Genomic DNA, 53,463 nt, shown 5'->3' with positions numbered 1-53,463 from the left:
GTTCGGCCCAGGGCTGGCCCAAAATCCGGCGCAGATCGTCGAGGCCGTAATGGGTGAAGGTCGGCGTGGAATGCCCGGCATTGCGGCCAGAGCCGCCAAAGCCGATCTCCTCACGCTCCAGCAGCACGACTTTGGTGCCGGCCTTGGCCAGCTCCAGCGCGGTGGTCAGCCCGGTATAGCCGCCGCCGACGATGCAGACATCTGCCCTCACATCGCCTTGCAAAGGTTGGGTCGGCATGGCGGGCGTGGCGGTGGCGAACCACAGCGTCGCATCGAAGGGCGAGAATTTGGTCATCGCCTCACCTCTGGTCCGAACGGGCGTCGAGCGCGTCGCGCAAGCCGTCGCCGATGAAGTTGAAACCCGCCACGGCCATGGTGATCGCCACCCCCGGCACGATGGCGAGCCAGGCCGCCTTGTCGAGGTATTGCTGCGCGCCGTTCAGCATGTTGCCCCAACTGGGCAGGGGCGGCTGGATGCCGTAGCCGAGGAAGCTGATGTAAGCCTCCAACAGGATCGCGCGGGCGACGGTCAGGGTGGCGGCGACGATGATCGGACCCACGACATTGGGCAGCAGTTCGCGGAACATGATCTGCGCGGTGGGCAGACCCACCATCCTGGCCGCCAGCACGAAATCGCGGTCGCGCAGGGACCGCACCTCGGTTTCGACGATGCGGGCGACCTCCATCCAGCTGGTGACGGCGATGATCACGGTGATCATCAGGGGGCTGGGGCTGATGAAGGCGGCCAGCGCCAGAAGCAGGAAGATCGAGGGGAAGGACAGGAAGGCATCGACGATCCGCATCAGGACCGCTCCGGTGCGCCCACCAAGGTAGCCCGCCACGACGCCGACCACGGTGCCGACGACCGTCGACATGACCATGGCAAAGAAGCCGACCAGAAGCGAGATCTGCCCCGCCTTGAACAGCCTTGCGGCAATGTCGCGCCCCAGAGGATCGGTGCCGAAGATATGCGCCCCGGTGCCGGGCGGCGCAAAGCGGGCGCGCAGGTCGATGTAGAGGTCGTCAAAGGGCAGAAGATGCGGGCCCAGCACGCAGGCCAGCGTCAGGGCAAGGATCAGCACCACCCCCACCATCGCCAGACGGTTGCGGGCAAAACGGCGCACCGTGCGCGAACGCCACCAGCGGGCGGGCGAGGCAGCGGGAATCGAAGCGGGAACGGCGTTCATGCCTGACCTTCCTTCAATCAAGACGGATGCGAGGGTCGACGAGGGCGACCAGTATGTCGGCGGCCAGATTGCCGATCAGCACCAGCACGGCCGAGAACATCAAAAGCCCCATGACCACGGGATAATCGTTGTAGCCCAGGCTATCGAGGAAGAGCCGCCCCATGCCGGGCCAGGTGAAGACCGTTTCGGTCACCAGAGCCCCGCCTAGCAGCGTCGGCAGCTGCAACCCCGCCAGCGTGATCATCGGCACCAGCGCGTTGCCGACGATATGTTTCATCAGCACCCGGCGCGGCGCCAGACCCTTGGCCTTGGCGGTGCGCACGAAATCCTGGCTCATCACATCCAGCGTGGCGCTGCGCATGTAGCGGCTCCACACCGCGACGTTGACCAGCGCCAGAACCAGGCTCGGCATGATGAGGTGGATGGCAAAGTCGCCAAACGACCCGTCGCCCACGGTGTACATGTTGCCCGCAGGCAGCCAGTGCAGCCAGAGCGAGAAGGTGAAGATCGCGATCAGGCCGAACCAGAAGGTCGGGATCGACAGGGCGACCATGGCCGCGACGGTCGTCACATAGTCAAAGGTCGAACCCTGCCGCATCGCACTCCGGATGCCGATCCAGGTGCCCAACACCACCGAAATCACGGTGGAGCTGCCCATCAGAAGCAGGGTCGCGAACAGGTGGCCGTTGATGATGTCCAAGACCGGGCGCCCATCGCGGTAGGACTTGCCCCAGTCGCCGCGCAGAAGGTGCCAGAGCCAGTCGAGGTATTGGATCGGCAGAGGCCGGTTCAGCCCCATCTGTTCCGAGATGCGGTCCAGCGCCTCCTTGGTCATGCCCGGGGTCAGCGCGTATTGCGACAAGGGCCCGCCTGGTGCCAGGTTCAGCACCATGAAGCCGATCAGCGAGACCAGAGCCAAGAGCACGATGCTTTGCCAGAAGCGCAGCAGAAGATATCGCAGCACGTTGCACCTCCATCAGGGGACGTTTGGAAGGAAGGGCGCGTGCCGCCAGGTAGCGGCACGCGGGGGCCGGGATCAGGCCCAGCGCCAGCTGCGCACGTTCCAGGTGTCGATGCGGTTGTTGATATTGGCCTCGTAGCCCTCGACTCCCTTCTTCCAGCCGGGAATGATCGCGTATTGGAAGATCGGCAGGAAAGGCAGGTCTGCGCGCATGATCTCCTGGATCTTCTGGTAGACCGGCAGACGATCCTTGGGATCGACCAGCTCGCCGCCTTTCTTCAGAAGGGCATCCACCTCGGGATTGACGTAGACCCAGGTGTTCTGCCCGTTGCCGCCGCTGGCGGGCGAGGAGGTGGACATGAAGTAATCCGACGTGTCCGGGTCCGGCCCGGTCAGGCAATTGAGGCCCACGACGACCGAGTCGAATTGCGACAGCATCCAGTAATCGCCCCACATCACCGCCGGTGGCAGGTTCGAGATGGTCATCTCGACGCCGATATCCTTGAAGGATTGCTGGAAGAACTGCTGCGCCTGCTCGCGCAGGTGGTTGCCCGCGGTGGTCGAATTGGTGAAGGAAAGCCGCACGCCATCCTTGGCACGGATGCCGTCGGCGCCGGGAACCCAGCCCGCCTCGTCCAGAAGCGCCTTGGCCTTGTCGGGGCTGTATTCGTGCTTGGGCAGGTCAGGGTTGAAGTAGAAGCTCTCGCGCGGCATGTAGGTCTCGGTCGGCTTCGGCACACCGTAGTACAGCGCGTCGATGATCGCCTGCTTGTCCAGCGCATGATAAAGCGCCTGACGCACCTTGAGGTCCTGGAACTGCGGGCGCTTCATGTTGAAGGTCAGCGATTCGAAGGTCCCGGTGCCGAAGACCTCGACCACCTTGCCGTCCAGGGTCTTGGCTTCCTCGTAATGGTCCGGCGTGATCCATTGCAGGCCGACCACGTCGATGTCGCCGGTCTTGAACTGGGTGTAAAGCACGGTGAGGTCGGGCACATAGGTGACGACCAGCCGCTCCAGATAGGGGCCGTCGCCGAAGTAATCGGTGTTGGCCGCAAGCTCGATATGGTCACCCGCGACCCGTTCTTTCCACTTGAAGGCGCCGGTGCCGATGGGGGCGGTGTTGAAGGGCGCTTCGTTCTTGTCGGCCACGCCGTCGAAGGCATGTTTCGGCACGATGAAGGTGGAGGCGAGGATCGAGGCATAGGGCGCGAAGGCCTTGTCCATCTTCCAGGTGATCTCGGTCGGCGAGACGACGGTCAGGTCGCGGACATGTTCATGCCCGGTGCGGCGCCAGCTGCGGAAATCCTTGTCGACCAGAAGATCGAGGGTGAATTTCACATCCTCGGCGGAGAAGGGCGTGCCATCATGCCATTTCACATCGTCGCGCAGGGTGACCTTCCAGGTCAGACCATCGGCCGAGATACCGCCGTTTTCGACCGTGGGCACCTCTTTGGCCAGCAGCGGATAGAACTCGCCCTTGGCATTCACGTCGAAGAGCGGGTCGAAGATGGCGTAGTGGATGCCCTCGTCCACCTCGATATGCAGAAGATGCGGGTTGAAGACGGTCGGCTCTTGCGAGAAGCCCACCACAATCTGCCCCTTGGGCGCGTCCTTGGCCTGTGCGGCGCCAAGCCGCGACAGCGAGGGGGCAAGCGTGGCCAATCCGGCCGCACCCATCAAAAGCAGAGCCTTGCGGCGCGAGGTCTGAAAGCCGTCGGTATCCTTGATCATGTCAGTGGTCCCTGTGCTGGAGTGAACCGGGCGCGGCTTCTGATGGCCGCTGTCCGGGGATGAGGTGAACCGGCGAGGCCGGCCCGTGCCTTCGGGTCAGAACCCGCTGATCAGCTCGATCTTCGAGCCGTCGGAGAAGCGGTTGAACCGGAAATGCGCCGGATCAACCAAGGGTGTGCGGCCGGTCACCAGATCGGCCATCAGCCTGCCGGCAGCCGGGCCGATGCCGAAGCCGTGGCCGGAAAAGCCCGAGGCGAGGAAAAAGCCGGGGATGCGGTCGATGGGGGAAATCACCGGCACGGCATCGGGGGTGACGTCGATGTAACCGGCCCAGCGCTGCGCGATCTCTGCCGCGGCGAGGGCGGGAAAGGCCTGGATCGCGGCGCGCATCGCCTTGTCGGACAAGGCCTTGCTCGGCACCGGGTCGAGGACGCGGTTGTATTCGAAGGGGCTCGGCTCATCCAAAGCCCAGCGCCGCGCCAGACGCGCCTCATCCAGAAAGCGCAGGCCCAGCCGGAAGTTGAGCGAGCGCCACTCCTTGCGCAGCGCCGGCAGGAAGGCCAGCGCCTGACGGAAGCTTTGCGGCACGATGTCCACGACGTTTTCATGCCCCGAGGCGATGGTATAGCCGCCGTCCTGCCGCTTGCGGATCGCAAAATCCTTGTGCCAGATCGCCTCTTCCGGGCCGCCCTCCAGTGGCTTGGTGCGGATGACCGAGTTCATCACCTTCAGCTGCGGGAAATTGATCCCGAGGTTGCCGGAAAACAGGCTCGACCAGGCCCCGCCCGCCAGCACGACCGCCTTGCAGGCGATCGGCCCGCGTTCGGTCACCACACCGCTGATCGCCCCGCCCGAGGTTTCGATGCCGCGCACCGCACATTGGGTCAGCACATGGGCGCCGCGTTCCCGCGCCGCTTCGGCAATGGCGGGGGCGGCCTTTTGCGGTTCCGCCCGGCCATCGGCGGCGGTGTAGAGCGCGCCTTTCAGATTCATGTTGGCATTGGGGAACTTCTCGCCAAACTCCTTGGCGCTCAGCATCCGGCTTTCCAGCTGATAGCCGTCGAGGTTGCGGTTCCAGGTCTCGTGCTGGGCAAATTGCAGGTCATCGGCGCAGGTGAAGATGATGCCGCTGCGCTTGTAGCCGGTATCCCGCCCGATCCGCGCATCAAGGCCGGACCAGATCCGCAAAGCCTCGGCCATCAGGGGCACTTCGCGCGGGTCGCGGCGCGAGATGCGGACCCAGCCCCAGTTGCGGCTGGATTGTTCGTGACCGATGCCGCCCTTTTCGCACAAGGCCACCCGCAGGCCGCTTTCGGCCAGCTCCAATGCGGTCGAAGCGCCGATGATCCCGCCGCCGATGACGACGACATCCACCGCGCGCGGCAGATCGGCATCACCGTGAACGGGCACGACATAGGGGCCGGGCATTCAGAAACTCTCCTCAAGCTGGCAGTTCACCGCGAACTCGGCGACGCTGGATGTGTTGGGCAGCTCCAGGATCATTGCGATGATCCGGGCCAGGTCCTTGGGGTCGGTCATCCTGTCCTGCGGCATGTCGGTGAGGGCGGCACTCATGTCCGAGGCGACGAAGCCCGGACAGATCGCGGTGGCGCGGATGCCATGGGCGAACCCCTCGTGGCGCAGGGCATGGGCGAGGGCGACGGCCGCGAATTTCGACAGGGAATAGCTGCCCGCGCCCGAAGCCTTCACCCTTTTGCCCGACAGCGAGGCGAGGATGACCACCCGGCCCTGCCCCGAGGCCACCAGCGCAGGCCAGGCCGCCTGCGCCAGCCGGCGCGGGGCCATGACGTTCACCTCCATCAAGGTCTGGATATCGGCGTCGGTGGCCTCGATCACCGATTTCGGGATCATCACCCCGGCATTGGCGACCACCGCGTCGATCCTGCCGAACCGCGCCATGGCCGCGGTGACCCAGGCATCCTGCGACGCCGGGTCGGTTGCGTCATAGGGGTGCAGATGCACGGCGTCGCCGGCCCAACCGGGCCGCTCCGGCTGGCGCATCCCCAGCGAGACATCCCAGCCATGGCCCGCAAGCCATTCCGCCACCGCAGCCCCAATGCCACGGCTTGCCCCCGAGATCAGGGCCACCGGCTTTGCGGTCATGATTTCACCTCGCGCAGGCGGCCATAGGCCCGCTTCAGAATGTCGATCAGCACGGCCTGTTCATCGCGCGGGATGATCTTGTCGAAGAAATCCTCCGACTGCTGCACCGCGATGGTGCGCACCTTGACCGCCAGCGCGGCGCCCTTGGGGGTGATGTAAAGCTCCTGCGCGCGGCTGTCCTCGACCGAGGTCTTGCGGAAGATCAGGCCCTGATGTTCCAGCGTATCCAGGATGCGCCCCATCGCCGAACGGTCGCGGAAGGCCAGTTCAGCCACGACCGAGGGCCGGATGCCCGGGTGGCTGTCGATCAGAAGCAAAGCGGTGATCTTGCCCTTGCCCTTGGCCACCTCAAGATTGGCCAGCCGAGCATCCAGATCGCGCGACACCGAGGTGTCGATGACCCGGATGTAGAAGCTCAGGACATTCTCCAGAACGTCCAGATCCACATGGTCGACATGACTGGCCGTGGCCGCGGAAGCGGCCTCTTTTGGCTGTTTCACGAATGGCTCCCATCGCCGGCGCGACCCTCGGCCGCTTGTTTTGTTGGGGTACGCTAGGATGGATGATGGATAAATACAACTAATTTTAGTGGACAAATACAATTATCGCGCGGCGGCGAAAACGCTTGTGAATCGGGCAGATTTGCGGGCGCGACCGGTCTCATTGCCCCGGAATGCGGCAAGATGGAAAAACGCCCCGCGGCGGGCATGCCGCAGGGCGTTTCGATTCGGGGTGAGGCGGGGGTGGGTCGCGGGGCTAGATTCCGGCGTACCAGTCGTAGCCGATCTGGTCCTCCCAGAAGCCGCCCTTGCCAAGGCCGATCCCGGCAAGATCGGCGCGGGCCTCGATCCGCATGATGTATTTGGCCTGCTTGTAGCCAAGCTGCCGTTCGACCCGCAGCCGCAGGGGCGCGCCGTGGCCCACCGAAAGGGGCGCATCGTTCATCGCATAGGCCAGGATCGTCTGCGGGTGGAAGGCATCCACCAGGTCGATGCTTTCGTAATAGGCGTCGCCGCCGAAGTCGTCGGCGCAGTGCAGCACCAGATAGCGCGCGGTGGGCAGAAGATTGACCTGCGCCAGAAGGGCGCCGAGCGGCACGCCGGTCCATTTGCCGATGGCGCTCCAGCCTTCCACGCAGTCGTGGCGGGTGATCTGGGTTCGCGAAGGCATCGCCTTCAGCGCGTCGAGCGAGAAGCTGGCCGGCTTGGCGACCAGCCCATCGACCTGCAACTGCCAATTGGCGAATTCGGTGTCCATATGGCGCTGATACTCGTCCGAGGTGGGCATCGTGTTGCCGTTGGTGCGGAAATCGGGCGACATGTCGGCCTCGGTGAACTCGGGCGCCAGGGAATGGCGACCGATCAGGCGATGCGTCCGGTAGGACAGCTGTTCGCCGCTGCCCAGAACCAGGTCGCGGAACGAGGGGCTGAGGATCAACCCCGCCGTGCCGCCGATGATCGTGGTGAAGCCAAGGCCGGTCAGCAGGCCGCGGCGGGTCAGATGCAGGGCCATCACTCTTTCTCCTCGGGCAGACGATAGCGACCGGTGATCATCGAGCGGATCTCGTTGACGGGGCCGGCCAGGACGACCATCAGCAGATGGACCAGAATGAAAAGCACGATGCCGAAGGCAAAGATGAAGTGCAGCGAGCGCGCCGATTGCCGCCCGCCGAACAGCACCAGAAGCCAGGATTCCGAGGCATCGAGACCGGGCGACATGGTGAAACCGGTCAGGACCATGCCGGGGATCAGCACGATCAGCACGGAAAGATAGGCGAATTTCTGCAGCACGTTATAGCGCCGGGCCGCCTCGCCCTTGGGAAAGTTCAGCGTGGCGTGATGCTTGATATCGGTCCAGACATGCGCGGGCTTCACCTCTTCGGCGGTGGGCAGAAGGTCGCGCTGCAGGTGGCGGTTGGTGAGGCTGCGCAAGAGGTAGGCCGCGATACCTACGGCAAAGACCCAGGCGAAGGTCAGATGCCAGCGGCGGGCGATCGCGAGGTTATAGGTCTGCGGCAGGGTCGCCCAATAGGGAAAGGCGCGGTTGCGCTCGGTCCCCGTGGCATCGGTCCAGCGCCCCAGTACGCCGGTCGTGGCGATGGTGACAGAACCGATGCGCAGGTAGCCGGTGTCATCCTGGGTGGCGCCGATCTGCAGCCAGGCATGGTCGGGATTGGCGCCGTATTTGCCCCAGTAAAGCCGGGGATGCGCGTTGAAGATCATCAACCCGCTCATCAGCATGATCACCAGGGTCACGACATTCGTCCAGTGCCAGAGCCGGGTCGAAAGCCGGTGCCTTTCGACAAAATCGCCGCCGACGGGCGTGGTCTTGGTCGGCATGTCCATGGGTTTGCTGATCTGCATTTGCGCCGTCCCGTTGAGGGTGAAGGGGGTGGGGGCACCGGCCAAGGACCGGTGCCCGCGTCGGATCATTTCTTGGGGTGCAGAGCCTCGGCGACCATCATCTTGGGATGGGCGGCGCAGGTCTTGACCACGGCGGCCATCGATTCTTCCGGGCTCATCGCCATCGCATCGCCGGCCTTCATCGCGTCATCGGTCTTCATCGCATCGCCCGAGGCCATCGCGTCGCCCGACTTCATCGCGTCATCGGTCTTCATCGCGTCGCCCGAGGCCATGGCATCGCCCGACTTCATGGCATCATCGGTCTTCATCGCGTCGCCCGAGGCCATCGCGTCGCCCGACTTCATCGCGTCATCAGTCTTCATCGCGTCATCGGTCTTCATCGCATCGCCGGATTTCATCGCATCCGCCGACATCATCGCATCGCCCATCATCATTGCGGTGTTGAGGGCGGCGACCTTCTTGTCATGGCTCAGCTTGCTGAAGGCGCTGCAGCTGATGTCCTTGGCGGCGGTGTCGGCAAATGCGGGGGCGGTCAGCGCGGTGGCCATCGCGAGGGCGAGCATGAAACGGGTCATCGGAGTCTCCATAGGTTGCGGGCATCGCCGGTATTGGCGGGGTTCCGTCAGGGTCGAACCGATCCTTCAGTGGACCGATTACCCAGAAGGTGACCGAGCCAGGCCCAAGTTGGAAATGCCACCTGCCAATGCTTTCAATGCCCGCAGGCTATGACGCGGCACGCTTCCATGCCGGGGATGTATGGAACCCATACCAGCCGCGCTCTTTAAGTGGCGGGGGATTTCGGCGATGATGGCGGCATGAAAAACCCAGCCACCCTCGCCGCGCGCCTCGATGTCTGCCGCAATCGCCCCGGCAAATGGCTCGCAAGCTATGATGCGATGATCGCCCGCCTGAAGGGCTCGGATGCGATGGCGGGGGCGCCGCGGGTCGGCGATCTGGCCCCGGATTTCGCCCTGCCCGATGCCAAGGGCGTGCTGCACCGGCTCAGCGACCTTCTGGCCGAAGGGCCGGCGGTGCTCAGCTTCAACCGTGGCAGCTGGTGCCCCTATTGCCGGGAAGAGATCGGCGCCTGGGCGGAGAATCGCGACGACCTTCTGGCGGCGGGCGGGCGGCTGATCATCGTGACGCCCGAAACCGGCGGCAAGCTGAAGGCCCTGGCCGCGATTGCCGGGCCGGGGGTGGTCGTGCTGTGCGATCCCGATCTGGGCGTGGCGCTGCGCTATGGGCTGGCCTTCCCGGCCGGCCCCGCGCTGTTGCAGGAGTTTCTCGATGGCGGCTTCGATCTGGCCGAGGCTTACGGCACCAGCAACGGCTTTCTGCCCGCCCCGGCGACCTTCCTGCTAGACCGCGCCCGGCAGGTGCACCTGGCCTTCGTCGACCCGGATTTCCGTCACCGCGCCGAACCTGCCGATGTCCTCGTCGCCTTGTCGATCATGGGCAAGCCCGCCTGATCGGCGGTATCGGCCAGCCCGGCCTGCCAGTCGCGCGCCCTTGCGGCGCGCAGGAAAGCATCGGCGGCAGGCCCGCGCCGCCGCCCGGCCACCGCACTCAGCACCACCTTGAGGTAAAGCTCGCAATCCTTGAAGCGGACCGTGGTCACCCCCGGGGCGCAGGTGCCCGCCGGCACGATCGCCGGGCCAAGCCCGAGCGCCACCAGCCGCAACGCCTGCGCACAGCTGTCGACCCGGTGGCGGAAGGCGGGGGCGAGGCCCATCATCCCGGTGGCATTGCGCCAATGCGCCGTGCCGTCGTCGTGGCAGTCGATCCAGGTCTCGCCCGCCACCTCGGCCAGGCAGACCGGCCCGCCACAGGCCAGGGCATCGCCGCTGCGCACCGCCATCTCGTAACGCTGCAGGTAAAGCGGCCAGCTTTCCAGCCGCTCATGCGGCTTGTCGGGCTGGGCGATAATCAGAAGGTCGATGCCGCCCTTCAGCGACTGTTCGACCAGCTCTTCGCTGGTGCCGTTGCGCAGATCGATGGTCAGCGCCGGCAGCATCCGGGCCACGGCGGCCAGGGTCTCTTCCAGCACCGCCGAGCCGAGGCCATGCGCCACGCCGATCACCAGGGGCACCACCTCGGCCCGGCCAATGCTGCTGGCCAGCGAGGTCGCCGCCTCGGCCGCCTCGTAGGTCTGCTCCAGATGCGGCAGGACGCGGCGGCCCAGTTCGGTCAGATGGGTCAGCGCGCGTTCCCGGTTGAAAAGCGGGCTGCCGAACTCGTCCTCCAGCTTCTGGATGGCCCGGGTCAGCGCGGGTTGCGTCACATTGCACTGATCGGCGGCACGGGTGAAGTTCAGCGTCCGCGACACGGCCAGGAAATATTTGATCTGGTGCATTTCCATTGGTTTACAGGTCACCCAGCTGCGTTGCCGACCGCGGTCCGTTTCGGGAATGCCCAGGGCGCAAGGAAGACCTCGCATCATGGGCGCTGTGCTTGTCGAAGAAATCCGGCGAAGGGGTCAATTCATAACCAGAACCGGTTTCGCGCGATAGTCACCGGGGAAGTAGGTTTGTAAATCGTCAATTTTCGGAAGGTCGTTCACCACAATATACCCATAGGTCGGGTGCAGGGCGAGAAAGTCCTGATGCGCATCCTCGGCCCGGAAGAATTTCGCGGCGGGTTCGACCCTGGTCACGATCGGGCGGTGGAAGACCTTGGCGGCGTCCAGCTGCGCGATATAGGCCTTGGCAACGCTCGCCTGTTCGCCGTTTGTCGGAAAGATCGCCGAGCGGTACTGCGTGCCGTGGTCCGGCCCCTGGTAGTTGAGCGTCGTCGGGTCCGCCGCGACCGAGAAGAAGATCTGCAACAGATGGCCATAGGTTACCTTGGACGGGTCATAGACGATCTTGACCGCCTCGGTATGGCCGGTGGTGCCGGTGGAGACCTCGTCATAGCTCGGGTTGTTCTTGGTGCCGCCGGCATAGCCGGAGGTGGCGCTGATCACGCCTTTCACATGCTGGAACACCCCCTGCACGCCCCAGAAACAGCCACCCGCAAAAAGTGCGGTTTCGGTGCCGGAACGGGCGGCCTCGTCGGTCTGGGGGGCGGGAAGGCGCAGACCCTCGCCGGCAAAGCTGGCTTGGGCCAGAAGGCCGCTGCCAAGCGCGGTCAGCGCCGCAAGGGCCAGGCGGAAGCGGAAGGTTTTGGTCGCAAGCATGATCGGAACTTTCTGCAAAGGAGGGGAGGAGGGGAAGCCGGGCCACCGGGGGCCCGGCAGGCTGCTGCGCGTCAGATGCCGGCCGCGTCACGTTCGGCCAGCAATTGCTGGATCACCTCTTCAGAGACATCATAGGCGCCTTCGCCGAAATGGTGGAAGCGGACGTTGCCCTCGGCGTCGATGAAGTAATGCGCCGGCCAGTATTCGTTGGAGAACTGGCGCCAGATCTTGAAGTCGTTGTCCATCGCCACCGGGAAGGTGATCCCGAGGTCGGCCACCGCCTTCTTCACATTGGCCGGGTCCTTCTCATAGGCGAACTCGGGCGAATGGACGCCGATGACCACCAGCCCCTTGTCGGCATATTTCGCCGCCCATTCCTTCACATGCGGCAGGGCATGCAGGCAGTTGATGCAGCCGAAGGTCCAGAAATCGACCAGCACGACCTTGCCCTTCAGCTGCTCCATCGTCAGCGGGGCGGAGTTGATCCATTGCACGGCGCCATCGAGGGCAGGCACGGTCGGTTGCACCGGCAGGTCGAACTTGGCCTGCAGGACCGGCAGATCGTAACCGGCCTTCTGCGCCTGGATGTTGATCAGGCGGGGCATCGTCGCCGGGGCGGCCGCGTCCTCGGCGGCGCTCGGGTCGGCGTTCATCGCACCGGGGGTGGTGGCCAGATGGTCGAGCAGACCCTGTTCCAGGCCCGCGGTGCTGGCATAGGACCCCTGCGCCAGCAGGCGGGTGTCAACGCCGAGGCCAATCGCGACCGAGGCCGTGACCACCGCCGCACCAAGGCCCCGGCGCAGCCAGATTCCGGCACCCAGCGATGATTTCATCGCCCGGAACATCCGCCCCCCGACCAGAAGCGCCAGCGCCAGCGAGGTGGCAGCCCCCAGGGCATAGGCCAGAAGCAGCAGGCTGGTCCCCAGATTGGCCCCGTTCAACGCCGCCCCGGTCAGGATCAACCCCAGCACCGGCCCGGCGCAGGGCGCCCACAAAAGACCCGTCGCCACCCCGAGAAGAAGCGAGACGGCAATGGTCGCACCGCCCTCGCGGGTCTCGCGGTCGGCCCGCTCTGACAGGCGCGCGCCCAGCGCCACCACGGGGCGCATCGCCCGGTCGGACAGGGCGGGGAACAAGAGGATCAGGCCGAAACCTGCCAGAACCACCAGCGCGAGGCCGCGGCCGTATTGGTTGGCCGCCACCGCCCAGCCACCGCCGAAGGCCGCAAGCGAGGCGACGGCGGCGAAGGTCGCAGCCATGCCCGCCAGCATCGGCAGGGTGCTTTTGAGGAAGGATTGGCCGGTGCGCGCAAAGACGAAGGGCAGCACGGGCAGGATGCAGGGGCTGACGATGGTCAGGATGCCGCCGAGATAGGCAAGAAGAAGCAAGAGCATGGGATTTCCTTTGCGTGTCGGGTCAGGCGGCGGCGTGGAAGGTCATGGCGACCCCGTTCATGCAGTAGCGCAGCCCGGTCGGCTGCGGCCCGTCGGTGAAGACATGGCCCAGATGGCCGCCACAGCGGCTGCAATGCACCTCGGTCCGGACCGAGAGCAGCGAGTGGTCCTCGCTGGTGCCCACCGCACCGGCCAGGGGTTGCCAGAAGCTGGGCCAGCCGGTGCCGCTGTCGAACTTCGTGGCGGCGGAGAACAGCGACTGATCGCAGCCCGCACAGGCAAAGGTGCCGGCACGGTGTTCGTCCAGCAGCGGGCTGGTGAAGGGGCGTTCGGTGCTTTCCTGGCGCAGGACGCGGTATTGCGCGGGCTTGAGCAGGCGGCGCCATTCGGCATCGCTGTGGCTTACGGCAAAGCTTTCGCCCGCCCGGGCGGGCTTGCCCGAGATCGCAAGGCGCAGGCCAGCGAGGCCCAGCGTCAGGGAGGTCAGGGCGGAACGACGGGTCAGCTTCATGGGCTTCGGTCTCCGGCTGGGGCCCGGGGCGCGACGGGCGCGCCGGACGGGCGGTGGGGGGTCCGGGCCAGATGCCTTGTCGCCAAGGGCACCTCCCGATGGCCGGGGTTCATCCCGGTCTCGGAAAGGCACTTCGCGGGAATTGCCTGCGTGTTACGCGGCTCACGCTTTGGTGTTCATTTTCTGCGGAAGGGCCAGTCTGGGCGGCCTCCTCTGCGCTCAATAGCCGGTGGCGGCGGAAAACAGGGCGTGAAAATCACCGACCTCGCTGGCAGTCGCATCCGACACGGCCCAGAAGGTCAGGCCGCCCGAAGACCAGCTGACGAAATTATAGCCGTCGAGGTTGCTTGCGACGGGATGGGCAAAGCGGTCGGTTTCCGGCGCGATGAAAAGGTTGAGGACATGGTTGTTGCGCCGGTAAACCAGCGCCGCCACCACCCGCCCGCCAAAGTAATCGACCCGCCCGCCGACCAGCGGGAATCCCTGCGCCACCAGATCGGTCACCGGCGGCGAGAAGTCGATCTTGCCATTGAACCAGGGCCGCACCGTATGGCGGTCCGAGGTTTCGACATCGACCAGATGGCTCGCCAGCATCGAGCGGATGTGGCTGGCAAGGATTTCCTGCTGCAGATCATCGCCGCGCAGGGGGTTGAAGGACAGGACCACGACCGCGGCCAAGGCGGCGAAGGTCGGCACAAAACCCCAGCGGCGCAGATGATCGCGGGCCTGGGCCAGAAGCGCCCCGCCCTTGGCCGCGCGGTCCGGGCGCGTGTCGCGGGCCTGCTCGGCGGCAAGCGCCACCATCACCGCGGCGCGGGCGGCATCGGGCATGGGCGGACGCAGCTCTGCCCGGCCGAGGACCTGGCGCAAGGCGCGGATCTGGTCCAGCTCCCTGCGGCAGGCCTCGCAGCTTTCCAGATGGCGTTCCACCGCGACGGTGTTCAGGGCGTCGAGCTCGCCATCGACCAGGCTGTGCAGATGCAAGGCCCAATCGGGGCAGGCTTCACGGGCGGCTTGGCTCATCGGGCTGCTCCTTCTTCTTGGCACATGGCGGTCCAGGCAAGGCTGAATTCCTGCCGCGCCCTTGCCAGCCGCGACATGACGGTGCCGATCGGCACCTCGGTCAGTTCGGCAATCTGGCGGTAGGAGAAGTCCTCGAACTCGCGCAGCACCAGAACCTCGCGCATCGCCTCTGGCAGGGCGCCGATCACCGCCTGCACCCGGGCGGAGTCCGACCGGCGGATCAGCGCCATTTCCGGCGTGTCGGCCTCTGAAGCCAGGTCATGCGCGGGCGATCCTGCGCCCTCCTCCCCGGTGGTATCGCCCAGCGGCATCTCCTTGAATGCGCGCTCGCGTCCGTGGCGGGCCCAGCCGCGATAGCAGTTGCGCACGATGGCAAAGACCCAGGCCCGCGCATCGCCGCCGCGATACTGGGCAAAGCTGCGATGCGCCCGCAGAAAAGCCTCCTGCACGATATCTTGCGCCGCATCGGCATCGCGGCTGAGAAAGCGCGCGAAATTATAGGCCGCGTCGAGATGCGGCAGGATCGTCGTCTCGAACCTGTCCTGCGCCGGATCACGCGGCGCGGGTTTGAGGAAATTCCTCATGGCCGGCCCCTGCGACGGGACGCAGCGGCCCGCCCGTTGAGAGATTGCGTCATCCATCCTCCGGCGCAGCAGAATCGCGGCAGCCCCGGTCGGCAGAGCGGGGCGCGCTGCAGACTAGATCGGTTTTGCCTTTGGTTTATTCCCTGCGCCGCGCATAATTTTGTGATCGTCGGGCGAAACCTGCACTCGGGCCGGAAAAGCGCCCTTTTCCGCGAAATTCTGAAAAAACTTCCGGCCGCGGGGAATAAACCGGCGGGTCGCAGGCTCTTGCCTGTCAGTGAGGGCGCAAATGTGCGGCTCACGGAAATCGACGTCCCTTCAACCGGAGTTTCCAAAATGACACATCTGACACGCCGCGGCGTGCTTGGTACGGCTGCCGCTGCTGCTGCCTTCGGGCTTTCGGCCCAGCTGGAGTTCCTGATGCCGGCCGCGGCGCAGACGGCGCCCGCTGACGAGCCTTCCACCGGCTTTTACCGCTACAAGGTCGGCGATGTCGAAGTGACCGCGATCTATGACGGGATCTGGCGCAAGCCGCATGACCCGGCCTTCATCAAGAATGCGACGGTGGACGAGGTGAAGGCGGCGCTGGCCGCGGCCCATCTGCCGACCGATTTCATGCCGATCCCGGTGACGGTGCTGGTGCTGAAGCTGGGCGACCGGCTGGTGATGATGGATGCGGGATCGGGCGTCGGCCAGTGGCAGGCCAATGCGACCAACCTGCCCAAGAACATGGCCGCCGCCGGGATCGACTACAAGAAGATCACCACCGTCGTCCTGTCGCATTTCCACCCCGACCATGTCTGGGGCCTGATGGAGAAGGGCACCAATGCGCCGGTCTTCCCCGATGCCGAACTGATCGTGAATGCGGTCGAATACAACTGGTGGACCGATCCGGCCCGGCTTGACCAGCTGCCCGAGGGGCGCAAACCGGCGGGCAAGCGCATCGCCTCGGTCTTCCCGACCTGGAAGAACTGGACCCTGGTCGATGACGGGGCCGAGGTTCTGCCCGGCATGAAGATCCTCGCCGCACCGGGCCATACGCCGGGCCATTCGGCCTTCCTGATCGATGCCGGCAGCGAACAGCTGATGATCTCTGCCGATACGATGTATGTGCCCGCACTTCTGGCACCGCATCCCGACTGGCAGGGCAGCTATGACCAGGACGGCCCCACCGCCATCACCACCCGGCGCCGCCTGATCGACCGGGTGATCGCCGACAATATCAAGATCACCGGCACCCACTTCCCCTTCCCCGGCTCGGGCCGTTTCGTCAAGGACGGCACTGCCTATGGCTTCATGCCGACCGAGCTTGGCTGAACCCAGAGAAAGGACATTTCCATGTCAAAACGCAAGCTTCTGCCCGTGCTCGGGCTGTGCCTCCTCACCCTCGCCACGCCATTTGGCGCCCTGCCCGCCTTTGCCGTGGACAATATCGACGGGGATTCGACCGTCGATCTGACCTCGGTCCGCGCCAAGATCGCGGCGGAGGATTACAAGGCCGCGCTCGCCGAACTCCGCGATCTGGCCGAGGACAACCAGACGGCCGATGTCTACAACCTTCTGGGCTTCACCCTGCGCAAGACCGGCGATTTTCAGACCGCGCTGACCTATTACACGCGGGCCCTCGACCTCGACCCCGGCCACCTTGGCGCGCATGAATATCTGGGCGAGCTTTATGTCGAGACCAATGATCTGCCCAAGGCGCGGGAGCAGCTGGCCGTGCTGACCAAGCTTTGCCCGTCCGGCTGCGAAGAGCGGGAGGATCTGGAAACCGCCCTCAAGGCCAAGACGGCCAGCAACTGACCACGGGGGCGGGCGCAGAACCGCCCGCCCCTTCCCACCTCCCGGAGAGATCCATGACACCCGTTTTCCCGCGGCCCGGCCCGCGCGCGGTCGATGCCTGCCTTCTGCTGGCGCGCCTGTTGCTGGCCCTGATCTTCCTTCACGAGGGGGTGACGCTGACCACCCATTTCGACGGGGCCAGCGCCGCCTTCGCCAAGCTGGGCATCCCGCCCTTCCTGCTGATCCTGACCATCCTGTTGCAGCTGGCCGGGGGAATGTCGCTCGCCGCCGGGCTTTTCATGCGGCTGGGTGCGGCGGGGCTCGGCCTGTTCTGCATCGCCACGGCCTTGCAGATCCACACGAATTTCGCCGTCCAGAACGAGGTTCTGCAGTTCGAGAAGGACCTCGGCCTCGCCGGCGGCATGCTGGCGCTGTTGGTCTGCGGGCCGGGGCAAATCGCGCTCGACAGCCTCGTGGCGGCGCGGGTTTCCAGCCTCAGATGGTTGCTGCGCTGAGCTTGGGGTCGATGTGGAACTCTGCCGCGAAGAAGTCGATCGCGGCGCGGACCTTGGGTGCAAGGTGCCGGCGCGAGGGGTAGACCGCGCTGATCGGGTGATGCGCCGGTTCGAAGGCCTGCAGCAGGACGCGGACCTGGCCGCTTTCGATCTCGCCCTGCACGAAATGCCAGATCGGCACATTGGCGATGCCAAGCCCATGCAGGGCAGCAGCCAGAACCGCCTCGGTATTGTCCACCCGGATCGGGCCGCTGATCGGCTGCGACAAGGGCCCCTCCGGCCCGGCAAAGGTCCAGACCGGCCCGCCGACCAGCCCGCCATAGACGATGCACCGGTGCCGGGCCAGATCGGCGGGCTGCAGCGGCGTGCCATAACGCGCGAGATAGGCCGGCGTTGCGACCACCACCCGCCGCGACAGGCCGATCTGCCGTGCGATCAGGTGGCCATCCTCGACCTTGCCGACGCGCAGGGCCAGGTCGATCCCCTCTTCGATCAGGTCGGTGAACCGGTCATGCATCACGAGGTCGATCTCGATGCCGGGATGGCGGGTCATGAAGGCCTCCAGCCGCGGGATGACATGCAGCCGCCCGAAGACCCCGGCACAGGCCAGCCGCAGCCGCCCCGTCGCCTGCCCGCGCTGCCGCCCCACCGCCGATTCCGCCTGCGCCACCGCGTCGAGCGCGTTCAGCGACAGGTCATAGAAGCTGCGGCCATCCTCGGTCAGGGTCAGGCTGCGCGTGGTGCGCTGCAACAGAAGGCAGCCAAGGTGATCCTCCAGCGCCGCGACCTGCTTGCTGATCGTGCTTTGCGTGCTGTTGGTCTCCCGCGCCGCAGCCGAGAAGCTGCCGCTTTCCACGACCCGGACAAAGACCTGCATCCCCGCCAGACGGTCCATCCCGGTCCCCCTATTCATTCCATATGCGACTTTATGTTAGGAATAATTCCCGACTATTGCAATCAGACCGAATGAATAGATTGGCCTCCACACAACACCCCATGTGGAGCAGATCATGAATTCCGACAAACCCGTTGTCCTCGTCACCGGCGCGCTGACCGGGATCGGCCGCGCCACGGCGCTGGCCTTCGCGCAGGAGGGGGCCACAATCGCCGTCTCGGGCCGGCGCGAGGCGGAGGGGCTGGCGCTGGCCGCCGAATTGCAGGGCCTCGGCGTCGCTGCGGCCTTCTTCCGCGCCGATGTGCGCCATGAAGAAGAGGTGTGCGATCTGGTCGATCAGGTGGTTGCCACCTTCGGGCGGCTGGATGTCGCCGTCAACAATGCCGGGACCGAGGGCACGCTGGGCCCGGTCACCGCCTCCACCGAAGCGGCCTATCGCGCCACCTTCGACACCAATGTGCTTGGCACGATCTTCAGCCTGAAACACGAAATGCGCGTGATGCTGGCGCAGGGGTCGGGCGCCATCGTCAACCTGTCCTCGGTGGCGGGTCAGGTCGGCTTCCCCGGCGCCTCGGTCTATGTGGCCAGCAAACATGCGGTGGAGGGTCTGACCAAAAGTGCCGCCCTCGAAGGCGCTGCCGCCGGGGTGCGGGTGAATGCCGTGGCCCCCGGCCCGATCGACACCGGCATGCTCGACCGTTTCGTCGGTGGCAACCAGGAGGCCAAGCGCGGCTTTCTCGCCTCGCTCCCCGTCGGCCGCGCCGGCGCGCCGGAGGAGATTGCCCAGACCATCCTTTTCCTCGCCGGCGACAAGGCCCGCTTCCTGACCGGGCAGATCATCACCGTCGATGGCGGCTTCACCGCGCAGTAACCCCCTTTCATCCAAGGATCATCCCCATGACAAGCTTCAATGTTCCGACCCGTGACGATGTCAGCCCCGCCAATCAGGCCCTGTTCGACAGCCTGAAGAAGGGGCTCGGCATGGTGCCCAACCTCTATGCGACCATGGCCTATTCCGAACATGCGCTGGCAAGCTACCTTGCCCTGCAGAACGCCAAGAGCAGCATCACCGGCAAGGCCCGCGAAGTGGTCAATCTGGTGGTGAGCCAGGTCAACAGCTGCGCCTATTGCCTGGCCGCTCATACGATGATCGGCGGCATGGTCGGCTTCACCCCGGCACAGATCCTTGAAATCCGCAGCGGGCGGGCCAGCTTTGATCCCAAGCTGGATGCGCTGGCGGTTCTGGTCAAGGACATCGCCACAAGGCGCGGCCAGGCCGACGAAGCCCTGCTGCAGGCCTTTTTCGACGCGGGTTGGACCAGGGAGAACCTGGTCGATACCATCGTAGGCATTGGCGACAAGATCACCTCGAACTACCTGCACAGCACGACGAAAGTGCCGGTCGACTTCCCCGCCGCCCCGCCGCTGGCCGCCTGAGCCGCATCGGGGTGGGCCGAAACACCGGCCCGCCCCGCTCCTGTCACGCCCGAGGATGCCATGATGACCCTTGCCCCGCTGCAACCCGCCCTCGACAGCTTTCGCGACGACTGGGAGGCGCGGGTCGGCCCGGAGGCGGCGCGCTTTGCCGCGGGCCAGATCGAAGCGTTGCGCGCCTCGGGACTGGTCGAGACCGCCGCAAAGGCGGGTGATGCCTGGCCCGGGGTGCCCCTGACCGACGCCCTGGGCAAAGGCTTCGATCTGGCGGCGCTGATGGCGCGGGGGCCGGTGGTCGTCACCTTCTACCGCGGCGGCTGGTGTCCCTATTGCAACCTCGAACTGCGCGCTTGGCAGGAGCGGCTGGCCGATCTCAAGGCGCTAGGCGCCACCCTCGTCGCCATCTCGCCAGAGCTGCCGGACCATGCGCTGACCACCGCAGAGAAGAACGCCCTGGCCTTCCCGGTCCTGTCGGATGCGGGCGGCGCGCAGGCGCAGGCGCTCGGCATCCGCTTTGCCTTTTCCGAGGCGCTGCGGGCGGTGTACGAGAAATCCGGCAACCTCCTGCCCGAGAAGAACGGCGATGGCAGCTGGACCCTGCCGGTCCCGGCGACCTTCGTCGTCGCCCGGGGCGGCCGCATCGCCGCCGCCTTCATCGAACCGGATTACCGCAAGCGGACCGACCCTGCCACCGTGCTGGCCCTGTTGCAGCACCCCCTGGAAGCCTGATCGCGGAGACCTCGCCATGCTGACGCTTTACGCCTTTTCCACCCCCAATTCCGTCAAGATCCCGATCGCCCTGGAAGAGCTGGGTCTGGACTACGACCTGCGCCCGGTGAACCTTCGCAAGGGGGAACAGCGCCTCGATGATTTCCTGGCGATCAACCCGAATGGCAAGGTTCCGGTCCTGGTGGACAACGGCCTGACCCTGGCCGAATCCGGCGCGATCCTGGTGCATCTGGCCGAAAAGACCGGGCGCCTGCTGCCGACCGATCCGGCGGCGCGGGCGCGGGCCTTCCAGTGGCTTTTCGTGCAGATATCGGGCACCGGTCCGGCCTTCGGGCAATCGGGCTACTGGCAGAAGCTGGCGCCCGAGCCGAACCCCGCCGCCATCGCCCGCTATCAGGCCGAGGCGGACCGGCTTGCCACGCTGATCGACGCGCATCTGGCGCAAAGCACCTGGTTCGCCGGCGCCGATTACTCGATCGCCGACATCGCCCATTTCGGCTGGTTCTGGCGGCGCGAGTTCGCCGGGATCGGGTTCGAGGGCCGCCCCTACCTCGCCCGCTGGTACGCCGCGATGGCGGCGCGCGGCGCGGTGCAGCGCGGCATCGCCCGGACCCTGGCCCTGGCCGAGCCTGCCACGGTCTGAGGGACCGCGCGCTCAGGCCAGAACGAGAATCTCTTGCGGCGGAATGCCGAGGCGCACCTCGTGGCCGATCTCGGGCAGGATCTCTCCGGTGCGGTTGAAACAGTCGATGCCGAGGGTGACATCCTGTGCCATCTCGGCCCGAAAGCGGACGATGGCACCCAGAAACTCGCGGGTTTGCAGGCGCCCGGCGAAGGTCTGCGACTTTTCCGCCTCGCCCGGGGTCATCAGGCGCAGCGATTCCGGCCGGAAGGCCAGGGTCAGCGCGCTGCCCACCGATTGCGGCACGACGCGGCCCAGCGACATCGGGCCGAGCGGGGTTTCCACCTGCCCCGTCTGCGCATCGCGCAGGGTGGCGGGCAGCATGTTCAAGGCGCCGATGAACTGGGCGACAAAACGGCTGGCCGGGCGGTTGTAGATCTGGTCCGGCGTGCCGACCTGTTCGGCCCGCCCGCCGTTCATCACCACCACGCGGTCCGAAACCGCCATCGCCTCTTCCTGGTCATGGGTCACGAAGAGGGTGGTGATCCCCAGCTCGCGCTGAATGGCGCGGATCTCGCCGCGCAGGGCAACGCGGATCTTGGCATCCAGCGCCGACAGGGGCTCGTCCAGCAGCAGGACCTTCGGGCGCGGGGCGATGGCGCGGGCCAGGGCCACGCGCTGCTGCTGGCCGCCCGACAGCTGGTAGGGATAGCGCGCGCCAAAGCCCGACAGGCCGACCATCGCCAGCATCTCGTCCACCCGGCGGGCGGTCTCGTCTGCGGGCACGCCGGAGACCTTCAGGCCAAAGGCCACGTTGCCCGCCACCGTCAGGTTCGGAAACAGCGCGTAAGACTGGAACATCATGCCGATCTTGCGCTGGTTCGGGCGCAGGGCGGTGACGTTCTGGCCGTCGATCTCGATCGCGCCAGAGGTCGGCGTCTCGAACCCGGCCACCATCCGCAACACCGTGGTCTTGCCGCAGCCCGAGGGCCCGAGCAGCGAGATGAACTCGCTGTCGCGCAGGGTCAGGTCGAAATTCTTGACCACCGTATTGGCGCCGAAGCTCTTTTGCAGGGCGCGCAGGTTCAGAAGGCTCATGGCGTGGGACTCATCTTCTTGGGCGACAGGCGGGACATCAGGCCTTTGCCGGGCTTCATTTGCGCGAAGGCCTGCATCAGCGCCATCAGCACCCAGGTCAGGGCAAAGCTCATGATCGCAAGGGCCGCCGGTTCATAGGCACGGTCCTGGCCAAGCTGCACCATATAGGGGCCGAAGGCCGGACGGTTGAGCAGGCTCGCGATGGCGAATTCGCCAAGGCAGATCGAAAAGGTCAGAAAGGCGCCAGAGACGACGGCGGCGCGGATGTTCGGGAAGATCACCGTGGCGATGATCCGCATCCGCGAGGCGCCAAGGCTTTCCGCCGCCTCGGTCAGGGTGGCGATGTCGATGGCGGCCATGCCGTTGTCGACGGCGCGGAACATGTAAGGCAGGGACAGCACGACATAGCCGATCACCAGAAGCACATTGGTGCCCCAGTCCGAAGTGGTCAGCGGCAGGAAGGAGCTGGAGCCGAACATCCGGATCTGCCCGAAGACCAGCACGACCGGCGGGATGATCAGCGGCAGCAGCGAGATAAACTCGATAACCGGGCGCAGTTTCGGCAGGCGCAGGCGCACCCAATAGGCGGTGGGCACCACCAAGAGCGCCCCCACCACGATGGCCGCCGCCGAGGCGAGGATCGAGAAGCTGACGGCATGGAGGAAGACCCCGTCCTTGAAGACAGAGGAGTAGGCCGCGAAGGACAGTGTCCCCCGCTTCATCTGCAAGGAGAATTGGAAGGCGGCATAAAGCGGCACGAAGAAGTAAAGGACGGCGGCCAGCGTGATGAGCGTTGGCCCAAGGCGGAAGCGGGGCTTCATTTCTGCCACCTCTCGGCACGTTGGCGCAGGAACAGGTAAAGCAGGTTCGACACCGACATGATCAGGATCATCCCCAGCGCCAAGGCATAGCCGAGGTTCGGGTTATAAAGCACATTGCCGCGGATCTGCTGGAACAGAAGGATCGGCACGACCGAGAAATTCGATCCGGTCAGCGCGATGACCGTGGCCAGCGTGCCGAAAGCATTGGCAAAGAGCAGAAGAAAACACCCCATGACCGAAGGCGCCAGCACCGGCGCGCCGACCAACCGCCAATATTGCCCGTCGCTGGCCCCCAGGCTTTCCGCCGCCTCGCGCCATTCGGGCTTCAGCCCTTCCAGCGCGGGGGTGATGACCAGAAGCATCAGGGGCATCTGGAAATACAGATAGGTGATCGCCAGCCCCCAGAAGGAAAACAGCGAAAAGCCGGTGCCATAAAGGTTGAAGCCGAAGATGTCGCGCAGCGCCATGGTCACCAGCCCCAGCCGCCCCAGCGTGGCGATGAAGGCAAAGGCCAGCGGCACCCCGGCGAAGTTCGAGGCGACGCCGGAAAAGGTCGTCAGCGCCCGGCGCAGCCAGACCGGCATCCCGCCGAGGATCAGCGCATGGGCCAGCATCAGCCCGGCCACCGTGCCTATGGCGGCAGAGGCAAGGCTCAGCCGGATCGACAGCCAGTAAGAGGCGGCGATCGTCGGCGCGGCAAGCCCGGCCATATTGGCAAGGGTGAAGCCGCCCTCCGGGGTCTGAAAGGCGCCCAGCACCAGGTAGGAGACCGGGGCGATCAGGAAGAGGAAGGTGAAGGACAGAAACGGCAAAGCCCCCAGCCAGGACCAGGTCAGGCGGCGGGTGGGCAGGGCGTCCTGGGCCATGCTGGTCTGGGTCACGGTGTGGCTCTTTCGCCTGGGGCGCGGAATGGACGAAACCCGAAGGGGAGCGGGGGAGCGCCGCTTCCCCCTCGGGTCGAGGGCAGAGGCCCGGCCTTGCGGCCGGGCAGAGGCTCAGTTGGCCCCCATCTCCTTGGCCCAGTTGTCGGCGGTCGCGGTCTTGGCGGCGCCCTGTTCGTCCAGCGTCGGGAAGACGGCCTTGGCATAGGCCTCGGCCGGGGGCAGCTTGGCCATCAGTTCGGCGGGCAGCGTGCCAGCCTTGGCCATCGCGTTGAAGCGGATCGGGTGGCAATAGCCCGAGAGCCAGCCGTTCTGGCCTTCGTCGGAATAGAGGTATTCCATCCAGAGCTTGGCGGCGTTGACATGCGGCGCATAGGCCGAGATCGCCTGGACATAAACACCGGCGATGACCGAGTCGGAGGGGATCACCACGTCAACCGGCGGGTTGCCGGCCAGCTTGTCGCGCATGGCGAGCAGGTTGTAATCCCAGTCGAAGTAGACCGGGGTGGTGCCCTGCGCGAGGTTCTGCGCCGAACCATTGACCGGCACCAGATTGCCCGAGGCCTTGAGGTCCTTCATGAAGCCGATCCCGGCGTTCAGCGCATCGGCGCCCGCCAGCTTGCCATCGGTCGACAGACCGGCGGCATAGACCGTCATCATCGAGGAGTTGCCGGTGCGCGGGTCGCCCGGCATGGCGACCGAGTTCGCGAACTTCGCATCCTTCAGGTCGGCGAAGCTTTTCGGCGCGTCCTTGACGACATCCTTGTTCACGCCCATCGCCAGCACGCCGTAATAATCGCCGTACCAATACCCTTCGGCATCCTTGACCGACTCCGGAATGTCGGCCCAGGTCGAGACCTTGTAGGGCTGGATCAGACCGTCCTTCTTGGCCGAGGGGCCAAAGCTCAGACCCACGTCGATGACGTCGGGCGCCTGCGGGCCGGTGTTGCCCTTGTTGGCCTTGATCGCCTCGATCTCGTCGCCCGAACCGGCATTGGGGTTCAGCTCGTTGACGGTGATCTCCGGGTACTTCTTCTTGAAGCCCTCGATCACGGCGCCGTAGTTGCACCAGTCATGCGGCAGGGCGATGACGGTCAGGGCACCCTCTTTCTTGGCGGCGGCTTCCAGATCGGCCATCGCATCGGCATGGGCGAGGCCCGCGGCCATCATGGCCAAGAGGCTGGCGCCGGCGAAAAGACCCTTTTGGGTGGACATGTCGTACTCCTGTTCTTTCAAGCAATCCCTGCGCCAGGGGCCTGCGGAAGGCAGGCGGCAGCCAAGGCGAGGTGGGTTCAGCTCACCGGGCGTGCCTACTGCGCCGCCATGACGGTTGGGTTTCAGTTTCATCAAGGATTTGCGACAAGCCGCCGAAAGGGTTTGCCCCTGCGGCGCGGTTTGCAGGCCACGGGAACCCGAATGCGGCCACGGCGTTTACTGGCATCAGTCCGAACCACCGCGGGCCGACAGTGTAACCGCCTCGGTGGCAAAGGATTTTCCCCGTGTCCCAGACGGTCAGATTGCTTTCGGTCGGTTCGGCCGTGCCCCCTCATGTGATCACCCAGCACCAGGCCGCGAAGGTCGCGCACGAGTCCTTCTCGGCGCGGTTCGACGATTTCGACCGTCTGGCCCAGGTCTTCGACAGCGCCGGAATCCGGCGACGCTATCTGACCCAGCCGCTGGACTGGTATCTGCAGCCGCTCGGCTGGGCGGCGCGCAACGCGGCCTTTCTGGAGGGCGCGCGCAACCTCTTCGTCGATGCGGCGTCCAAGGCGCTGACCGCGGCCGGGATCTCGGCCCATGCGGTGGATACCGTGGTGACCATCTCCTCCACCGGGCTTGCGACCCCGGGCATCGACGCCCGCGCGGCCGAGATCCTCGGCTTTCGCAGCGATATCGAGCGGGTGCCGGTCTTTGGCCTGGGCTGTGCCGGTGGGGTCACCGGGCTGGCGCTGGGCGCAAGGCTGGCACAATCGCGGCCTGGCAGCGTGGTGCTGGTCGTGGCGGTGGAGCTTTGCTCGGTCGCCTTCCGGATGGACAAGCTGACCAAGGAGAACATCGTGGCGACCGCCCTCTTCGGCGATGGCGCTGCGGCCTGCGTCCTGCGGGCGGGCACCGGCGGGCTGGCCGAGGTCGAGATGGCGGGTCAGCACACCTGGCCGGGCACGTTGGATATCATGGGCTGGGATGTGGACGACACCGGCCTGGGCGTGATCTTCGACCGCGCCATCCCGCCCTTTGCCGAGGCAAATATCGCCCCGGCGATCACGGATATCCTGGCCCGCAGCGGGCTTGTCCTGGGCGACATCGACCGATTCGCCTGCCATCCCGGCGGCGCCAAGGTGATCACCGCCCTGGAACGCGCCCTGACGCTGGAGCAGGGGGCGCTGGACCACGAACGCACGGTTCTGGCCGATTACGGCAACATGTCCGCCCCGACCGCGCTTTTTGTGCTGGAGCGGCTGATGCAGGCCGGTCTGCCGCAGCGCACGCTTCTGACCGCGATGGGACCGGGCTTCACCGCCAGCTGCGTCTCCCTGCAGGCCGCAGCATGACCGCCGCCGCCGTTCTTCTGGCGCTGGTGACGCTGGGCCGGCTGGGCGAGCTCTGGCTCGCCCAGCACAACACCGCGGCGCTAAAGGCGCGGGGCGCCTACGAGGTCGCGCCGGGGCATTATCCGCTGATCGTGACGCTGCATGCCGCCTGGCTGGCGGTGCTGTGGCTTTACGGGGCGGGCCAGCCGGTCGACCCGTTCTGGCTGGCGGTGTTTCTGGCGCTGCAAGTGCTGCGGGTCTGGGTTCTGTCGACCCTTGGGCCGCGCTGGACCACGCGGATCATCGTCCTGCCGGGTGCCCCCCTGGTCGCGCGCGGGCCTTACCGCCTTGTAAACCATCCGAATTACCTGGTGGTGGTGGGCGAGATCGCGGTCCTGCCCCTGTGTCTGGGCCTGCCCTGGGTGGCGCTGTTGTTCAGCGCCCTGAATGCGGCGGTTCTGGCCATTCGCATCCGGGCCGAAAACGCCGGGCTGAACCGCGGGCCGCGCGATGCAACCGCCTGAGGCCGCGCCCTCGGGCACGGTCCGCCCCGGCACCTGGCTGGGCTTTGCCGCCATGTGCATTGGCATGTTCATGGCGATTCTGGATGTGCAGATCGTCGCCACCTCGTTGCCGACGATCCAGGCCGCGCTGAAGATCGCCCCCGACCAGATGAGCTGGGTGCAGACCGCCTATCTGATCGCCGAGGTCATCGCCATTCCGCTGACCGGCCTGCTGATGCGGATGCTGACGATGCGCGGGCTGTTCGTCGGGGCGCTGACGCTGTTCACGCTCGCCTCGGTCGGCTGTGCGGCGGCGGGGAGCTTTCCGACTCTGGTGGCCTGGCGCGTGCTGCAGGGCCTGGCGGGCGGCACGCTGATCCCTTCGGTCTTCGCGGCGGTGTTTCTGCTCTTTCCCGAACGGCGTCAGGGGATTGCCACGACCTTGGCCGGGGTGCTGGCTGTGCTGGCCCCGACCGTCGGCCCGGTCATCGGCGGCTGGATCACCGAGACCTATTCCTGGCACTGGCTGTTCCTGATCAACGTGGCTCCCGGCATCGCCGCGGTCCTGATCGGCGCGTTGATCCTGCCACGCGCGGCGGCGCGGCTGTCGCTGATCCGCTCGGTCGACCTTCTCGCCCTCGCGCTGCTGGCGATCGCCCTCGCCGCGCTGGAGATCGCGCTGAAAGAGGCGCCGCAGAGGGGCTGGCTATCCGGGCTGGTCCTGGGGCTGCTGGCGCTGGCCCTCCTCAGTGGGGCGGGCTTCGTGCGGCGCAGCCTGTCGGGGCCGACCCCGGTGGTCGATCTGCGCAGCTTTGCCGACCGCGGCTTTGCCCTGGGCTGCGCCCTCAGCTTCGTCCTGGGCATCGGCCTTTTCGGCTCGGTCTATCTGATGCCGGTGTTTCTGGCCTTCGTCCGCGGCCATGGCGCCTTCGAGATCGGCACGATCATGCTGGTGACCGGGGTGGCGCAGCTTCTGATGGCGCCGGTCGCCGTGGCGCTGGAACAGCGCAGCGATGCGCGGCTGCTGACTGCCTTCGGCTTTGGCCTCTTCGCAATCGGCCTCGGGTTGAGCGGGTTTCAGACGCCGCAGACCGATGCCGCGGGGATGTTCTGGCCGCAGGTCCTGCGCGGCCTGGCCATCATGTTCTGCCTTCTGCCGCCGACCCGTCTGGCGCTTGGCCATCTCGCGGCCGACCGGGTGCCCGATGCCAGCGGCCTCTTCAATCTGATGCGCAATCTGGGCGGGGCCATCGGTCTCGCCCTGATCGACACGGTGATCTATTCCCGCGCCCCGGTCCATGCCAGGGATCTGATGGAGCGGCTGCAGGGGGCAGACGCAACCGCGGCGCAGTTCGTCGGCATCCCGGCCGAGGTCTTCGCCGCCATGCCGCCCGGCCCGATCGACCCCGCGACCGCTTCCCTTCTGGCGCCCCTTCTGGAAAAGGCCGCGCTGACCGCCGCGATCAATGACGCCTGGCTGATGATCGCTTCCCTGACCATCGCGGCGCTGCTCTGCGTGCCATTTGCCCGCAGGTCCCCCGGAAAACCCTTGTAATCGAAAGGTGAACCTCCATATACCATCCATACAGATGGTTCATGGAGGGTTCATGCCGAAACCTATGCTGGTCACACCGACCAAGGTGCCCGAGTCTGAAAAGCTGACCATCAACCTCGGTTATGTCGATCTGGGCCAGATCGAGCTTCTGGTGCAGGAAGGCTTCTACTCCAACCGCAGCGATTTCATCCGCACCGCGATCCGCAACCAGATCGAGCGGCACGCTGACACGGTGCGCCAGCTCGTCACCCGCAAAAGCGTCGACCTGGGCGTGCGTCACATCACCAAGGCCGAGCTGACCGCGGCAGAGGCGGCGGGCGAGATGATGGACATCAGGGTTCTTGGCCTTGCTGTCATGGCGCCCGACATATCCGCCGAACTGGCGCGTGCCACGATCGGCGCGCTGAGCGTCCTTGGCGCGCTGCAGGCCAGCGAGGCGGTCAAGGCCGCCCTCGCCGACCGGATCAGCTGACCCCCTTTTCAAGAAAGCATTCCGATGAACAATCCTTTCAAACGCGGCATGGCCAAGGCCACCGAACTCACCCGCTCCGGCAAGCTGAAAGAGGCGACCGAGGCGATCCAGGCCCTGCTGTCGGGCGGCAAGGCCGAGGCGAACCCGGCGCGGGACGATGCCACGATCGACGGCACCTTCACCCGGGTCGGGCCGGACACCGCTCCGCCTCAGGCCAAGGCCCGCAAGGCGCGGCCGCTGGCCACCCCGCTCGCCGAAACGCTGCGCAAGATTGCTGCGGGCGGCATGCCGGTGCGGGGGCCGCTCGGCGGGGCCGGGCCGCTGCCCGTGGGGGCAGAATTCCTGTCGCTGACCCACACCAGCCCGCAGGGCAGCCGCAGCTACCGGCTTTACATCCCGGTCAAGCGGGGCAAGGGGCCGATGCCCCTGATCGTCATGCTGCATGGCTGCACGCAAAGCCCCGAGGATTTCGCCGCAGGCACCGGGATGAACGCCCTGGCGGAAGAGTTCGGCTGCCTCGTCGCCTATCCGGCCCAGCCCTCCGGCGCCAATGCGCAGAAATGCTGGAACTGGTACCGCCCAGAGGATCAGCACCGCGACAGGGGCGAGCCGGCGCTGATCGCCGGTCTGACCCGCGACATCTGGCGCGACCACCAGGGCGATCCGGCGCGGACCTATGTGGCCGGCCTCTCGGCGGGCGGGGCGGCGGCGGTCGTGGTGGCCGCGGCCTATCCCGAGATCTTCAGCGCGGTCGGCGTCCATTCCGGCCTGCCCGCGGGCAGCGCGCGCGACGTGCCTTCCGCCTTCGCCGCGATGCGCGGCGGGGCCAAGGGTCGCCCGCACCAGACCATCGTGCCGACCGTGGTGTTTCAGGGCCTCTCCGACAGCACGGTGCATCCCGACAACGGCACCGCGGTCCTGACCCAGGCCTTGCAGGCCATGCCGCCGCTGCGCGCCACGACGCGGCAAGATGTCTCTGACGGCGGGCGCCGCTACCGTGCCACGCGGCATCACCATGCCGATGGCCGCAGCCTCGCCGAATATTGGGAGATCGACGGCATGGGCCATGCCTGGGCCGGCGGCAAGTCCGCCGGAAGCTATACCGACCCCGAAGGCCCCGACGCCTCGCGCGAAATGCTGCGGTTCTTTCTGCAGCACCAGAAGAACTGACCCCGACAAAGGTTAATTGCTGACGCGAGGGAACAAGTCACGGACTGGTGCGTTGATGCCGCGAAGATTTCAACAACAGGAGGCCAACGTGGGTATCATCTGGACCATCATCATCGGTTTCGTCGCGGGTGTGATCGCGAAATTCGTCACCCCGGGCAGCAATGAGCCCGCGGGCTTCGTCCTGACCGCCATCCTGGGCATCATCGGCGCTTTCGTCGCGACCTTCCTCGGTCAAAGCCTCGGCTGGTATGCGCCGGGCGAAGGCGCCGGGCTGATCGGGGCCGTCGTCGGCGCCGTCATCGTTCTTCTCGTCTGGGGGATGATGCGCAAGCGCGCCTGATCCCCTGCCCCCCGCGTGACCCCGGCTTGCCGGGCGTCACCCCCCTTCAGCGGAGATTCATCATGTCAAGATCGACACCTTCCTTGCTTGCCCTGCTTGGTCTGGCCGCCGTCGCAGGCTACCAGAACCGTGACAAGATCAGCGGAATGCTGGCTGATGCCCGCCAGAGGGCGGCGACAGCCGGCGCGGCCCCCGCCTATCAGACCTCCCCGCAAAGCGGCGGCTTTCTGGCCGATATCGGCCAGTTCCTGCAATCCAATCACCTCTCCACCGCCTTGAACGACCTCATGGACCGTTTCAAGATCGCGGGTCCGGCGGCAGCCGCCGACAGCTGGATTTCAGACCGGCCCAACATGCCGATCGCGACTGACGAGCTGGCCAATGCCCTCGGCTCCGATACGCTGACCGAACTGTCGGAAAAGACCGGCCTGTCGCGTGACGAGCTGTTGTTGCGCCTGAAAGAGGCGCTGCCCGAGGTGGTCAACGGCTTCACCCCGCAGGGCCGCATCCCGACCGAGGGCGATCTCAAGTCCCTCGTCTGACCTGACGACCCCAGGCGTGACCCCGCAGCCAGGGTGAATGCTTGGCAGCGGGGTCATTTCATTTTGGGGCAGCCTCAAAGGTCGAGCAATTGCACCTCGGTCCGCGCCCCGCTTGCCACCTCGAAGGCCGAGAGACGGTCGGGCATGACGAACAGATCCAAGCTCTGCCCCGGTTCGGCCGGAAACTCTGCCGGAACGGTGGCGGTCAGCGGCGTTCCGGCGAGGTCGAGGGTCACGATCTGTTCCGGCCCGGTCAGTTCGACCATGGTGATCCCGCCGGACAGGGCCAGACTTCCGGGCATCGGCGTCGGCTTCAGGGCCTCGGGCCGGATGCCCACAAGGACCTCCGTCTCAGGCGCCACACAGGGCAGAACGGTCTGCGAGGTGCCAAGCCGCAGGCCACCCGCGACGGGCGTGGTGGGCAGCATGTTCATCGGCGGCGCGCCGATGAATTCGGCGACGAAGCGGGTGGCGGGGCGGTTGTAGATCTCGGCCGGGGAGCCCAGCTGTTCGATCCGGCCGCCGTTCATCACGGCAATGCGGGTGGCAAGGGTCATCGCCTCGATCTGGTCATGGGTGACATAGACCACCGTCACCTTCAGCATCTGGTGCAGGCGCTTGATCTCGTGCCGCATCTCCATCCGGAGCTTGGCGTCGAGGTTCGACAGCGGCTCGTCGAACAGGAACAGCTTGGGCTGGCGCACCATGGCCCGGCCGATGGCGACGCGCTGGCGCTGACCGCCGGAAAGATCGCCGGGCTTGCGGTCCAAAAGATGTTCGATCTGCAGCATCCGCGCCGCCTCGGCCACAGCCTTGTCGCGGCTGGCCTTGTCGACATTGCGCATTTCCAGCCCGAAGCCGATGTTCCGCGCCACCGAAAGGTTCGGGTAAAGCGCATAGGACTGGAAGACCATCGCAATGTCGCGGTCCTTCGGGTGCACCCCGTTCAGCACCCGCCCGTCCAGCAGGATCTGCCCCTCGGTCGTGTCGGCCAGACCGGAGATCATGCTGAGAAGCGTGGACTTGCCGCAGCCCGAAGCGCCGAGCAGAACAAGGAACTCGCCCGAACTGAGGCTCAGGTCGATGCCTTTCAGCGCCTGCGTCGTGCCGAAGGTCTTGTGGATGTCCTTGAGTTCAAGCGTGCTCATGCCAAGACTTCCTGCGTTGTATAGGACCGGGGAGAGGTGGAAACCGCGCGCGACGCCGTGGCCACCGCGCTTTCAAGAGCCGGGGCGAGGGGGACGCCCTGCGCAAGGGCGGCGAGGAAGGCCGCGTTGAACACATCCCCCGCGCCGATCGTGTCGCAGACCGTGACCCGTGGGGCCTTTGCCGCACAGGACTGGCCGTTCTGCTGCGCCATGGCCCCTTTCGGCCCCAGCTTGACCACGGCAATCCCGCCTTCTGGCAGCAGGGCGGCGAGGGCCGACAGCGCGCCCTTCGCCTCGGAGGCGCCGGTCAGGTTCATCGCCTCGACCTCGTTCAGAAGGACCATCGCGCTGCGACCGACCCAGCCGCGCATCCGGGCGCGCACCGCATCGGTCCAACCCTCGACCGGCCAGCCAGTATCCAGCGCCACCTTGACCCCGGATGCCGCGGCGCGGTCGAACAGAAGGTCATAATCCGCCACCAGTCGGTTCATCAGGAAACAGCCGCAAAGCAGCAGCGTGCCGCCCTTCAGCCGTGCCCAGTCGATCTGGCCCTCCACCTCGGGCCAGGTCAATTCCGGCAGATGGCCCAGCGTGCTGAGGAAGGTCCGCTCGCCATCGGGATGGGTCACGCCGACCGACAGCGCGGTCTTGGCGGCGCTGCGGGTCCAGCCCCTGGCGATGGCGCCAAAGCCCGCGCGCAGCCAGTCGCCGTAATGGTCAGACCCGGTGCTGGCGGCGCATTGGAAGGGCAGGCCCATCGCCTGCCAGGCCAGGGCGACATTGCCCGCCGCCCCGCCAACCCGCAGCTCGTCCTGCGGGCACAGCACTTCCGAACCCGGCGCGGGCCAGGGCGCCACCGGCCCGAGGATCAGGTCGACATTCACATTGCCGACCGTGGCAAGAGGGGTCTGCATCTTCATTCGACCTTCGTCACTTTCGAACAGCGCAGCGGCGTGCCGACATCGGCGACGCGGGAGGCTGCAAAATCCACCATGAACCGCTGCGCCGCCGGCAAGAGCGCGAAAGAGGCGGCAAGGCCCGAGGAGAGCTTGCAAGCGACCGTCACCGCCCCCGCCACCGGCGGCAGGCCCGAGGCGTCGAAGATGACGAGGGGCGAGGCGCTGGTGGCGAGGATGAAGCTGGCGAGGCTCGTCACATAGGGTGCCGAAGGATCGGCGGCGCGGAACATCACCACGCCAACCTCCGGCCCCAGCATCTCCACCGGGCCGTGGCGCAGCTGGCCGCCCTCCAGGCTGAAACAGGGCAGGCGCGACAGTTCGGTGAGGCCGAGGGCGATGGCCTCGGCCACGCCCTGCTGCGCGCGGGCCGAGGTGACGATGGTGCGCACCGCCGCCAGGGCGGTGACGGCAGCGGCAACCTCGGTCACCTGCGGCGCGGCCAGAACCGCCAGCGTCTCGGCCAGATCAGCGCCCAGCGCCTGCAGCACCGCCGCATGCAGCGCCAGCGTCACGGTCAGCGAGCGGGTCGCGGCAAAGGGGATCTCGGACCCGCCCGCGCCGACCAGACAGGTCGCCAGCCGGGCGAGCGAGGAGTTCGGCTCCATCGTCAGACCAAAGGTGTCCTTTGGCGCGTGACCCTCGGCGAACCAGCGCAGGACCTCGGCGCTTTCCCCCGATTGCGAGGCGACGATGACGCTGCACCCGGCAAGCGGCAGGGGTTTGTCCAGTTGTTCGGACAACGGCACGGCCACGGCGTCGATGCCCAGCGCGCGGTAGCACGGCTCCAAGGCGCGGCCCACGGCATGCGATCCGCCCATGCCGAGCATGACCAAACGATTGTTCGCTTTGATCGTCGCCGCAATGACGGCGGCCTTGTCCGTGTTCCCGGTGATCGTGTCGCGGCTGTCATCCATCTGGCGCGCCATCTCGGCATAAAGCGCGTTCAGCACCAGGTTCTGGGTTGCGGTATGGGTTGTCATCCTTTGACACCTCCGTTGGTCAGCCCGGAAATCAGGGCGCGTTGCATGAGAATGCCGATCAGAACCGGCGGCAGGGCGGCGATCACCCCGGCGGCGGCGATCATCCCGTAGTCGGAGACGCGGCCCCCGGCGAGGTCGGCAATCGCCACGGTGATGGTCTTGGCCTGTTCGGTGGAGGTGAAGAGGAGGGCGTAGAAGAACTCATCCCAAGCCAGGAGGAAGGCAAAGATCAGCGCGGTGGCGATGACCGGCATGGCCAAAGGCAGGATCACGATGCGCAACATCTGGTCCAGCCGCGCGCCGTCGATCGCCGCCGCCTGCTCCAGATCCTTCGGGATCGGGTCGAAACCGGCTTTCAAAAGCCAGGTGACGAAGGGCGCGAGGATGCTGAGGTACACCAGCGCCAGCCCGAAGACATTGTTCAGAAGGCCGAATTTCGACAGGATCAGGTAAAGCGGCACCGAAAGTGCCACCGGCGGCAGCATATAGGTCGCGATCACCCCGCCCAGCGTCCAGCCCAGTTGCGGATGGCGCGAGGCCGCCCATCCGGCGGGCACCCCCACCGCCAGCGCCGCCAGCGTCGCCATGCCCGCCACCTTCAGGCTGTTGCCGAGGGAGGCGAGGAAGGCCGCCCCCGCCGACCCCTCGTCCCGGCTGAGAAGGGTGGCATAGCGGGAAAGGTCCAGCGCCTCGGGCCACCAGTGCAGCGGCTTGGCCGAGAGGTCGGCGGCGGAGGAAATGCTCATCACGAAAAGCCAGGCCAGCGGGGCGAGGATGACCAGCGCGACCAGCAAGGCCATAATGTGAACGAATATTTGGAAACCACGCGATTGACGTTCCATCACCGCCCCTCCCCCGCCAGGCGCCGCATCAGCATGAGGTAAGCCACCGCCAGAACCGTGATCATCAGGGTGATCATCAGGGCCAGCGAGGCGCCCGAACCGGCCCGTTGAAAGGCGAAGGCCTCTTGGTAGACCAGGATCGACAGGCTGCGCGTCGTGTTGGCCGGCCCGCCCCGGGTCATGATCCAGATCAGGTCAAACACCTTGACCGCCTCGATCGTCCGCAAGACCAGCGCCACCAGCAGCGGCCCGACGAGATAGGGCATGGTCACATAGCGGAACCGCCGCCAGACATTGGCGCCATCCGAAATCGCCGCTGCGCGGATGTCATTCGGGATCGCCTGCAAGGCCGCCAGCGCGATCAGCGCGACCAAGGGGAAGTTCTTCCAGACATCGGCCACGATCAGCGCCACCATGGCCGAGCCCGGCTCGCCCAGCCAGGACCGGTAGTCGCTCATCAGCCCCATCCTGGTCAGCGCCGCGTTCAGCGCGCCATATTCCGGGTTGTAGATCAGCCGCCACAGCGTCGCATTGACCACCGTGGGCAGGGCCCAGGGCAGGATCATCAGCGCACGCAGCACGGTGCGGCCGTAGAATTGCTGGTTCAGCAGCAGCGCCACCAGCACGCCCAGGACCAGTTCGGCGCTGACCGACCACAGGGTGAATTTCAGCGTGGTGAAGAAGGCCGTGTGCAGGCTCGCGCTGCCCAGAAGCTTGATATAGTTCTGAAAACCCACAAAGGCGCCGCCGGTCCCCACCAGCTTGGCATCGCTGAAGGACAGGCGGACGGTGTCGATCAGCGGCCAGCCGATGACGGCCAGCATCACCAGAAGCAGGGGCAGCATCAGAAACCAGACACGCGGCGAAAGGCGTTCCGTGGACATCTCTATGGCCTTGTCAGAAGGGAGGAGGTCTTGGCCGGCCCGTGGCACGGCAGGGCCTGCGCCGCACGAAGGCAGCGCAGGCGAAGGGTCAGAGCCCGCTGTTTTCGGCGGCGCCTTGCAGCGCCTCTTCCGGCGCCGAATTGCCCAGAAGCGCCTCCTGGATGGCCTGTTGCAGGGCCAGCGACATTTCCTGATACTTCGGCGTCATCGGGCGCGGATACATCGCGGCCAGCCCGGTCTTGGCGGCGGCGATCAGCTCTTCCTGGCCCTTGGTCACCTCGGGATCGGTGTAGGAACTGGCCCAGATCGGCAGGCTCAGCTTGGCATAGGCGTTCTGCACCTTCTGCGAGGTCATGTAGGTGATGTAATCCCAGGCCTCACCGGGGTTCTTCGAGGTCGAGGTGACCCCCAGCCCCATCGAGCCGTTGACCGCCGAAACCTCCGACACGCCCTCGACCCCCGGCGCGGGCACCACGCCGACATCGCCCGCGACCTTGCTTTCCTTGGGGTCATTGGCGAGATTGTACATATAGGTCCAGTTCAGCGCGAAAGCCGCATCGCCGTTCTGGAAGACCTTGCGGACGTCTTCCTCCAGGAACTCTTTCGAGTTCGGGTTGGTCAGCCCGCTGGAATAGCTGTCGACCATGTAATTCAGCGCGGCAAGCCCGCCGCCAGTCTGGAAATCCGGCTTGCCGTCCTTGATGAAGTCACCGCCATTGGCGCTGAGGAGCGTGGTGTAATCGCAGATCGCGGCCTCGGCCTGCGACCAGCTCCAGGCGATCGGGAACTTGACGATGCCGGCGTCCTTGATCTTCTGCGCATCGGCCTTCAGCTCGGCCCAGGTCTTGGGCGGGGTGTCGATCCCGGCCTTCTTCAGCATGGCCTTGTTATAGAACAGATATTTGGTATCGAGAATCCAGGGCATGCCATAGGACTTGCCGTCATAGGTGACCGTGGTCCAGGCGCCGGGCAGGACGCCGGATTTCATCTCGGGCGTGATCTTGTCGGTGACATCGACCAGCACCTTGTTCGTGGCATATTCGGCAGGCCAGATCACGTCGAACAGCACGACGTCATAGCCACCGCCCGCGCCCTGCGACAGCACGGTCTTGTCGTGCAGGCCTTCGTAGGGGACGAATTCCAGATGCACCTTCACATCCGGATGGGCGGCTTCATAGCCTGCGGTCATCGCCCGGATGTCATCTTCGCTATAGGCCGCCTGCGCCATGAAGAGCGCGTTCAGCGTCGTCTCGGCCTGGGCCAGACCGGTCAGCCCGAAAAGGGCGGTCGCGGCAAGAAGCGGCGCGTGCAAGGGGGATTTCATGGGTCTCTCCTGTTGGATCGGTGGGAGCGCATCTGCCGGACCTTCCTCTGCGGGTATTTAGTCCAACTGATGGACTTAATAATTGCGCCGCGCCCCGTGACATGTCAATGTCTTTTTCATGACGGCGAAACCCTCTCCCCTCCGGGCTCAGATCAAGGGCCAAATCCGGGCCATGTCCGGCACCAGCGCCGGGGCTGCGGCGGTCCATAACCGGCGTGTCGTGATCGACGCGCTGCGCAGCAACGGCGCCCTGTCGCGGGCCGATCTGGCGCGGGCGACGCTGCTCACCAAGCAGACCCTGTCCAACATCATCGAAGAGCTGGAGCGTGACGGGCTGGTCACCGCCGGCGAGACGGTCAAGGAGGGGCGCGGCAAGCCGGCCCTGCCCTATCACCTCGCGCCGACCGGGGCCTTCTCGATCGGGGTGCAGATCGACCGCCATGTCGCGCGGGCCGTGGTGATGAACCTCGTGGGCGAGGTGCTGCTGCGCCGCAGCCTGAAGATCGGCCTGTCCGATCCCCAGGCGGGGGTGGAGCAGCTGGCCCTGCTGGTCGCCGGATGCCAGGCCGATCTTGAGGCGCTGCACCCCGGTTCTGCGGCGCGGACGGTGGGCCTTGGCATCGCGATGCCCGGCCCCTTCGGCCCGCAAACCGGCGATCCGGGCGAGGAGGATTACACCATGGCGCGTTGGCAGGGCATCCCGCTGGCCGCGCAACTGGCCGAACGCACCGGCCTTGCGGTGAACGTGCAGAACGACGCCTCTGCCGCCGCCACGGCGGAAAGGATGACCGGCAAGGCGCATGGCCTGCGCAACGGGGTCTGTCTGTACCTCGGCTATGGTCTTGGCGCCGGGCTGATCCTGAACCGCGACCTCTTCAACGGGCGGTTCGGCAATGCGGGCGAGATCGGGATGATCCGCGACCTTGGCGCCGCAGGTCCCGGCGCGGTGATGGAACATGCCGTGGCGCTTGGCAGTTTCTGCGCGCGCTTCGGGCTCGACCATGCCGACGCCGCCCTTTTCGGCCAGATCGAGGCGCTGCTGCGCCAGCCGAGCGCGGATCTGACCCTCTGGCTGGACGAGGCTGCGCGCAGGCTCGGTTGGCTGGCGGGTATCCTGCAGCTGCTGCTGGACCCGGATGCGGTGATCCTTTGCGGCACCGCACCCCCGGCCCTGATCCAGGCCCTTGCGGCACGGGTGAACGCGCAAAGCGGCCCGATGGGCAGCCAGCCGCGCCGCCTGCCGCTGCTGATCGGCCGGGGCGATCCCTGGATCGTGGCCACCGGGGCCGCCGCTGAACCGATCAGCCGCAACTTCGACCCGAACTACGCCGCGATCCTGAAAAGCTAAGTCCCGCCGCCCCGCCAGAAAAGGGATGCCGCCCGATCGGAATCAGTGCAGGATCGGACAGGTTTGCCGACAATGGCGATAGCACGACAGGAGCATTTCATGGCCGCACTGCCTTTTGACGAATCCGAGATCGAGGAGCTGGTCCTGCGTTTCAACGCGGTGATGGCGAAGGAGGGGGTGGATATTTCTGACCTCGGCGGCAATGCCACCGATGACGAAGTGGCCGAGACCCTGCAGGAATCCTCCGGCGATCTGAGCCGCGACGAGATCACGCAAGAGATCGAAAGCATGGACGACGAACAGAAGGACGCGCTGGTCGCCCTGTTCTGGATCGGCCGCGGCGATGCCGAGCCGGAAGAGTGGGAAGAGACCAAGGCCCTCGCCCGGCAACAGCACGAAGGACTGGTCAGCCGTTATCTCCTCGGCCAGCCGGAAGTGGGCGAGTTTTTGACCGAAGGGCTGGAGAAGATGCTGGAATACGGCGTCGACTGACCGACCCCAGCGGCCGGGGGTGGCGCATTGGGCGCCACTCCTGCAAGGGTTGCAAAAAGCCAGTTCTTGCATTGCAGGGATGTATCGGCTCTGATCGGGGCGGACATTCCGCCGTTTCAACCGGGAAAGGATCATTGTGATGACCATGCTTCGTTTCAGCCGTATTGCCGCCCTTGCCGTGATGATGGCCGCGACCGCCGCCCAAGCGGATGACATCCGCCACGAGACGGTGCATTTCGACCGTGGCACCTCTGGCACGACGATCCATTCCAAGGTGAAGGGCTACGGCTCGGTCCAGTACAGCCTTGGCGTCACCGCCGGCCAGAAGATGAGCGTGCAACTGGATTCCCGCAATGCCAGCCTTTATTTCAACATCACCGCGCCGGGCGCTTCGGAGGCGATGTACAACAGTTCGATGGCCACCAATGGCACCACGGTGACCATCCCCTCCAGCGGCAATTACGTCATCGACGTCTATCTGATGCGCAATGCCGCCCGACGGGGCGAGACGGCAGCCTATTCCCTGACGCTTTACGTCGAATAGGCCAGCATCGGGTTGTCCCCTGCGGCAAGAAGATGCGAGTTTGCCGCACGGGGTTCGCCCACGGGGTGACGGGACCGGGTCCCTGTGGTTGATGGGTCGGGCCGGGGTGCGATGCGCCGGAAGAATTTCGCAACAAGGCAGGATGCGCATGGCGGACAGACCGGACTTTCCCTTTTACGCCGATCAGCCGGTCGGCGTGGATGGGCGCGGCTGGCTGATCCTGATGGCCTCGGTCGCGCTGGCCTATGCGGCGCTGGTCGGCCTGCCGCTGCAGGGGTTTCCGCAAAGCCTGATCCCGGCGCTGCTGTTCCTCGCCATTCCGCTGATCGCGCTGCGCGGTGTGGCCGGGCGGCATTGGACGGCCCTGTTCCGCAGGGTCGGGGTCTGGCAGGTCGTGCAGATGGTGCTGTTCGCCGCGCTGACGCTGGGCGGGTCGGTCGCCATCGGCGTGATCCTGAGCAAGGTCTTCACCTTCAGCCAGAACCCGCAGCTGGAGGCGATCGGCCGGATGAGCCCGGGCGCCCTGGCGGGCCTGCTGGTAACGACCGTGCCGCAGCTGATCGGCGAGGAACTTTTGGGCATCCTGCCCTTCCTTGCCATGCTCTGGCTTTGCGTGACGCGCCTGGGATTGCCGCGCTGGATCGGGATTGCCGTGGCCCTGCTGACCTCGGCCCTGCTTTTCGGCGCGGCGCATCTGCCGACCTATGACTGGAACTGGGGGCAGGCGCTGTTGGGGATCGGCACGGCGCGGGTGCTTCTGACCCTGTCCTATATCGCCACCCGAAATCTCTGGGTCTCGGCCGGGGCGCATATCCTGAACGACTGGACCGGGTTTCTCTTCGCCTATGCCCTGGGCCAGGCGCAGTTCGGCCCCGATCCGTGAACCGGGCGGGACGCGGGCCTAAGAGGCTTGCGCGCCGAGGTAAGACAGGAAGATGGTGGCGAGAAAGCAGATAAAGCCCAGCAGGATCGCCACCAAAGTCTGAACGAGCGCGGAGGTGCGGCCGATGTTGCGGTGCACCATGAAGCCGCGCGACAAGGCCACCGCGTACCAGATCAGCCCCACAACGAACACCGCCAGCCCCACCAAGCCGCGGCCCGAACCGGACAGCATCAGCGCCAGATCCAGCGCCAGCACGAAGGGCACCGTGACATAGCATTGCGCATAGAACATCGGCCGCAGCGTCTTGCGGTTCAGGGGTTGACCCGCCAGCCGGACATGCTGAATCCCCAAAAGCAGGGGGAACAGGCTGAAGGCCACCGCGCGCAGGATCAGCAGGTTGCGCTGGTCGGCCAGCAGGCCCGTGAAGGCCACGCCGCTGTGGAAGAGGCTTGTCTGCATCACATGGGCGATCATCAGGGTCAGGAACAGGAAGATCGGCGGGCTCAGCGCCTCGGAGAACTGCTCCTCGGGCGGCAGTGCCAGCTCCCGTTCGGCATAGGCGATCATCGCCGTTGGCCGGGTGATGCAGCGCCACAGGGTCAGTGGGAAGAACACGAGCCAGGAGACCACCTCGTAAAGCAGCAGTTCCGCCGAGCGGAGGAGGTTCATGAAATCCATGGCGATCCTGTGATCCGGGTCATGGCAGTCTAGCGCGCCCGGGCCGTTGCGGCCAGCCCGGCGATGGCAGAGCGCATCTCAGCCGCGAAAGCGCAGCGCGCCGATCAGCGCGGAAAGGGCCGCGGGCGTCTGGCGGCGACTCGGGTGGTAGAGGTGATAGCCGGGAAAGACCGGACAGAAGGGCTGCAACACGCGGACCAGCCTGCCGCGTGCCAGATCCTCGGCCGCCATGTCCGCATAGACGAAGGCCAGCCCCAGACCCGCCAGCGCCGCGCTGTACATCAGGTCGGTGTTGTTGAAGACAAGCCCGCCCTCGACCCGCACCTTGACCGGACGTTGGCCCATGACGAATTCCCAAGCGTAGAGCCCGCCGGATTTGATGTGCCGATAGTTCAGGCACAGATGCGCGGCCAAGTCCTGCGGGGTCTGCGGGGCGGATCGGGTGGCGAAATAGCTTGGTGCCCCCACCACCGCCATCTGGATATCGGGGCCGAGCCTGACCGCGATCATGTCCTTTTCCACGATATCGCCAAAGCGGATGCCGGCGTCGAAGCGTTCGGCGACGATATCGGTCAGATTGTCGTCGCTGATCAGGTCCAGCCTGATGCCGGGATAATCCGCCAGAAATCCCGGCAGGCGCGGCAGCATGACGGTGTCGATCGCATGTTTGGTCGCCACGATCCGCAGGGGCCCGGTCGGCTTGCCCTGCAGATCGCCCAGGGCGGAAAGCCCTTCGGCGATCTCGTCCAGCGCGGGGGAAAGCCTGTGCAGCAGCCGCTCTCCCGCCTCGGTCGTGGCCACCGACCGCGTGGTGCGCGCCAGAAGCCTGACGCCCAGCCGCGCCTCCAGCGCCTTCATCGCATGGCTCAGCGCGGATTGCGACAGGCCGAGTTCCTGCGCCGCGCGGGTAAAGCTGCCCGCCCGGGCCACCGTGGCAAAGGCCGCAAGATCGGTCAGCTCATCGCGTTTCATTGATGCAAATCTCTCATGAAGCCATGCCGATTATATCGGCTAATCGCGGGAAACCCAGCCCCCTATCTTGCCCGCATCAGACAGGAGACCCCGATGACCACCTTTGCCTTTCCCAACGGAATGACCCCGCGCAACCGCTATGCCCTGGCGCCGATGACCACATGGTCCGGCAATCCCGACGGCACGGTCTCAGAGGAGGAGCTGACTTGGATGCGCGCGCGGGTCGGCGGCGTGGGCCTTGCCCTCACCGCCTGCAGCCACGTCACCCCCGAGGGCCAGGGCTTCACCGATGAATTTGCCTGCCACGACGACCGCTTCCTGCCCTCGCTGCGCGCGCTGGCCTCTGCGGCCAAAAGCGGCGGGGCGCTGGCGGTGCTGCAGATCTTTCACGCCGGAAACAAGGCCTTGCCCGGTCTGGACGCCGTCAGCGCCAGCGCCGTGACCACCACCGCCACGCCCTTTGCCCCTGCCCTGACCCCGCGTGAGATGACCGAGGAGGAGATCACGGCCACCGTCGCCGCCTTTGGCCAGGCCACGCGCCGCGCCATCGCTGCCGGCTTTGACGGGGTCGAACTGCATGGCGCGCATGGCTTCCTTTTGCAGAATTTCCTCTCGCCCCTGTACAACCAGCGCCGCGATGGCTGGGGTGGCAGCGCCGAGGCACGGATGCGCTTTCCCCGCGCCGTCGTGGCCGAGGTGCGCCGCGTCATCGCAGAGGCCGGGCGCCCCTTCCTTCTGGGCTATCGCATCTCTCCGTCCGAAAGCGAGGCGGGCGGGCTGCAGCTTGCCGATGCCGTGGCGCTGGGGGAAAGGCTGCAGGGCCAGATCGACTATCTGCATGTCTCGCTTCAAAGCATCCTGGCCCCCGAAGGCCGCGCCGCGCTGACCGCTTTCGCGCAAGCGGTGGGTGACCTGCCCCTGATCGCCGCGGGCGGGGTGCGCACCCCCGCCGAGGCAGAGGCCGCGCTGGCGCTTGGTCTTTCGATGGTGGCCCTGGGAAAGGCGCTGGTGATGAACCCCGATTGGGTCAAGCTGGCGCAAGAGGCGCCGCGGAGGATCGCCACCCGCCTCGACCCCGCCAAGGTGCCGGGCCTGCGCCTGCCGGCCCGGCTTTGGGCCGGAATCCAGGCGCTGCCCGGCTGGTTTCAGATCGGGGCCGAGAACGGGTGACGCCGCGGCCCCGCGCTGCGGCTACCGCGAGTCGAGCAGCACGACACCGGTCTTGCCGAGGCTTTCGACCCGGGCTGCGGCGGCGCCGGCCTCGTTCAGGTCATAGCTGGCCTCGACCGGGAAGAGGTCCGGCCTGCGCGCGGCGAGGTCGAGCGCGAGTTCCAGGTCTTGCTGGCGAATCTCGGCCGGCAGGCTGGCCCAGCGGCCCACGGTGACGCCGCTGATCTTCAGATCGCGGGTCGAGAAGTAAAGCGCCGGAACCGCGATGGGCTGGCCGGACAGATCGCCGTAGGACACCAGAGTGCCACCCGGCGCCAGAAGCCCCGCCATGGCCGAGGCGGTCTCGCCCGCCACCGGGTCCAGCACAACGCGGATCGGCTGGCCCGCAACCGCGGTCTGCACCTGGCCCCGCCAGTCCTGCGCCTCGGTCGAAACCACCGGCAGGTCGGGAAAGACCAGGTGCAGCGCATCGGCCCCAGCCGCGCGGCGAACGATGCCGATCACGTCATAGCCGCGCTCCAGCAGCAGGCTGATCACCAGCCGCGCCACTGCCGAGCCTGCCGCGGTCAGGGCCACGACATCCCGCCCCGGCTGCGCGCCCGAAGCCTCGACCGCGCGCAGCAGCAGGGCCGCGGTCAGAGGGTTGACGTGCAGCTGTGCGGCGGCCTCATCGCTGACGCCGGGCGGGATTTCGGTGACGAACTGCGCCGGGACCAGGGCTTTCTCGCTCCAGGCGCCCGCGCCGGGAAAGAAGGCGACGCGGCTGCCCTTCTGCAGGGCCACGCCGGGGCCAGCGGCCTCGACCACGCCGTAACCCTCGAACCCGACCCGCACGCCGCCGGCCGGAGGGGTCGCGGCACCGCCGGTCTGATAGCGCCCGGCGATGCCCAGAAGATCGCCGTGATGCACCGGGCGCAGCAGGACCCGGACCAGAACCTCGCCCTGTCCGGGCGCGGCGGGCTCCGGGGCCTCGATCGTCTTCAGCACCGTTTCGGGCTTGCCATATTTGGTATAGACAACTGCGCGCATGGCGCATCCTCCTTTGGGGGTTGGGGGAGCGGCGTTGCGCCGCTCCGGTTCAGACCTGGGCCTGGCCGCCGTCCACGAAGAGTTCGGCGCCGTTGACGAAGCTCGAATCGTCCGAGGCGAGGAACAGGACCGCCTTGCCGATCTCTTCGGCCTCACCGACCCGACCCAGCGGGATGCGCGAGGCGAGGTAGTCCAGAAGGCCCTGCTGGCTTTGCGGATCGTCACCCGCCAGTTCGACGAGGCCGGGGGTGCGGGTGGCGCCGGGGCTGACGACGTTGACGCGGATGCCGGTGTCCTTCAGGTCCAGCGCCCAGGAACGGGCGAGGTTGCGCACCGCGGCTTTCGACGCGCTGTAGATGCTGAAGGCCGCCGTGCCCTCGGTCCCCGCCGTCGACCCGGTCAGGATCACCGAGGAGCCTTTGCGCAGCACCGACAGCGCCTTTTGCACGGTGAAGACCACGCCCTTCACGTTGCGGTCGAAGGTCTCGTCGAAATGTTCTTCGGTGATCTGCCCCAGGGGCAGCATCGAGCCGCCGCCGGCATTCACGAAAAGCACGTCGAGACGGCCCTTCTCGGCCTGGATCTGGGCGAACAGGCGGTCGAGATCCTCCATCCTGGAAGAATCGGCCTGGATGCCGGTGGCCTGGGTGCCGATCTCGGCCACGGCGCGGTCCAGCGCGGCCTTGCCGCGGCCGGTGATGTAGACATGTGCGCCTTCGGAGGCGAGCACCTTGGCGGTGGCGAGGCCGATGCCGCTGGTGGCGCCGGTGACGAGGGCGGTCTTGCCGGAAAGTCTGCTGGTCATGATGGTCTCCATTCGGATGAGGTTTGTCTCGGTTCAGGCGGTGCGCAGGTCTGCCCTGGAAGGCCGCGCCGGACCTGCGACGCCGGTCCCCAAGCGCAAGGCTTTGCGATGAGCGGGGCTGGTCCCGGAAAACCGGGTTGGGGCGGGGCGGGTCATGGTGGTCTCCTGGAAGGGCGCGGGGGTGGAAGTTCGTGGCCCCCTTGCCGTCTGATGAGAGGAAGTTAGGCCCTGCCTGCCCGTCCCGGAAGTCACGCAGATTGGACTTACTATTCCGTGGGATGGATAATCCCGGCCCGGTGCCCGGGTCCACTGCGCAGGGCGGGCCCGGGGGGCCTACGCGCTATGCCCTTGCGGATAAAGGATGAAATCGCCCCGCCCCCGCCACGCTTGACGGCAGGGGTCCCGCCCCGTCATATCTGGGCGCTGGCATTGCGGAGGATATCATGGATCAGCTTCTTGCCCTGCGTGCCTTCACGCGCATCGCCGAGGCGGGCTCTTTCGCCAAGGCCGCCGACCAGATGAACCTGCCGCGCTCTTCGGTCAGCAAGATGATGCAGGACCTCGAGGCCCATGTCGGCGCCAAGCTGATGGAGCGTACGACCCGCGCCGTCACCATCACCGCCGAGGGTGCCGCCTATTACGAACGCGCGCTGAAGCTTCTGTCGGACCTGGATGAGATGGATGCCGCCATCGTCGGGCACCGCGGGGTCCTGCGCGGGCGGCTCAGGGTCGATGTCGGCTCGGTCTTTGCCAACCTTCTGCTGATCCCCGCCCTGCCGGCGTTCCAGGCCCGCTACCCCGGGATCGAACTGCTGCTGGGAGTCAGCGATCGCCATGTCGATCTGGTGGAGGATGGGGTGGATTGCGTGATCCGCGGCGGCGCGCTGGCCGATACGACGCTGATCGCGCGGCGGCTTTGCGCGCTGGATTATGTGCTGTGCGCCGCCCCCTCCTATCTGAAGGGGCGGACGCGCCCGGATCATCCGTCACAGATCGAGAGCAATCACCAGGTGATCAGCTATTTCTCCGCCTCCAGTGGCAAGCGGGTTCCGCTGCGCTTTGCCCGTGCGGGCGAGACGCTGGAGATCACCGTGACCCAGGGCGTGGCGGTCAACGAAAGCACCGCCCACCTGAGCAGCCTCTGCGCTGGCCTCGGGATCGGGCAAAGCTTCGGCTTCCTCTGCCGCCCGAAGTTCGAAAGCGGCGAGCTGGTGGAGCTTTTGCCCGACTGGAAGCCGAAGCCGCACGTCGTCCACCTGGTCTATCCCGCCAGCCGCTTTCCCAATCCTCGGCTGAAGGCCTTCTCGGACTGGGTGGCCCAGCTTTTCGCGCCGCATGACATGCGCAACTTTCAGGCCACCCCGCAGGAAGACTAGACGCCGTCAGGCCTTGGCAATCGCCCGGCGCCCGATGCTGGCGGCGAAAAGCGGCGTCTCGCGGCGGTTGTGATCGCCACCGGCCTCCTGGCGGGCGGCGGCGGCCTGTTCGAAGCTTTGGCCATGTGCGGCGAGGAAATCGAGGAAGACATCGGTCGGGTGCGAGGTCACCCGGTTGGTGTAGCGCGTCCGCCCGCCCTCGATCGCCTCGGCGCTCAGCTCCCAGATCACGTTGACCTGGGTGCGCCCGACGGCGGTGAACACATCCGAGACCGAGTTCATCCGGCAATAGGCAGGCGTGGCCTCCTCGGCGACATAATGCTGGATGACCAGACCGGTGCCGATCATTTCCACGTTGATGACCATGCGGCGCCCGTCATCGGTGGTGGTGACGCCAGAGCCGATGTGATCGGGCGGGCAGCAGCGCAGATATTCCGCCTCGGGCAGGGTGAAGAGCCAGTCGGCGATGTCGATCTTGTCCAGAGGCAGGTCGATTTCGGCGGTATAGGCGGATTGGGAGAGGATCATGTCGGTCAGGATTTTCATGGCGTTTCCTTTCGTATGTCACGGGGCGAAGGCCGAAGCGCCTTCCACGGACAAACCGCTTCCGTTTGCGGGCCGGGGGGCGCGCAGGCTGTGACGGTCGCGAATTTGATGAAGCCGCAGGGCATCCGTGTTTGCCCGCCCTGAATGCCACGCCGGGCGAGGGTGCAGTATTATACAATGGTTTTGGGGCCTTGGGCCGCGGCGTCAGAGCGTGCGGACCGCCGCCACCAGCTGAATTTCCACCGGCGCATTGCCGGGCAGGGTCGCGACCCCGACCGCCGCCCTTGCCCCGATGCCGGAGGGCCCAAGTTCCGCCACCAGAAAGGCCGAGGCGAGATCGGCCAGCGCGGAATGCCGGGTGAACCCCGCCTCGGCCGCGATGAAGACCGTCAGCGACAGGACCGCGCCCAGCACCTCCCCCGGCTGCAGCAGGCTGCGCGCGGCGGTCAGGGCATTGCCGCAGGCCAGCTCCACCGCGGGCTGATGGCGGGCCAGATCATCCTCGGCCCTGACCGGTCCGGTGAAGAGCAGAACCCCCGCCCGGCGCGGCGTCATGCCCGCGGTGAATATCATCGCGCCATGCCGGGTCGCGGGCACATAATGACCCTGCGGCACCGGCATGCCCTGCCCCGTGACCGCAGTCATGCGCGGTACCTTTCGACCAGCGCGGCCAGCCGCTCCACCGCCTGCACCGCGGCCCGGTGATCCTGCGAGAAGTTGAGGCGCAGGCTGGATGCGGCATGGGGGCTGAACTCGGTCCCCGGTGTGACGATCACCCCGGCCTGCAACCGCAGAAGGCGGACGAAATCGGCAGGGGAGACCGCCAGCTCCGGCAGGGCGGGGAAGAGGTAACTCCCCGCCTCGGGCGCGCGGGCGGTCACGCCCGGCACTGCGCGGAGGATCTGCAGCAGATCATCGCGGATCGCCTGATGCTGCGCGATCCGCTCGGTCAGCCAGCCCGCCGGCTCATCGAACCACTGGCGCAGCACCGCCTGACTGTAGCCCCCGGCGCGGAGGGAGACGATGGCCTGCAACTTCTCCATCCGTGCGATCACCTCTGTCGGACCGAAGGCCACGCCCAGCCGATAGCCGCTGAGCGATTCCGTCTTGGAGGGCCCCATGATGGTGATGACATTCGGCGCCGAGGCCCGCAGATGGGTATAAAGGCTGTCGCTGAACACTTGTCGCGCATAAAGCTGGTCGACGATGACCATGGCACCATAGCGGGCCGACAGGGCGGCGATTGCGGCAATCTCTTCGGCGGAATAGATCACGCCAGCCGGATTGTTCGGGTTGGAAAACAGGAACAGCTTTGCGCCTGCCTGAAACGCCGCCTCCAACTGGCCAAGGTCCAGCCCGGCGCGGCCCGCGCTTCCGGCATAGTCCATCTGAACCGGCAGGATCTCGCCCTCGAAGAACTCCACCAGTTTGCGGTTGGCGAAATAGTCGGGCTGCACGATGGCCACCTTGTCGCCGCGTGAAACCGTGCTGGCCACCGCCAGAAACAGCGCGCCTTGCGTGCCGGGGGTGATGATCAGACCATCCCGCGCATCGACCGGCGCGCCGGTGAAGGCGGCAAGGCGCGCAGCCACCATCTCGCGGATGCCCATGTCGCCGCGGTATTCGGTATAGGCCTGTCTGGCGCCCAGACGGACCCCGGCGCTGAAGATTTCAAAGGACCCGGGCGGCGGCGGGAAGGCGTCCACGTCGCCATGCGAGAAATCGACCGCCCGCCCCTCCAGCACCCCGCCGCGCATCAGGGTCTCGATCCCGACGGTCTGCTGGCGGCCCTCCTGTCCGGGGGCATTGTCGGTGGCCAGACGGCTGAATTTGCTTTGGATCGACATGGCGGCTCCTGCCTTCGGGAGCCTTTGGCAGGCCCGGGACGGGCGGATTGTAGGGCAAGACATAAAGTGACAAAATATCAGGGATTGCATCTTCAGAAGACAGGAAAACTATCTCGTGAACACGCGTTTCCTGGAAAGCTATGTCGCCGTGGCCGAGGCCGGTTCGATTGCCGAGGCGGCGCGGCGGCTGAACCTCACGCCCGCCGCCGTGGCGCAGCAGCTGCAGGCGCTGGAGGCGGAATTGGGCCATCCGCTGGTCGCCCGGGTCGGGCGGCGGGTGCAGCCGACGGAGTCGGGTCTTGCGGTGCTGGCCCATGCCAAGGCCCTGATCGAGGGGGTGCGCGATCTGCGGGCGATTGCCGCCACGGACCTACCCGCCGGGCAATTGCGGATCGGGGCGACCGCCACCGCCCTGACCGGGCTGATCCCTGAGATCATCGCCACCCTGCGGGCGCGCAACCCGCAGATCGACTATTTCCTGCGGCCCGGCGCGTCGGTGGACCTTTATCATGCGGCTTTGGCGGGAGAGCTCGATGCCGCGCTGATCGTCAGGCCGCAGTTTCCGATGCCCAAGACCACCGGCTGGCTGACCCTGCGGCATGAACCCCTGGTCCTGCTGGCGCCGCTTGGCCTGGACGTGGAACAGGTGCATCAGGTGATCCGCAGCCAGCCCTTCATCCGCTATGACCGCAACCAATGGGGCGGGCAGATCGTCGACCGCTATCTGCGCCAGCACGGGCTGAAGGTTCAGGAATGGCTGGAGCTTGACGCGCTGGATTCCATCGCGGCGCTGGTCAGCCGGGGGCTTGGCGTGGCGCTGGTCCCCGACTGGGCCCCGCCCTGGCCCGAGGGGATCAGGCTGCAACGCATCGCCCTGCCCGACAGCGAGGCGCGACAGATGGGCGTCTTGTGGAACCGCTCCGGCCCGCGCAGCGCCGCGATCCGGGCCTTTGTCGCGACATGCGAGGGGTTGCGGCAGCATCCGGCGGGGTGATCTGCCAAGGCGGGCGAAGCCGCCATGACAAACCCCCTGACCAAAGCTACAACCTCGCATCGAAGCCCGGGAGGCCGATCCTCCCGGCTTCAGCGCCTTCAGACCCTGGAAAGCCTCTCTGCATGAAATGCCTCATCGTCCAACCGATCCATGACGCCGGCCTTCAGACCCTGCGCGCCGCCGGGATCACCCCGGTTTTCTGCCCTTCGCCCGACATGGCGGTCGTGGCCGCGCATATCGCGGGATGCGCGGCGGTGATCACTCGGGATGCCGGCCTGAAGGCCGAGGCCTTTGCCGCCGCCGACCGGCTGCGCGTCGTCGTCGTCCACGGCACCGGCCATGACGCGGTGGACAAGGTGGCGGCGGCTGCCAAAGGCGTGCTCGTCGCCAACACGCCCGGCGCCAATGCCCGGTCGGTGGCCGAACTGGCCCTGGGGCTGGCGATTGCGGTGGCGCGCGGGATCGCCCCCGCCGACCGTGCGGAACGGCAGGGCCAGAAGGGCTTTCGTGAATCCGCCCGCTTCACCGAACTGTCGGGCAAGACCGCGCTGATCGTCGGCTGGGGGGCGATCGGCCGCGATCTGGGCCAGATGCTGCATCTGGCGCTGGGGATGCGGGTGCTGGTCTTCTCGCCGCGCGCGCCGGAGACGCAGGGTTTCACCCGCGTTTCCACATTGGTAGAGGGGCTGGCCGAGGCGGACCTGATCTCGCTTCACACGCCGATGCGGCCGGAATCGCACCACCTGATCGGGGAAGCGGCCTTTGCCGCGATGAAACCCGGGGCGATCCTTCTGAACTTCGGCCGCGCCGGTCTGGTCGATGAGGCGGCGCTTCTGGCCGCCCTGTCGCAGGGCCGTCTCGGCGGGGCCGGACTGGATGTCTACGGGCAGGATGCCCCGCTTGGCCCGCTCGCAGCCTTTCCCAATGTCGTCTTCACCCCGCATCTGGGCGCCACGACCGAAGAGGCGCTGCGCCGTGTGGCCGAGGGGGCGGCGGGCCATGTCGTGACCGCCCTCTCCGGCCGCCTGCCGGAAACCGCGCTCAACCCCGAAGTCTGGAACCCCAGGGCCTGACCGCCCTGCCCGCTAGTTGGCGGATGCGATCATGACGGCCATCACCCGCGCTTTCCTCACGTCAAACGGCGCGGGGCGGCAGGCCGGGGCCGCCTCTGCCGGAAAGAAGGGCCGGTCAACCGGAAGCAGTTTGTTTGGCGCCGTCATGGTGTTAGTCTGCAATCCTGCGGCGGAGTTACGGGACATAGCTTCAGACGACGGCCTTGCCCTTCTGAGCCAATTGGTCAGTGATTTCTGTGCCGTGGGCTCAAAGGGTGCCAAAATGCGTAAATCAGCGGAACTGCCGAACCTCGTGCTGTCGGCCATCGGCGCGGGCACCTGGGACTGGGATCTCGACACCAATATCGTCAGCCACAACGAGGTGTTCAGCCGGATCGCCGGCATCCATGACGGGCTTCTCGACCATCCTTTTCCACTGGCCAGTTTCTTCATCCATCCCGACGACATCGGCGGCGTGCTGCAAAAGATCTCCGCCGCGGCCGAGACCGGGTCGACCTATACGGCCACCTACCGGCTTTGCCGGTCCGACGGGTCGATCATCTGGGTCGAGGGTCTGGGCCGGGTCATCGAGACCGACCCCACGGGTCGCCCCCGGCGCATGGTGGGCGCGCTGCGCGACATCACCGATGTCGTCACCACGCGGCAGAAGCTGGCCGAAACCGAAGCGCATTTCGCCGATCTGGTCGAAAGCGTGCCGGGCGCCATCGTCCGCTGCAGCAAACTGGGCGATGGCCAGACCATCTTCACCTATATCGGGCCGAAATGTCATGACATCTGGGGCCTGACCGCCGCAGAGATCCTGGAGGCGCCGGAGCGGATCTGGAACACGGCGGCAGAGGCCGATGTGGAAACCCTGAAACAGGCCTTCTCGCTGTCCGGCACCAGCGCCGATGCGCTCGACATCAAGGCGCATATCACCACCGTTTCCGGCCGGCGCAAACGCATCCATGTTCTGGCCGCTCCGCAGCACCGCTCGGCCCTGGCGACGACGCGGACGGTCCTGGTGCTGGACATCACCGACCAGACCAAGATCGAGGAAGAGCTGCGCAAGAGCCATGAAATCATCCTGCACACCCAGAAGCTGGAGGCGATCGGCAGTCTGACCGGCGGCATGGCGCATGATTTCAACAACCTGCTGGCGGTGATCCTCGGCAACCTTGAACTTCTGCAGGAAGACCCCGATCCCGCCCAGAAGGACGGCTATGTCGGCGAAGCCATCGCAGCCACCCTGCGCGGCCGCGATCTGACCCGCAGCCTCTTGAGCTTTGCCCGCAAGGCCCCGCTGGCGCCGGTGACGCTCAACCTCAACGATGTGGCGCGCAACATGGATTCGATGATCCGCCGCACCCTGCCAGAGAATATCGAGATCGAGACGGCGCTGACCGGCGGCCTCTGGAAGGTCTGCGCCGACCGCAGCTCCACCGAAAGCACGATCCTGAACCTCGTGATCAACGCCCGCGACGCGATGCCCCATGGCGGCAAGATCACGATCGAGACGGCGAACATCCGTCTGACTGAGGAATATATCGAGTTTCGCGACGAGGCGATCGACCCCGGCCGCTATGTCATGGTCGCCATCTCGGACACCGGCGAGGGGATTCCGCCGGAAAACCTGGAACGGGTGTTCGAGCCCTTCTTCACCACCAAACCGGTCGGCAAGGGCACGGGTCTCGGCCTGTCTTCGGTGATCGGCTTTGCCCGGCAGTCCGGCGGCACGGTGCGCATCTATAGCGAGGTCGGCGTCGGCACCTCGGTCAAGGTCTATTTCCGCGCCGTCTTCAACGTGGATGAGGCCCTGCCCGAGCTGAAGGAAGCCCCGGCCCTCGCCCCTCTGCGCGGCAAGATCCTGCTGGTGGAGGATGAAGCCGCCGTCCGCCGCGTGATGAAGGCCCGGCTGCAGATCGAGGGATATTCCGTCTTCGAGGCCGAAAACGCCGCCATGGCCATCCGTGCCTTCGAAGAGGAAGCGCCCTTCGATCTGATCCTGACCGATATCGTGATGCCAGGCGGGCTTCAGGGCACCGGCCTCGTCAAGGCCCTGCGCGCGGTCGACCCCGATCTGAAGGCGATCTTCATGTCCGGCTACCCCAACGAGGCGGCCATCCACGGCAACGGCCTGCGGGTCGAGGATGTGCAGCTGATGAAGCCGGTCGCCAAGGACGACCTCCTGCGCGCCCTCAAACGCGTCCTCGGCGAGGGCCGCGGTTCAAGGGCGGAATAACTTGCGCCATGGAGCGGAGATATCAGCGTCACGGCCCAGGTTCAGACAGCAAAAAGCCCCGCGGTGAGGCGGGGCGTGAGGTGTTGACCTGGAACGTGCAATGCAAAAAGCGCCCCATCGGGCGCTGTGCAAATCTTTGATGTTACTGCAAGTTTTTGGTTGCGGGGGCAGGATTTGAACCTGCGGCCTTCAGGTTATGAGCCTGACGAGCTACCGGGCTGCTCCACCCCGCGCTGGTTGGGCTTGGATCGTTATAGAGATATCGCTTCTTTCTAGGTTTGGCGGTGACCTACTCTCCCACGTCTTAAGACGGAGTACCATTGGCGCGACGGCACTTAACGGCCGAGTTCGGGATGGGATCGGGTGTTTTGCTCGTGCTATGACCACCAAACCGAGGAAGAAGCG

The 53,463-nt window shown here is 66.3% G+C and carries 58 protein-coding genes, 1 tRNA gene and 1 rRNA gene (1 of these 60 only partly in view); 24 read left to right on the top strand and 36 right to left on the bottom strand.

All coding sequences use genetic code 11. From position 1 onward, the window contains the following. From AC1DZT_RS00300 to AC1DZT_RS00255, 10 genes are all read right to left on the bottom strand, one after another. On the bottom strand, window positions 1-295 hold the beginning of the coding sequence (locus AC1DZT_RS00300) for an NAD(P)/FAD-dependent oxidoreductase (RefSeq protein ID WP_478004588.1). It extends 1,028 nt beyond the left edge of the window; only the first 295 of its 1,323 coding nucleotides appear in the window; it begins with the start codon at window positions 293-295; its stop codon lies off the left edge, out of view. A gap of 4 nt (window positions 296-299) precedes the next feature. After that, window positions 300-1,187: an ABC transporter permease gene (locus tag AC1DZT_RS00295; RefSeq protein ID WP_478004587.1), complete on the bottom strand. Its 888-nt coding sequence runs from the start codon at window positions 1,185-1,187 to the stop codon at window positions 300-302. Between the two features lie 13 nt (window positions 1,188-1,200). Beyond that, window positions 1,201-2,151, bottom strand: a complete 951-nt coding sequence (locus AC1DZT_RS00290) for an ABC transporter permease (RefSeq protein ID WP_478004586.1) — start codon at window positions 2,149-2,151, stop codon at window positions 1,201-1,203. A gap of 72 nt (window positions 2,152-2,223) precedes the next feature. Then, window positions 2,224-3,879, bottom strand: a complete 1,656-nt coding sequence (locus AC1DZT_RS00285) for a peptide ABC transporter substrate-binding protein (protein ID WP_478004585.1) — start codon at window positions 3,877-3,879, stop codon at window positions 2,224-2,226. Between the two features lie 96 nt (window positions 3,880-3,975). Beyond that, window positions 3,976-5,307, bottom strand: coding sequence for an NAD(P)/FAD-dependent oxidoreductase (locus AC1DZT_RS00280; RefSeq protein ID WP_478004584.1), 1,332 nt, complete (start codon window positions 5,305-5,307; stop codon window positions 3,976-3,978). After that, a complete protein-coding gene (locus tag AC1DZT_RS00275) occupies window positions 5,308-6,003 on the bottom strand; it encodes an SDR family NAD(P)-dependent oxidoreductase (protein WP_478004583.1) in 696 nt (231 codons plus the stop codon). Continuing rightward, the gene (locus tag AC1DZT_RS00270) at window positions 6,000-6,503 is read right to left on the bottom strand and encodes a MarR family winged helix-turn-helix transcriptional regulator (RefSeq protein ID WP_478004582.1); all 504 of its coding nucleotides are present in this window, start codon (window positions 6,501-6,503) and stop codon (window positions 6,000-6,002) included. The genes AC1DZT_RS00275 and AC1DZT_RS00270 overlap by 4 nt, the downstream gene beginning before the upstream one ends. Window positions 6,504-6,759: 256 nt before the next feature. After that, entirely contained in the window at window positions 6,760-7,515 is a 756-nt protein-coding gene (locus tag AC1DZT_RS00265) for a molybdopterin-binding protein (protein ID WP_478004581.1), read from the bottom strand. Continuing rightward, a complete protein-coding gene (locus AC1DZT_RS00260; RefSeq protein WP_478004580.1) occupies window positions 7,515-8,366 on the bottom strand; it encodes a cytochrome b/b6 domain-containing protein in 852 nt (283 codons plus the stop codon). The genes AC1DZT_RS00265 and AC1DZT_RS00260 overlap by 1 nt, the downstream gene beginning before the upstream one ends. 65 nt (window positions 8,367-8,431) lie before the next feature. Further along, complete coding sequence (locus tag AC1DZT_RS00255; RefSeq protein ID WP_478004579.1) at window positions 8,432-8,941, bottom strand: hypothetical protein; 510 nt, start codon at window positions 8,939-8,941, stop codon at window positions 8,432-8,434. Window positions 8,942-9,181: 240 nt separating this feature from the next. Here AC1DZT_RS00255 and AC1DZT_RS00250 point away from each other — a divergent pair, with 240 nt between their 5' ends. Next, window positions 9,182-9,835, top strand: a complete 654-nt coding sequence (locus AC1DZT_RS00250; protein WP_478004578.1) for a peroxiredoxin-like family protein — start codon at window positions 9,182-9,184, stop codon at window positions 9,833-9,835. Here the strand turns inward: AC1DZT_RS00250 and AC1DZT_RS00245 are convergent. The 6 genes from AC1DZT_RS00245 to AC1DZT_RS00220 form a co-directional block, all read right to left on the bottom strand. Continuing rightward, the gene (locus AC1DZT_RS00245) at window positions 9,775-10,719 is read right to left on the bottom strand and encodes a LysR family transcriptional regulator (protein ID WP_478004577.1); all 945 of its coding nucleotides are present in this window, start codon (window positions 10,717-10,719) and stop codon (window positions 9,775-9,777) included. The two genes, AC1DZT_RS00250 and AC1DZT_RS00245, sit on opposite strands and share 61 nt — an antisense overlap. A gap of 123 nt (window positions 10,720-10,842) precedes the next feature. Continuing rightward, complete coding sequence (gene msrA, locus AC1DZT_RS00240; protein WP_478004576.1) at window positions 10,843-11,541, bottom strand: peptide-methionine (S)-S-oxide reductase MsrA; 699 nt, start codon at window positions 11,539-11,541, stop codon at window positions 10,843-10,845. A 71-nt stretch (window positions 11,542-11,612) separates the two neighbouring features. Then, window positions 11,613-12,935, bottom strand: a complete 1,323-nt coding sequence (locus AC1DZT_RS00235) for a cytochrome c biogenesis protein DipZ (protein ID WP_478004575.1) — start codon at window positions 12,933-12,935, stop codon at window positions 11,613-11,615. 22 nt (window positions 12,936-12,957) lie between these two features. After that, window positions 12,958-13,440 (bottom strand): peptide-methionine (R)-S-oxide reductase MsrB, encoded by a 483-nt coding sequence (gene msrB, locus AC1DZT_RS00230; RefSeq protein ID WP_478005070.1) that lies wholly within the window; start codon window positions 13,438-13,440, stop codon window positions 12,958-12,960. Window positions 13,441-13,665: 225 nt separating this feature from the next. Further along, window positions 13,666-14,469 (bottom strand): anti-sigma factor family protein, encoded by an 804-nt coding sequence (locus AC1DZT_RS00225; RefSeq protein WP_478004574.1) that lies wholly within the window; start codon window positions 14,467-14,469, stop codon window positions 13,666-13,668. Continuing rightward, window positions 14,466-15,053 carry a sigma-70 family RNA polymerase sigma factor gene (locus tag AC1DZT_RS00220; RefSeq protein WP_478004573.1) on the bottom strand — a complete coding sequence of 196 codons (588 nt, stop codon included), beginning with the start codon at window positions 15,051-15,053 and terminating at the stop codon, window positions 14,466-14,468. The genes AC1DZT_RS00225 and AC1DZT_RS00220 overlap by 4 nt, the downstream gene beginning before the upstream one ends. 336 nt (window positions 15,054-15,389) lie before the next feature. Between AC1DZT_RS00220 and AC1DZT_RS00215 the strand changes: the two genes are divergently transcribed. From AC1DZT_RS00215 to AC1DZT_RS00205, 3 genes are read left to right on the top strand one after another with little or no spacing between them, the layout of a single operon-like run. Continuing rightward, window positions 15,390-16,370: an MBL fold metallo-hydrolase gene (locus AC1DZT_RS00215; RefSeq protein WP_478004572.1), complete on the top strand. Its 981-nt coding sequence runs from the start codon at window positions 15,390-15,392 to the stop codon at window positions 16,368-16,370. A gap of 21 nt (window positions 16,371-16,391) precedes the next feature. Continuing rightward, window positions 16,392-16,856: a tetratricopeptide repeat protein gene (locus AC1DZT_RS00210; RefSeq protein WP_478004571.1), complete on the top strand. Its 465-nt coding sequence runs from the start codon at window positions 16,392-16,394 to the stop codon at window positions 16,854-16,856. Between the two features lie 53 nt (window positions 16,857-16,909). Continuing rightward, the gene (locus AC1DZT_RS00205; RefSeq protein WP_478004570.1) at window positions 16,910-17,350 is read left to right on the top strand and encodes a DoxX family protein; all 441 of its coding nucleotides are present in this window, start codon (window positions 16,910-16,912) and stop codon (window positions 17,348-17,350) included. Here AC1DZT_RS00205 and AC1DZT_RS00200 read toward each other — a convergent pair. Continuing rightward, window positions 17,331-18,245: a LysR family transcriptional regulator gene (locus tag AC1DZT_RS00200; RefSeq protein WP_478004569.1), complete on the bottom strand. Its 915-nt coding sequence runs from the start codon at window positions 18,243-18,245 to the stop codon at window positions 17,331-17,333. The genes AC1DZT_RS00205 and AC1DZT_RS00200 overlap by 20 nt on opposite strands. Before the next feature lie 115 nt (window positions 18,246-18,360). Here AC1DZT_RS00200 and AC1DZT_RS00195 point away from each other — a divergent pair, with 115 nt between their 5' ends. The 4 genes from AC1DZT_RS00195 (at window position 18,361) to AC1DZT_RS00180 (ending at window position 21,051) form a co-directional block, all read left to right on the top strand. Next, window positions 18,361-19,116, top strand: a complete 756-nt coding sequence (locus tag AC1DZT_RS00195) for a glucose 1-dehydrogenase (RefSeq protein ID WP_478004568.1) — start codon at window positions 18,361-18,363, stop codon at window positions 19,114-19,116. Window positions 19,117-19,142: 26 nt separating this feature from the next. Continuing rightward, window positions 19,143-19,682 carry a carboxymuconolactone decarboxylase family protein gene (locus AC1DZT_RS00190; protein ID WP_478004567.1) on the top strand — a complete coding sequence of 180 codons (540 nt, stop codon included), beginning with the start codon at window positions 19,143-19,145 and terminating at the stop codon, window positions 19,680-19,682. A 63-nt stretch (window positions 19,683-19,745) separates the two neighbouring features. After that, entirely contained in the window at window positions 19,746-20,408 is a 663-nt protein-coding gene (locus AC1DZT_RS00185) for a peroxiredoxin-like family protein (protein WP_478004566.1), read from the top strand. Window positions 20,409-20,424: 16 nt separating this feature from the next. Beyond that, complete coding sequence (locus AC1DZT_RS00180) at window positions 20,425-21,051, top strand: glutathione S-transferase family protein (RefSeq protein ID WP_478004565.1); 627 nt, start codon at window positions 20,425-20,427, stop codon at window positions 21,049-21,051. A 12-nt stretch (window positions 21,052-21,063) separates the two neighbouring features. Here AC1DZT_RS00180 and AC1DZT_RS00175 read toward each other — a convergent pair whose 3' ends face one another. From AC1DZT_RS00175 to AC1DZT_RS00160, 4 genes are all read right to left on the bottom strand, one after another. Then, window positions 21,064-22,128 carry an ABC transporter ATP-binding protein gene (locus AC1DZT_RS00175; RefSeq protein ID WP_478004564.1) on the bottom strand — a complete coding sequence of 355 codons (1,065 nt, stop codon included), beginning with the start codon at window positions 22,126-22,128 and terminating at the stop codon, window positions 21,064-21,066. Continuing rightward, on the bottom strand, window positions 22,125-22,949 hold the full coding sequence (locus AC1DZT_RS00170; protein ID WP_478004563.1) for an ABC transporter permease: 825 nt from the start codon (window positions 22,947-22,949) through the stop codon (window positions 22,125-22,127). The genes AC1DZT_RS00175 and AC1DZT_RS00170 overlap by 4 nt, the downstream gene beginning before the upstream one ends. Continuing rightward, window positions 22,946-23,815: an ABC transporter permease gene (locus AC1DZT_RS00165; protein ID WP_478005069.1), complete on the bottom strand. Its 870-nt coding sequence runs from the start codon at window positions 23,813-23,815 to the stop codon at window positions 22,946-22,948. Before AC1DZT_RS00165 ends, AC1DZT_RS00170 begins: the two co-directional genes overlap by 4 nt. Before the next feature lie 129 nt (window positions 23,816-23,944). Beyond that, window positions 23,945-25,045, bottom strand: a complete 1,101-nt coding sequence (locus tag AC1DZT_RS00160; protein ID WP_478004562.1) for an ABC transporter substrate-binding protein — start codon at window positions 25,043-25,045, stop codon at window positions 23,945-23,947. A gap of 284 nt (window positions 25,046-25,329) precedes the next feature. Between AC1DZT_RS00160 and AC1DZT_RS00155 the strand changes: the two genes are divergently transcribed. The 7 genes from AC1DZT_RS00155 (at window position 25,330) to AC1DZT_RS00125 (ending at window position 30,943) form a co-directional block, all read left to right on the top strand. After that, window positions 25,330-26,382, top strand: a complete 1,053-nt coding sequence (locus AC1DZT_RS00155; RefSeq protein WP_478004561.1) for a type III polyketide synthase — start codon at window positions 25,330-25,332, stop codon at window positions 26,380-26,382. Then, complete coding sequence (locus AC1DZT_RS00150; RefSeq protein WP_478004560.1) at window positions 26,379-26,885, top strand: isoprenylcysteine carboxyl methyltransferase family protein; 507 nt, start codon at window positions 26,379-26,381, stop codon at window positions 26,883-26,885. Before AC1DZT_RS00155 ends, AC1DZT_RS00150 begins: the two co-directional genes overlap by 4 nt. After that, complete coding sequence (locus tag AC1DZT_RS00145; protein ID WP_478004559.1) at window positions 26,872-28,419, top strand: DHA2 family efflux MFS transporter permease subunit; 1,548 nt, start codon at window positions 26,872-26,874, stop codon at window positions 28,417-28,419. Before AC1DZT_RS00150 ends, AC1DZT_RS00145 begins: the two co-directional genes overlap by 14 nt. 52 nt (window positions 28,420-28,471) lie before the next feature. Beyond that, complete coding sequence (locus AC1DZT_RS00140; RefSeq protein ID WP_478004558.1) at window positions 28,472-28,891, top strand: CopG family transcriptional regulator; 420 nt, start codon at window positions 28,472-28,474, stop codon at window positions 28,889-28,891. Between the two features lie 24 nt (window positions 28,892-28,915). Then, entirely contained in the window at window positions 28,916-30,061 is a 1,146-nt protein-coding gene (locus AC1DZT_RS00135) for an extracellular catalytic domain type 1 short-chain-length polyhydroxyalkanoate depolymerase (RefSeq protein WP_478004557.1), read from the top strand. Between the two features lie 88 nt (window positions 30,062-30,149). After that, window positions 30,150-30,401 (top strand): GlsB/YeaQ/YmgE family stress response membrane protein, encoded by a 252-nt coding sequence (locus AC1DZT_RS00130; RefSeq protein ID WP_478004556.1) that lies wholly within the window; start codon window positions 30,150-30,152, stop codon window positions 30,399-30,401. 62 nt (window positions 30,402-30,463) lie between these two features. After that, window positions 30,464-30,943, top strand: coding sequence for a YidB family protein (locus AC1DZT_RS00125; protein ID WP_478004555.1), 480 nt, complete (start codon window positions 30,464-30,466; stop codon window positions 30,941-30,943). A gap of 74 nt (window positions 30,944-31,017) precedes the next feature. Here the strand turns inward: AC1DZT_RS00125 and AC1DZT_RS00120 are convergent, their stop codons facing one another. The 6 genes from AC1DZT_RS00120 to AC1DZT_RS00095 all read right to left on the bottom strand — a co-directional run bounded on the left by AC1DZT_RS00120 (window position 31,018) and on the right by AC1DZT_RS00095 (window position 37,080). After that, window positions 31,018-32,091, bottom strand: a complete 1,074-nt coding sequence (locus AC1DZT_RS00120; RefSeq protein WP_478004554.1) for an ABC transporter ATP-binding protein — start codon at window positions 32,089-32,091, stop codon at window positions 31,018-31,020. After that, on the bottom strand, window positions 32,088-33,005 hold the full coding sequence (locus AC1DZT_RS00115; RefSeq protein ID WP_478004553.1) for a carbohydrate kinase family protein: 918 nt from the start codon (window positions 33,003-33,005) through the stop codon (window positions 32,088-32,090). Before AC1DZT_RS00115 ends, AC1DZT_RS00120 begins: the two co-directional genes overlap by 4 nt. A 2-nt stretch (window positions 33,006-33,007) precedes the next feature. Next, entirely contained in the window at window positions 33,008-34,030 is a 1,023-nt protein-coding gene (locus AC1DZT_RS00110; RefSeq protein WP_478004552.1) for an SIS domain-containing protein, read from the bottom strand. Further along, window positions 34,027-34,830 carry a carbohydrate ABC transporter permease gene (locus AC1DZT_RS00105; protein WP_478004551.1) on the bottom strand — a complete coding sequence of 268 codons (804 nt, stop codon included), beginning with the start codon at window positions 34,828-34,830 and terminating at the stop codon, window positions 34,027-34,029. The genes AC1DZT_RS00110 and AC1DZT_RS00105 overlap by 4 nt, the downstream gene beginning before the upstream one ends. Before the next feature lie 41 nt (window positions 34,831-34,871). Next, entirely contained in the window at window positions 34,872-35,756 is an 885-nt protein-coding gene (locus tag AC1DZT_RS00100; protein WP_478004550.1) for a carbohydrate ABC transporter permease, read from the bottom strand. 88 nt (window positions 35,757-35,844) lie between these two features. After that, window positions 35,845-37,080 (bottom strand): extracellular solute-binding protein, encoded by a 1,236-nt coding sequence (locus AC1DZT_RS00095; RefSeq protein WP_478004549.1) that lies wholly within the window; start codon window positions 37,078-37,080, stop codon window positions 35,845-35,847. 172 nt (window positions 37,081-37,252) lie between these two features. On the opposite strand from AC1DZT_RS00095, the gene AC1DZT_RS00090 reads away from it, so the two are divergent. The 4 genes from AC1DZT_RS00090 (at window position 37,253) to AC1DZT_RS00075 (ending at window position 40,347) form a co-directional block, all read left to right on the top strand. Then, on the top strand, window positions 37,253-38,428 hold the full coding sequence (locus AC1DZT_RS00090) for an ROK family transcriptional regulator (protein ID WP_478004548.1): 1,176 nt from the start codon (window positions 37,253-37,255) through the stop codon (window positions 38,426-38,428). A gap of 99 nt (window positions 38,429-38,527) precedes the next feature. Next, window positions 38,528-38,920: a DUF3775 domain-containing protein gene (locus tag AC1DZT_RS00085; RefSeq protein ID WP_478004547.1), complete on the top strand. Its 393-nt coding sequence runs from the start codon at window positions 38,528-38,530 to the stop codon at window positions 38,918-38,920. Between the two features lie 139 nt (window positions 38,921-39,059). Then, entirely contained in the window at window positions 39,060-39,464 is a 405-nt protein-coding gene (locus tag AC1DZT_RS00080; RefSeq protein ID WP_478004546.1) for a DNA breaking-rejoining protein, read from the top strand. Window positions 39,465-39,612: 148 nt separating this feature from the next. Continuing rightward, the gene (locus tag AC1DZT_RS00075) at window positions 39,613-40,347 is read left to right on the top strand and encodes a CPBP family glutamic-type intramembrane protease (protein ID WP_478004545.1); all 735 of its coding nucleotides are present in this window, start codon (window positions 39,613-39,615) and stop codon (window positions 40,345-40,347) included. 18 nt (window positions 40,348-40,365) lie between these two features. Here AC1DZT_RS00075 and AC1DZT_RS00070 read toward each other — a convergent pair whose 3' ends face one another. After that, entirely contained in the window at window positions 40,366-41,025 is a 660-nt protein-coding gene (locus AC1DZT_RS00070; protein WP_478004544.1) for an MFS transporter permease, read from the bottom strand. A gap of 78 nt (window positions 41,026-41,103) precedes the next feature. Further along, window positions 41,104-41,997 (bottom strand): LysR family transcriptional regulator, encoded by an 894-nt coding sequence (locus tag AC1DZT_RS00065; RefSeq protein ID WP_478004543.1) that lies wholly within the window; start codon window positions 41,995-41,997, stop codon window positions 41,104-41,106. Between the two features lie 93 nt (window positions 41,998-42,090). Here AC1DZT_RS00065 and AC1DZT_RS00060 point away from each other — a divergent pair, with 93 nt between their 5' ends. Beyond that, window positions 42,091-43,167 (top strand): NADH-dependent flavin oxidoreductase, encoded by a 1,077-nt coding sequence (locus AC1DZT_RS00060; protein ID WP_478004542.1) that lies wholly within the window; start codon window positions 42,091-42,093, stop codon window positions 43,165-43,167. 21 nt (window positions 43,168-43,188) lie between these two features. Here the strand turns inward: AC1DZT_RS00060 and AC1DZT_RS00055 are convergent, their stop codons facing one another. Further along, window positions 43,189-44,196: a zinc-binding dehydrogenase gene (locus AC1DZT_RS00055; protein WP_478004541.1), complete on the bottom strand. Its 1,008-nt coding sequence runs from the start codon at window positions 44,194-44,196 to the stop codon at window positions 43,189-43,191. Between the two features lie 49 nt (window positions 44,197-44,245). Beyond that, window positions 44,246-45,001, bottom strand: coding sequence for an SDR family NAD(P)-dependent oxidoreductase (locus tag AC1DZT_RS00050; protein WP_478004540.1), 756 nt, complete (start codon window positions 44,999-45,001; stop codon window positions 44,246-44,248). Window positions 45,002-45,444: 443 nt separating this feature from the next. Between AC1DZT_RS00050 and AC1DZT_RS00045 the strand changes: the two genes are divergently transcribed. Then, entirely contained in the window at window positions 45,445-46,377 is a 933-nt protein-coding gene (locus AC1DZT_RS00045) for a LysR family transcriptional regulator (protein ID WP_478004539.1), read from the top strand. A 6-nt stretch (window positions 46,378-46,383) separates the two neighbouring features. On the opposite strand, the gene AC1DZT_RS00040 is transcribed toward AC1DZT_RS00045, so the two are convergent. From AC1DZT_RS00040 to AC1DZT_RS00030, 3 genes are all read right to left on the bottom strand, one after another. Continuing rightward, window positions 46,384-46,923: a hypothetical protein gene (locus AC1DZT_RS00040; protein WP_478004538.1), complete on the bottom strand. Its 540-nt coding sequence runs from the start codon at window positions 46,921-46,923 to the stop codon at window positions 46,384-46,386. Between the two features lie 204 nt (window positions 46,924-47,127). Continuing rightward, complete coding sequence (locus tag AC1DZT_RS00035; RefSeq protein ID WP_478004537.1) at window positions 47,128-47,568, bottom strand: RidA family protein; 441 nt, start codon at window positions 47,566-47,568, stop codon at window positions 47,128-47,130. Further along, window positions 47,565-48,770 carry a pyridoxal phosphate-dependent aminotransferase gene (locus tag AC1DZT_RS00030; RefSeq protein ID WP_478004536.1) on the bottom strand — a complete coding sequence of 402 codons (1,206 nt, stop codon included), beginning with the start codon at window positions 48,768-48,770 and terminating at the stop codon, window positions 47,565-47,567. Before AC1DZT_RS00030 ends, AC1DZT_RS00035 begins: the two co-directional genes overlap by 4 nt. A 115-nt stretch (window positions 48,771-48,885) precedes the next feature. On the opposite strand from AC1DZT_RS00030, the gene AC1DZT_RS00025 reads away from it, so the two are divergent. From AC1DZT_RS00025 to AC1DZT_RS00015, 3 genes are all read left to right on the top strand, one after another. Further along, window positions 48,886-49,764, top strand: a complete 879-nt coding sequence (locus tag AC1DZT_RS00025) for a LysR family transcriptional regulator (protein WP_478004535.1) — start codon at window positions 48,886-48,888, stop codon at window positions 49,762-49,764. A 122-nt stretch (window positions 49,765-49,886) separates the two neighbouring features. After that, window positions 49,887-50,837, top strand: a complete 951-nt coding sequence (locus tag AC1DZT_RS00020; RefSeq protein ID WP_478004534.1) for an NAD(P)-dependent oxidoreductase — start codon at window positions 49,887-49,889, stop codon at window positions 50,835-50,837. A gap of 262 nt (window positions 50,838-51,099) precedes the next feature. Continuing rightward, window positions 51,100-53,058, top strand: coding sequence for a hybrid sensor histidine kinase/response regulator (locus AC1DZT_RS00015; protein WP_478004533.1), 1,959 nt, complete (start codon window positions 51,100-51,102; stop codon window positions 53,056-53,058). Between the two features lie 156 nt (window positions 53,059-53,214). Here AC1DZT_RS00015 and AC1DZT_RS00010 read toward each other — a convergent pair. Beyond that, window positions 53,215-53,291 (bottom strand) — tRNA-Met (locus AC1DZT_RS00010). 43 nt (window positions 53,292-53,334) lie between these two features. After that, window positions 53,335-53,449, bottom strand: a 5S ribosomal RNA gene (rrf, locus tag AC1DZT_RS00005). Window positions 53,450-53,463 lie beyond the last annotated feature (14 nt).

Source organism: Rhodobacter sp. P1_C2 (assembly GCF_056406375.1).
This window is presented reverse-complemented; position numbering and strand designations above follow the sequence as displayed.

Excerpts from the sequence above, each read along its gene's own strand:
- AC1DZT_RS00295 (WP_478004587.1), bottom strand. The coding sequence starts at position 1,187 with ATGAACGCCGTTCCCGCTTCGATTCCCGCTGCCTCGCCCGCCCGCTGG.
- AC1DZT_RS00285 (WP_478004585.1), bottom strand. The coding sequence starts at position 3,879 with ATGATCAAGGATACCGACGGCTTTCAGACCTCGCGCCGCAAGGCTCTG.
- AC1DZT_RS00280 (WP_478004584.1), bottom strand. The coding sequence starts at position 5,307 with ATGCCCGGCCCCTATGTCGTGCCCGTTCACGGTGATGCCGATCTGCCG.
- AC1DZT_RS00275 (WP_478004583.1), bottom strand. The coding sequence starts at position 6,003 with ATGACCGCAAAGCCGGTGGCCCTGATCTCGGGGGCAAGCCGTGGCATT.
- AC1DZT_RS00265 (WP_478004581.1), bottom strand. The coding sequence starts at position 7,515 with ATGGCCCTGCATCTGACCCGCCGCGGCCTGCTGACCGGCCTTGGCTTC.
- AC1DZT_RS00260 (WP_478004580.1), bottom strand. The coding sequence starts at position 8,366 with ATGCAGATCAGCAAACCCATGGACATGCCGACCAAGACCACGCCCGTC.
- AC1DZT_RS00255 (WP_478004579.1), bottom strand. The coding sequence starts at position 8,941 with ATGACCCGTTTCATGCTCGCCCTCGCGATGGCCACCGCGCTGACCGCC.
- AC1DZT_RS00250 (WP_478004578.1), top strand. The coding sequence starts at position 9,182 with ATGAAAAACCCAGCCACCCTCGCCGCGCGCCTCGATGTCTGCCGCAAT.
- AC1DZT_RS00245 (WP_478004577.1), bottom strand. The coding sequence starts at position 10,719 with ATGCACCAGATCAAATATTTCCTGGCCGTGTCGCGGACGCTGAACTTC.
- msrA (WP_478004576.1), bottom strand. The coding sequence starts at position 11,541 with ATGCTTGCGACCAAAACCTTCCGCTTCCGCCTGGCCCTTGCGGCGCTG.
- AC1DZT_RS00235 (WP_478004575.1), bottom strand. The coding sequence starts at position 12,935 with ATGCTCTTGCTTCTTCTTGCCTATCTCGGCGGCATCCTGACCATCGTC.
- AC1DZT_RS00225 (WP_478004574.1), bottom strand. The coding sequence starts at position 14,469 with ATGAGCCAAGCCGCCCGTGAAGCCTGCCCCGATTGGGCCTTGCATCTG.
- AC1DZT_RS00220 (WP_478004573.1), bottom strand. The coding sequence starts at position 15,053 with ATGAGGAATTTCCTCAAACCCGCGCCGCGTGATCCGGCGCAGGACAGG.
- AC1DZT_RS00215 (WP_478004572.1), top strand. The coding sequence starts at position 15,390 with ATGACACATCTGACACGCCGCGGCGTGCTTGGTACGGCTGCCGCTGCT.
- AC1DZT_RS00210 (WP_478004571.1), top strand. The coding sequence starts at position 16,392 with ATGTCAAAACGCAAGCTTCTGCCCGTGCTCGGGCTGTGCCTCCTCACC.
- AC1DZT_RS00205 (WP_478004570.1), top strand. The coding sequence starts at position 16,910 with ATGACACCCGTTTTCCCGCGGCCCGGCCCGCGCGCGGTCGATGCCTGC.
- AC1DZT_RS00200 (WP_478004569.1), bottom strand. The coding sequence starts at position 18,245 with ATGGACCGTCTGGCGGGGATGCAGGTCTTTGTCCGGGTCGTGGAAAGC.
- AC1DZT_RS00195 (WP_478004568.1), top strand. The coding sequence starts at position 18,361 with ATGAATTCCGACAAACCCGTTGTCCTCGTCACCGGCGCGCTGACCGGG.
- AC1DZT_RS00190 (WP_478004567.1), top strand. The coding sequence starts at position 19,143 with ATGACAAGCTTCAATGTTCCGACCCGTGACGATGTCAGCCCCGCCAAT.
- AC1DZT_RS00185 (WP_478004566.1), top strand. The coding sequence starts at position 19,746 with ATGACCCTTGCCCCGCTGCAACCCGCCCTCGACAGCTTTCGCGACGAC.
- AC1DZT_RS00180 (WP_478004565.1), top strand. The coding sequence starts at position 20,425 with ATGCTGACGCTTTACGCCTTTTCCACCCCCAATTCCGTCAAGATCCCG.
- AC1DZT_RS00175 (WP_478004564.1), bottom strand. The coding sequence starts at position 22,128 with ATGAGCCTTCTGAACCTGCGCGCCCTGCAAAAGAGCTTCGGCGCCAAT.
- AC1DZT_RS00170 (WP_478004563.1), bottom strand. The coding sequence starts at position 22,949 with ATGAAGCCCCGCTTCCGCCTTGGGCCAACGCTCATCACGCTGGCCGCC.
- AC1DZT_RS00165 (WP_478005069.1), bottom strand. The coding sequence starts at position 23,815 with ATGGCCCAGGACGCCCTGCCCACCCGCCGCCTGACCTGGTCCTGGCTG.
- AC1DZT_RS00160 (WP_478004562.1), bottom strand. The coding sequence starts at position 25,045 with ATGTCCACCCAAAAGGGTCTTTTCGCCGGCGCCAGCCTCTTGGCCATG.
- AC1DZT_RS00150 (WP_478004560.1), top strand. The coding sequence starts at position 26,379 with ATGACCGCCGCCGCCGTTCTTCTGGCGCTGGTGACGCTGGGCCGGCTG.
- AC1DZT_RS00145 (WP_478004559.1), top strand. The coding sequence starts at position 26,872 with ATGCAACCGCCTGAGGCCGCGCCCTCGGGCACGGTCCGCCCCGGCACC.
- AC1DZT_RS00140 (WP_478004558.1), top strand. The coding sequence starts at position 28,472 with ATGCCGAAACCTATGCTGGTCACACCGACCAAGGTGCCCGAGTCTGAA.
- AC1DZT_RS00135 (WP_478004557.1), top strand. The coding sequence starts at position 28,916 with ATGAACAATCCTTTCAAACGCGGCATGGCCAAGGCCACCGAACTCACC.
- AC1DZT_RS00125 (WP_478004555.1), top strand. The coding sequence starts at position 30,464 with ATGTCAAGATCGACACCTTCCTTGCTTGCCCTGCTTGGTCTGGCCGCC.
- AC1DZT_RS00120 (WP_478004554.1), bottom strand. The coding sequence starts at position 32,091 with ATGAGCACGCTTGAACTCAAGGACATCCACAAGACCTTCGGCACGACG.
- AC1DZT_RS00115 (WP_478004553.1), bottom strand. The coding sequence starts at position 33,005 with ATGCAGACCCCTCTTGCCACGGTCGGCAATGTGAATGTCGACCTGATC.
- AC1DZT_RS00110 (WP_478004552.1), bottom strand. The coding sequence starts at position 34,030 with ATGACAACCCATACCGCAACCCAGAACCTGGTGCTGAACGCGCTTTAT.
- AC1DZT_RS00105 (WP_478004551.1), bottom strand. The coding sequence starts at position 34,830 with ATGGCCTTGCTGGTCGCGCTGGTCATCCTCGCCCCGCTGGCCTGGCTT.
- AC1DZT_RS00100 (WP_478004550.1), bottom strand. The coding sequence starts at position 35,756 with ATGTCCACGGAACGCCTTTCGCCGCGTGTCTGGTTTCTGATGCTGCCC.
- AC1DZT_RS00095 (WP_478004549.1), bottom strand. The coding sequence starts at position 37,080 with ATGAAATCCCCCTTGCACGCGCCGCTTCTTGCCGCGACCGCCCTTTTC.
- AC1DZT_RS00090 (WP_478004548.1), top strand. The coding sequence starts at position 37,253 with ATGTCCGGCACCAGCGCCGGGGCTGCGGCGGTCCATAACCGGCGTGTC.
- AC1DZT_RS00085 (WP_478004547.1), top strand. The coding sequence starts at position 38,528 with ATGGCCGCACTGCCTTTTGACGAATCCGAGATCGAGGAGCTGGTCCTG.
- AC1DZT_RS00080 (WP_478004546.1), top strand. The coding sequence starts at position 39,060 with ATGACCATGCTTCGTTTCAGCCGTATTGCCGCCCTTGCCGTGATGATG.
- AC1DZT_RS00075 (WP_478004545.1), top strand. The coding sequence starts at position 39,613 with ATGGCGGACAGACCGGACTTTCCCTTTTACGCCGATCAGCCGGTCGGC.
- AC1DZT_RS00070 (WP_478004544.1), bottom strand. The coding sequence starts at position 41,025 with ATGGATTTCATGAACCTCCTCCGCTCGGCGGAACTGCTGCTTTACGAG.
- AC1DZT_RS00065 (WP_478004543.1), bottom strand. The coding sequence starts at position 41,997 with ATGAAACGCGATGAGCTGACCGATCTTGCGGCCTTTGCCACGGTGGCC.
- AC1DZT_RS00060 (WP_478004542.1), top strand. The coding sequence starts at position 42,091 with ATGACCACCTTTGCCTTTCCCAACGGAATGACCCCGCGCAACCGCTAT.
- AC1DZT_RS00055 (WP_478004541.1), bottom strand. The coding sequence starts at position 44,196 with ATGCGCGCAGTTGTCTATACCAAATATGGCAAGCCCGAAACGGTGCTG.
- AC1DZT_RS00050 (WP_478004540.1), bottom strand. The coding sequence starts at position 45,001 with ATGACCAGCAGACTTTCCGGCAAGACCGCCCTCGTCACCGGCGCCACC.
- AC1DZT_RS00045 (WP_478004539.1), top strand. The coding sequence starts at position 45,445 with ATGGATCAGCTTCTTGCCCTGCGTGCCTTCACGCGCATCGCCGAGGCG.
- AC1DZT_RS00040 (WP_478004538.1), bottom strand. The coding sequence starts at position 46,923 with ATGAAAATCCTGACCGACATGATCCTCTCCCAATCCGCCTATACCGCC.
- AC1DZT_RS00035 (WP_478004537.1), bottom strand. The coding sequence starts at position 47,568 with ATGACTGCGGTCACGGGGCAGGGCATGCCGGTGCCGCAGGGTCATTAT.
- AC1DZT_RS00030 (WP_478004536.1), bottom strand. The coding sequence starts at position 48,770 with ATGTCGATCCAAAGCAAATTCAGCCGTCTGGCCACCGACAATGCCCCC.
- AC1DZT_RS00020 (WP_478004534.1), top strand. The coding sequence starts at position 49,887 with ATGAAATGCCTCATCGTCCAACCGATCCATGACGCCGGCCTTCAGACC.
- AC1DZT_RS00015 (WP_478004533.1), top strand. The coding sequence starts at position 51,100 with ATGCGTAAATCAGCGGAACTGCCGAACCTCGTGCTGTCGGCCATCGGC.